Genomic DNA, 56,513 nt, shown 5'->3' with positions numbered 1-56,513 from the left:
TGCTCGGCCTGGAGGCCGCCAACGGCCTGATGCTGCGCGGCATGGACGTCAGCGTGGTGCATGTGATGCCCACCCTCATGGAGCGCCAGCTCGACAGCGTGGCCGGCAAGCTGCTGCAGAAGTCACTGGAAGACCGCGGCCTGAAGTTCCTGATGGGTGCGCAGACCCAAGAGCTGGTGGGTGGTCCGGACGGACGGGTCATCACCATCAAATTCAAGGACGGCACAGAAGTGGCCACTGACCTCGTGGTCATGGCGGTCGGCATACGCCCGAACACCGAACTCGCCGAAAAAATGCGCCTGCACTGCAACAAGGGCATCGTCGTCAACGACACCATGCAGACGGTGACCGACGCGCGCATCTACAGCGTGGGCGAATGCGCTGCCCACCGCGGCATCGCCTATGGCCTGGTGGCACCGCTGTTCGAGCAGGCCAAGGTCGCAGCCAACCACCTGGCGCAGTTCGGCATTGGCCGCTACACCGGCTCGCTGACATCGACCAAACTGAAAGTGACCGGCATCGACCTGTTCTCGGCCGGCGAGTTCATGGGCGGCGAAGGCACCGAAGAAATCGTCATGAGCGACCCCTTCGGCGGAGTCTACAAAAAGCTGGTCATCCGGGACGACAAGCTCATTGGCGCCTGCCTCTACGGCGACACCGTGGACGGCTCGTATTACTTCAAGTTGCTGCGCGACGGCCGCAGCGTCGGCGACATCCGCGACAAACTGATGTTCGGCGAGTCCAACATCGGCGACGCCGGCCATGAAGGCCACAACAAGGCGGCGGCCATGCCCATGGAGGCCGAGGTCTGCGGCTGCAACGGCGTGACCAAGGGCACCATCTGCAAGGCCATCAAGGAAAAAGGCCTGTTCACGCTCGACGAGGTGCGCAAACACACCAAGGCCAGCGCCTCCTGCGGCTCCTGCACCGGTCTGGTCGAGCAGATCCTGATGGCCACCGCGGGCGGCGACTACTCGGCCACGCCCAAGCTCAAGGCCATGTGCGGCTGCACCGACCACGGCCATCAGGCGGTGCGCGATGCCATCCGCAACAACAAGCTGATGACCATCGCCGATACCTTCAAATTCATGGAATGGCGCACACCGAACGGCTGCGCGAGCTGCCGCCCGGCCGTCAACTACTACCTGATCAGCATCTGGCCCAAGGAAGCCAAAGACGATCCGCAAAGCCGCTACATCAACGAGCGCAGCCATGCCAACATCCAGAAAGACGGCACCTACAGCGTGATCCCGCGCATGTGGGGCGGCGAAACCACAGCCAGCGAGCTGCGCCGCATCGCCGATGCGGTGGACAAGTACAAGATCCCGACGGTCAAGGTCACCGGCGGCCAGCGCATCGACCTGCTGGGCGTAAAAAAGGAAGACCTGCAGAACGTCTGGAAGGACATCGGCATGCCCTCCGGCCATGCCTATGCCAAGGCGCTGCGCACGGTGAAAACCTGCGTCGGCAGCGAGTGGTGCCGCATGGGCACGCAGGACAGCACACAGATGGGCAAGGACCTGGAGCGCGCGATGTGGCGCATGTACGCGCCGCACAAGGTCAAGTTCGCGGTGTCAGGTTGCCCGCGCAACTGCGCCGAATCCGGCATCAAGGACGTCGGCATCATCGCCGTCGACTCGGGCTGGGAGATGTACATCGCCGGCAACGGCGGCATCAAGACCGAAGTCGCGCATTTTTTCACCAAGCTCAAGACCGCCGCCGAGGTGCTCGAATACACCGGCGCCTTCTGCGAGCTGTACCGGCAGGAAGGCTGGTATCTGGAGCGCACGGTGCACTACGTGAACCGCGTCGGCCTGGACTACGTGAAGAAAAAAATCCTCGAGGACCACGAGGGCCGCAAGAAGCTCTGGGACCAATTGCAGTTCGCGCTCGACGGTGAACCCGATCCCTGGTTCGAGCTCGACAAGGCGTCCGTCGATGCGCGGCAGTTCACCAAACTGGAAGCCGTGGGGCAGGAGGCATGAAGATGAACGAATGGACCGTGATTTGCCGGGTCGAGGACATCCCCGTGCTGGGCGCGCGCCGGGTGGCCAGGCCACGCGGTGTGGATGTGGCGATTTTCCGCAACGGCCAGGACCAGGTGTTTGCATTGCTGGACCGCTGCCCGCACAAGGGTGGCCCCTTGAGCCAGGGCATCGTGTTCGGCACCCGTGTGGCCTGCCCGCTGCACAACTGGACCATCGGCCTGGCCGACGGCTGCGCCCAGGGCGCCGATGAAGGCTGCACACCGAAATTTGCCTGCAAGGTCGAAGCCGGCCAGGTGCTGCTGGACCCGGTCGAGCTGGCCACGCTCGCCCTGGACCTGGCGCCGCCGGTCGCTGGACCAAACCGCTTGTCCCCTCTTCCGCCGGGAGAGGGTTAGGGTGAGGGCAGCGACGTGACTCTGGCCAAAACGGGGAGCCCTCACCCCTGCCCTCTCCCAGGGGGAGAGGGGGTCAAGGAAACCAGATCCACTTGCCCCTTCTGCGATCTCGCGGCTGGAGCCGCGGATCGCTTTGCGATAACCATGAAACACCGCAGCAGGAGCAATTCATGATGCGCGAAACGCGCTCCACTTGCCCCTACTGCGGTGTGGGCTGCGGCGTGATCATCGAGTCGCAGGGCGACGAGATCACGGGTGTGCGCGGCGACCCGGAGCATCCGGCCAATTTTGGGCGGCTGTGCACCAAGGGCTCCACCCTGCACCTGACCGCGTCGAGCATCGTCACGCGGCAGACCCGGCTGCTGCATCCGATGCAACGCGCGCAGCGCGGTGCCGCGCCGCAGCGCATCAGCTGGGACAACGCGCTCGATGTGGCCAGTGACGGTTTCGCGCGCATCATCCGCGAGCACGGGCCGGACGCGGTCGGTTTCTACGTCTCCGGACAGCTGCTGACCGAGGATTACTACGTCTTCAACAAACTCGCCAAGGGCCTGATCGGCACCAACAACGTGGACACCAACTCCCGCCTGTGCATGAGCAGCGCGGTGGCCGGCTACAAGCAAACCCTGGGCGCCGACGCGCCGCCCAGCTGCTACGACGACGTCAACCATGCGCAGTGCATCTTCATCGTCGGCAGCAACACGGCTTACGCACATCCCATCCTGTTCCGCCGCATCGAGGATGCCAAAGCCGCCAACCCGGCCATGAAAATCATCGTCTCCGACCCGCGCCGCACCGACACCGCGGGCATCGCCGACCTCTACCTGCCCATCCAGCCCGGCACCGATGTCTCGTTGTTCAACGGCATGCTGTGGGAAGGCTGGACCCAACCGGCCTGGATCGCGAAACACACCAACGGTTTTGACGCGCTGAAAACCACGGTGCGCGACTACACGCCCGATCTGGTGTCGCAGACCTGCGGCATCAGCAAGGAGGACTTGTTCACCGCCGCGAAACTGTTTGCCACTTCCGCCGCGACCCTGAGCCTGTATTGCCAGGGCCTGAACCAGTCGAGCAGCGGCACCGCCAAGAATGCGGCGCTGATCAACCTGCATCTGGCCACCGCGCAGATCGGCAAACCCGGCGCCGGGCCGTTTTCGCTGACCGGCCAGCCGAACGCCATGGGCGGGCGCGAGGTCGGTGGTCTCGCGAACCTGCTGAGTGCGCATCGCGACCTGGCCAACCCGCAGCACCTCGCCGAAGTGGCCGCCTTGTGGGGCGTCCCCTCGGTCCCCGACAAGCCCGGAAAAACCGCCGTCGAAATGTTTCAGGCCGCCGCCGACGGCGAGATCAAGGCGCTGTGGATAGTCTGCACCAACCCGGCCCAGTCCATGCCCGACCAGGCCACCGTGCGGCGCGCGCTGCAGCGTGCGGAGCTGGTCATCGTGCAGGAAGCCTTTGCCACAACCTCGACCTGCGACTACGCCGACCTGCTGCTGCCGGCCACCACCTGGGGCGAAAAAACCGGAACCGTCACCAACAGCGAACGCCGCATCAGCCGGGTGCGGCCGGCGGTGGCCGCGCCCGGCGAAACGCGCCACGACTGGTCGATTGCGGTGGCCTTTGCGCAGCGGCTGGAGGTGTTGCTGGGGGCGGGGAGCCCTCACCCTGGCCCTCTCCCAAGGGGAGAGGGGACAGGAGGAGAAAGAACCGCTACCTCCAGGGACTCACTCCCTCTCCCTCCGGGAGAGGGCAGGGGTGAGGGCTCCCGGTACCCAAGCCTCTTCCCCTACTCCCTGCACGACGCGGTGGCGGCGGTGGAAGCCATCTGGAACGAACACCGTGAATCCACGCGCGGGCGCGACCTTGACATCACCGGCATGAGTTACGCGATGCTCGAAGCCGCGCCGCAGCAGTGGCCACTACCAGAAGGTGTAACCACCGGCAAGGTTCGGCTCTACGAAGACGGCATTTTCCCGACCGACGACGGCAAGGCGCGTTTCGTCAACACGGTTTACAAGCCGGTGGCCGAGCCGCGCGAATCGCGTTACCCCTTCTCGCTGACCACCGGCCGCCTGCGCGACCAGTGGCACGGCATGAGCCGCACCGGCACGCTGGGCCGGCTGTTTGGCCACGTCGCCGAACCGTCCCTCCAGATGAATGCGCAGGACATGGCCCGGCGCCTCCTGAAGGACGGTGACCTGGTGCACGTCACCTCCAAACGCGGCTCCATCGTGGTGCCGCTGCAGGCCTCGCCCGAAGTCGCCGTCAGCCAGGCCTTCATGGCGATGCACTGGGGCAGCGAATACCTCAGCGGCCTGTCGAGTACCGGCGAGCGGCTCGCAGGCGTGAACGCGCTGACCACATCGGCCTATTGCCCGAGCTCGAAACAACCCGAGCTCAAACACGCGGCCGTCAAGATCCTCAAGGCCGAGCTGCCCTGGTCGCTGCTGGCCATGGCCTGGCTGCCCGAGGGTCAAGCCCTTGCGGCGCGCGAGCAACTCAAGCCCTTGATGGCCGCCTTTGCGTTTAGCAGCTGTGTGCCTTTTGCCAACGAGGTGCCGCTGGGCGACGCAGGCCGGCAGCGCACCGGCGTGTTGTTCCGCGCTGCCGGTTTTGAGGCGCCTCCGCAAGGCATGCTGGAAAAAATCGAGTCCATTCTGGGTCTGGATGGCACTGACGCCCTGCGTTACGTGGACAGGAAGAAAGGCCAGCACCGCACCGCACGGCTGGTGCGTCATGGCGATCAGGCCGAACTGGCCGGCTTCGTGCTGGCAGGCGATGTCAGCGCGCAGGCCTGGATCAAAACCCTGCTGCTGGACGAACTGCCGGCGCAAAGTTTCGGCCGCCTGCTGCTGCTGCCGGGCGCCAAGGCCCCGGTGGCCCTGCTGTCGCGCGGCAAACCGGTGTGCACCTGTTTCAGCGTCACCGATGCCGAGATCGGTGCCTGCCTGACGGACATCACCCACGCGGCCGGCGGCGCCGGGTATCTGGCCAGCGACGACGAACGGCTGCGGGTGCTGCAGGACAAACTCAAATGCGGCACCAACTGCGGCTCCTGCGTGCCCGAGATCAAACGCATCATCCGGACCGCCGCTGAAACCCGGCCCGAGGCCGCCACCAGCGGCCGCACCGTGATCCCGATCAAGGTGCTCGCCTGACAAACGCCGGCTTGTTGATGTTTTTGCAAGGCATAACACCACACCGTTCGGGCTGAGCCTGTCGAAGCCTGTCCTGAGCTTGACGAAGGACCCTTCGACAAGCTCAGGGCGAACGGTCGCAAGTTGCCCATCATGATTTATGGAAGTCTCAATAAGCTCATAACGGGAAGTTATCTGCCTTCACCGACAATCAAGCATGTCCATCGCTCAGTACATCAAGGTCATAGGCCGCGGCAAAGACGGCGCCAGGCCGCTCACGCGTGAGCAGGCTTGCGACCTGTTCGGCCAGGTGCTGGACGGCACGGTGACCGACCTGGAGATTGGCGGCTTTTGCCTGGCCATGCGCATCAAAGGCGAAACGCCGGAAGAGATGGCCGGCTTCCTGGACGCGACGTACCAGCGCATGCAGCGTTTCCCGGCGAGTGAGCGACCCGTGGTGGTACTGCCGAGTTACAACGGCGCGCGCAAGCTGCCGGTGCTGACGCCGCTGCTGGCGTTGCTGCTGGCGCGCGAAGGCCTGCCGGTGCTGGTGCACGGCACGGCCACCGAGTCCGGCCGGATTTTTACATCAAATGTGCTTTCAGCCCTTGATATACCTGCACTGACAGCTATTAAAAAGATAGCAAATGGCGAGGTGGTGTTTGCCCCCACCGAGCTGCTGTGCCCGGGGCTCAAACGCCTGCTCGATGTGCGGCGTGCCGTCGGCCTGCGCAACCCGGCGCACAGCCTGGTCAAGATCATGAACCCCTGCCTCGGCAAGGCGCTGGTGGTCAGCAGCTACACCCATCCGGAATACGCGATCTCCATGGGCCAGACCTTCGAGCTGATCCGGGCCAACGCGCTGCTGCTGCGCGGCACCGAAGGCGAGGTCGTGGCCGACGCGCGCCGCACGCCGCAGATGGAAGCCTTTGTGGGCGGGAAGCGCACCCTGCTGCAGGAAGCGCAGCCCGGCACCCTGGCGAGCGTGCCGGACCTGCCCACAGCGATCGACAGCGACAGCACCGCCGCGTATATCCGCGCCGTGATGTCGGGCTCACACGCCGTGCCGGCATCGATTGCCCGGCAGGTGGAACATATCTTGCAACTGACATTGCAACTATGACAAGCTGCGCAAACAAGCTCCCTCCCAACGGCCGCTGCACCCTGGTCGGCGCGGGCCCGGGCGATCCGGAACTGCTGACCATCAAGGCCCTCAAGGCGATTCAGGCCGCCACCGTGCTGCTGGTCGACGACCTGGTCAGCGATGAGATCGTGGCTTATGCAAAGCCCGGTGCGCGCATCGTGCATGTGGGCAAACGCGGCGGCTGCAAATCCACGCCGCAGGAGTTCATCGAAAAACTGATGATCATGGCCGTGAAGGAAGGCGAAAACGTCGTGCGCCTCAAGGGCGGCGACCCCTTCATCTTCGGCCGCGGCGGCGAAGAGGTCGAACACCTGCAGGCCGCCGGCATCGAGATCCATGTCGTCAACGGCATCACCGCCGGCCTGGCCGCGGTGACTTCGCTGGGTGTTCCGTTGACGCACCGTCAGCATGCGCACGGCGTGGTGTTCGTCACCGGCCACGCCAAACCGGGCGACGCAGGCACGGACTGGCGCGCGCTGGCCGACACGGCCTGCAAGGCCAAACTCACGCTGGTGATCTACATGGGCGTCAGCGGCGCCGGGCGCATCCAGCGCGAATTGCTGACCGGCCTGCCCGCGACCACGCCGGTGGCCGTGATCCAGAACGCCTCGCTGCCCACGCAGCGCCACATCACCACCACGCTGGGCCAGCTGGCCGATGCCATCGGCGCGTCCGGCCTGGCCAGCCCGTCAGTCATCGTCGTCGGCGATGTGATCAGCGGCGTGGCGGCAGCGGCGGAGCCTCCCGCCCAATTTCGCGCCGCCTGAACGGGCGCCGGCCCGGGTGCAGCTGCCTTGGGCCACGCATCGCCCGGCTACACTCCCCTGTCCCGGTCGGGCTGATTTGCTATATCTTTGATAGCTGCTTGCGCCCGACCATCATGGGCTGGAGGCCGATTTGACCAAAAAATTTGACGTGGTGGTGGTGGGTGCCGGTGCGGCCGGGCTGTTCTGCGCCGGCCTCGCCGGCCAGCGCGGCCTGAAGGTGCTGCTGGTGGACCACAGCGAGAAAGTCGCCGAAAAAATCCGCATCTCGGGCGGTGGCCGCTGCAACTTCACCAACCGGGACACCACGCCCGCCAACTTCGTCAGCGAGAACCCGCATTTTTGCCGCTCGGCGCTGTCGCGCTACACACCGCAGGACTTCATCGCACTGCTGCAGCGCCACGGCATCCCGTTTCACGAAAAACACAAGGGCCAGCTGTTTTGCGACCGCTCGGCGGAGGACATCATCACGCTGCTGCTGGCCGAATGTGATGCCGGCGGCGTCACGCGCTGGCAGCCCTGCCGGGTTTCAAGCATCAAATATGACTCGAGCCCTGACGGGACGGGCGCGGGCAGCTACAAAATAGAGAGCGACCGGGGACTGATCGAGGCGCCCCAGCTGGTCATCGCCACCGGCGGCCTGTCGATCCCCAAGATTGGCGCGACCGATTTTGGTTACCGCATCGCGAAACAGTTCGGCCTGCGCCTGGTGGAGCCGGGTGCCGCGCTGGTGCCGCTGACCTTCGACGGTGAGGCCTGGGCGCCCTATGCCCAGCTGGCCGGCTTGGCCCTGCCGGTGCGGATCGAAACCGGACCGCCGGACGCGACCCCCAAACAACGAAAAAAAGCCGTGGTCTTCGCCGAGGACCTGCTCTTCACCCACCGGGGCCTGAGCGGCCCGGCGGTGCTGCAGATCTCCAGCTTCTGGCGCGAAGGCCAGCCGGTGCGCATCAACCTCGCGCCCGGTATGGACCTGCCGAACCTGCTGCTGCGCGCCAAGGCGAGCTCGAAAAAACTGATCGCCAATGAGCTGGCGGCGCTGGTGCCCGCCCGCTTGGCCGACGCCTGGGTCAGCCGCGACCCGGCCTGGCAAAAACCCGTCAGCGAGGCCACCGACAAGGCCCTGACGACGCTGGCCGACCGGCTGGCCGACTGGCAACTGACACCGACCGGTACCGAAGGTTACAAAAAGGCCGAGGTGACGCTGGGCGGTGTGGACACCCGGGATTTGTCGTCCCAGACCCTGGAATCGAAGCAACCCGGCCTGTATTTCATCGGCGAAGTGGTGGACGTTACCGGTTGGCTCGGCGGTTACAATTTCCAGTGGGCTTGGGCGAGCGCCCACGCCTGTGCGATGGCTCTGGCAGACAATTCGGGGGCGGTGGCAAAAAACTGACCCGTACGGGTGCGCCGTCCATCGGTGTTTCAAGGACTTGCCTTGAAATCCCGCTATAATCTAAGGCTTTGCTAGCAAACCCGCGTCCGGCCTGATTCTGATCAGATCACTAAGGGCGCAAAATTTTGGATCACTTCATCAATGACGACTATTCGTGTAAAAGACAATGAGCCCTTCGACGTGGCTCTGCGCCGTTTCAAGCGCACCATCGAAAAACTCGGTCTGCTGACCGACCTGCGCGCGCGCGAGTTCTACGAAAAGCCCACCGCCGAGCGCAAGCGTAAAAAAGCTGCCGCTGTCAAGCGCAACTACAAACGCATCCGCTCGATGCAGTTGCCCAAGAAGCTGTACTAAGCCAGTACACGCCCTCCGGCAAAAAAGCCCGCACGAGGACGCTCTGCGGGCTTTTGTGTTTCTGACGCCTTTTTGACCTTTCAACCCGTTTCGTGGAGACCGCCATGTCCCTCAAAGACCAGATCACCGAAGACATGAAAACCGCCATGCGCGCCAAGGACAGCGAGCGCCTGGGCACCATCCGCCTGCTGCTGGCGGCCCTCAAGCAGAAAGAGGTGGACGAGCGCGTGGTGCTCGACGATGCCGCCGTGGTCGCCATCGTCGACAAGCTGATCAAGCAGCGCAAGGACTCGATCGAGGCCTTCCAGAAAGCCGAGCGCAAGGACCTGGCCGACAAGGAAGCCGCCGAACTGGTGGTACTGCAGGCCTACCTGCCCGCGCGCCTGAGCGCCGAGGAAGTCGCCGCCGAGGTCAAGGCCATCGTCACTGAACTGGGCGCCAGCGGCCCCGGCGACATGGGCAAGGTCATGGGCGCGGTGAAAGCCAAACTCGCCGGCAAGGCCGACATGGGCCAGGTCTCGGCTGCGGTGAAAGCTGCACTGGCGGGATAAACCCTCTCCTTTGGTGGATAAATAGCCGCTTTAGGCTGCGACTACACAGGCGTTTGTTGAGCCAGTCGCTTCAATATTGCACGCCCGCGATCCGTTGTCTTATGACGACCAGCGTCAAATGCTTGGGAAAAGGTCCGCCAGTTTTGCTGGCTACAAAATTCTCGCGCAGATCGAATATAGGATTCGGCGCGTAGCAATGTGGCTTCGAGCTCGCTCAGCCACTGTGCTTTTGTTCTGATCGCACTGGCTGACATGGCGCTAAGCTGATCATCGCTAAGCTCGTGAAGTGGGACTAGGGCCTCAGCTTGAAGCTCAATTGATACTTTTTTCATCCCAAGAACTGAAAGACCATAGAGACGTCCAACCGTCTCACGGATGTACCGTTGGCTGCCCCCAGAAAGCTCTCTCTCCGCCGCCGAGAGTTGCCGGTCAACAACCAGAGCTCCGTCAGTTCTCATCGCAGCTCGAAGCACGCTGATAAGCGATGACTCTCTATCAAGCTCCTTGAATAACCTGTCTACCTCAGCTTCCCAGCTCCGACAGTCCTTCAGCAAGGTTACGGTCTTTTGGACGGTGGCGTCCTTTTGCCGAATTGCGTCTTGCACCCTATCGCGCCTGGCTGACTCCTCCACTAATCGAGTGAATTGCCCTTCCAAGTCTTCAAATCGTTGCCCGAAATGCCTTGTTCCACAGTCTTTACCTATATTGGTCTCGATGCCATCCAAAGTTTGAACGACATAGCCTTTCCCGTGCAATGTCCGACATCCCTTTAGGCCACACTGTGTGTAGTTATCTTTGCCAAAAGAATAGCCTCCCAGAATTCGCTCTAGCTGATGCACAGAAGAATCGATCTCGGCTTGGTAGGCTCGTCGACTTGAAAAATCCTTGGGTGAGTCAAACCGCAGCAAAGTACTAACATCAATTGAGTTTTCCATTGCCGCTTTCGAATCTGTATTTAACTTCCGGCTACCTTCATCCTGTTGATCAGGATGGAGCCCACACTCTTGGCGCCGTAGTTGTAGACATCGGCACCCACGGCCTGGATGCCCATCAGCATGTCCTTGAGGTTGCCGGCAATCGTGATTTCTTCCACCGGAAAGGCAATCTGCCCTTTCTCGACCCAGAAACCCGAGGCGCCGCGCGAGTAGTCGCCCGTCACATAGTTCACGCCCTGGCCCATCAGTTCGGTCACAAACAGGCCGGTGCCCAGCTTTTTGAGCATGGCGTCGAGGTCGTCACCGGCTTTCGTCTGGCGGCTGCTCAGCACCAGGTTGTGCGAGCCGCCAGCATTGCCGGTGGTGCGCATGCCGAGCTTGCGCGCCGAATAAGTGCTTAAAAAGTAGCCGCGCACGATGCCGGCCTCGACCACCTTGCGCGCGCGCGTTTTCACACCTTCTTCGTCAAACGGCGCGCTGCCCTTGCCCTTGCGCAGGTGCGGGTCTTCGCTGATGTCGATGTGGTCGGGAAACGCCGGCTTGCCCAGGCTGTTCAGCAGAAAAGTGCTTTTGCGGTACAGCGCACCGCCGCTGACGGCCTGCACAAAGCCGCCCAGCAGGCCGGCGGCCAGCGGCGACTCGAACAGCACCGGGCACTGCACGGTCTTGATCTTGCGGCTGTTCAGGCGCGCCAAGGCGCGTTCGGCGGCGTAACGACCGACCGCCTCGGGGCTGGCCAGTTCGCTGGCGTCACGCATGGAGCTGTACCAGGCATCACGCTGCATCTGGCTGCCCTTGCCCGCGATAGGCGCGACGGAGATGCTGTGGCGCGAGCTGGCATAACCGCCGCGGAAACCGCGCGTGTGCGCGCTGAAAAAATGGCTTTGCTGGGCCGACACACCCGCACCTTCGCTGTTGGTGATGCGTTTGCTGGTGCCCAGGGCGGCCGCCTCGCATTGCAGCGCCAGGCGGGCTGCGCCTTCCGAGTCGATGGCCCAGGGGTGGAACAGGTCCAGCTCGGGGTGCACGCGGGCGATGTCGCGGTCGGCCGGCAGGCCGGAGGTTTTGTCTTCGGCGGTGAAACGCGCGATGTCGTAGGCCGCCTTCACGGTCTGCTCGATCGCTGCTTTCGAAAAGTCGCTGGTCGAGGCGTTGCCGCGTTTCTGGCCCACATACACCGTGATGCCCAGCGACTTGTCGCGGTTGCGCTCCACATTTTCAAGTTCACCCTTGCGCACGCTGACACTCAGGCCGCAGCCTTCGGAAGCCTCGGCGGCGGCATCGGTGGCACCGATTTTTTTGGCGTGCGCGAGGGCGCTGTCCACCAGTTCCTCGAAAAAGTCACGGTGGTAACTGAAGCCCTTTTCCGGTTGGGGCGAGGGCCGGGTCGCCTGTTTGGCGCCGGAGGATGTCTTGGAAGTCTTGAGGGTCATATGGGTAGCTATGATACTGACTGCTATGAACAACAAGACTCCCAAGGCTATCAAGGGCTACTGGTCCCACGGCCGCTTCGTGAAACCCGAAGAAATTGCGCTGGAAGAAGTCGGCCCGCCCAGCAAAACCCAGCTCAAGGCCGAAGCCGACGAAAAACAGGCCCTCGGCGAAGCCCTGCTCACCCTGCGTGCCGACCTGATGGCGCGCCTGGACCTGCCCGAAAAACTGCTCGATGCCATCGCCCAGGCCAAAAAAATCACCAATTTCGAGGGCAAACGGCGCCAGATGCAGTTCATCGGCAAGCTGATGCGCCCGCTGGACACCGAACCGATTCGCGCGGCGATCGACGAGCAGAAAAACGGCTCGGCGCAGCTCACGCTGGCGCTGCACCTGGCCGAGCAGTGGCGCGACAAGCTGATCGCCTCCGACGATGCAATGGGCGACTGGCTGGCAGAACACCCGGACACTGATTCGCAGCAGCTGCGCGCCCTGGTGCGCCAGGCCCGCAAGGACGCCAAGCCCGAAAAACCGGGCGAAGCGCCGCGCCACGGCAAGTCCTACCGCGAGATTTTCCAGCTGGTGCGGCAGACGCTGGCACCGGAGGCTCCCTGACCATGGCCCACGATGCAGTGAAAATCGGCATCGTCTCGGTCAGCGACCGGGCGTCCAGCGGCGTCTACGAAGACAAGGGCCTGCCCGCGCTGAAAGACTGGCTGGGCCGCGCGCTGCGCAACCCGGTTGAATTTGCAGAGCGCCTGATTCCCGACGAGCAGGCGCAAATCAGCGCCACCCTGATCGAACTGGTCGATGCCGGCTGCGCGCTGGTGCTGACCACCGGCGGTACCGGGCCCGCCCTGCGCGACGTGACGCCCGAAGCGACGCTGGCGGTCGGCCACAAGGAAATGCCGGGTTTTGGCGAGCAGATGCGCCAGATCAGCCTGAAGTTCGTGCCCACCGCCATCCTGTCACGCCAGGTCGCCGTGATCCGCGGCCAGAGCCTGATCCTGAACCTGCCCGGCCAGCCCAAGGCGATTGCCGAAACACTCGAAGGCCTGAAAAATGCCGACGGTTCGCAAGCGGTCGCCGGCATTTTTGCCGCCGTGCCGTATTGCATCGACCTGATTGGCGGGCCTTACCTGGAAACCGACGAGGCGGTGTGCAAGGCATTCCGGCCCAAATCGGCGATCCGGGCGGCTTCTGCCTGATTCTTTATATCAAATCGGCACTTTCCCCTTGTGTGGCGGGCGCTGATAGCTATTGATTCGATAGCATCTCTTGCATCACGCTGCATCCGCGGTCTGCTCAGGACAGTAGGCGTGACTCCCCACTCCCTCCCCCCGCCCTCCCTCGCCCCGCTGGGCGATGGAGGGAGCTTCATTTGGCCGTGTGTGCTGCGCTCGCGTGCAAACATCACGGCCGCTTGACTCCGACATGACGCGCTGCGCGCGTCATGTCTCCCCGCACCCGCATTTGTTCCCCCCACCCGTCGGGCTGGGCCGAGGAGCGCAGGCAAAAGCGGATCAGGGCTCGCGATTGTTTGAGGCGAAGCCGAGTTCGAGCGAGACCCCGCTTTTGTCGAGCACCGCAGGCTGCCTGGAGCGAAGCGGAGGGACCCAGACCATCGGGTCGCCTTTCTTTTCCTTAGGTTTCTTTGGCAAAGCAAAGAAAAGTAAGTCGCCCGCCGGGGCGAGTCCCGGCTTGTCCAAAGCACCCGAAAGGCGCAGGCTTGCAAAGGCCGGCCCTTACTTCCCCATCAACTGATTCAACTTCTCAGCCTCAAAGGTCTCCTGCAGCGCCGCATCATCCGGCACGCAGTCCCGGTGCGCCTTCCCGTTTTCCGACAGCTTCTCGATCGCCTGCCAGAGCAGCGCAATCTGGTGCTCCTGCGAGGAAGCGTTGTCGATCAGGCCCTTCATCGCCTGGGACACCGGATCGTCCTCCAGCGTGATGCCGTAGGCTAGGAACGGGCTTGGCGCCGTCGTGACATCGGCGCTTTCGCCGGTTTTCGACGGAATGATGCGCGCCGGGATGCCGACCGCCGTTGCACCGGCCGGCACCGGCTTGATCACGACGGCATTGCTGCCGATCTTGGCGCCGTCGCCGACCAGAAAGCCGCCCAGCACCTTGGCGCCAGCGCTCACCACGACGTTTTTTCCCAGGGTCGGATGGCGTTTCGCGCCCTTGTAGAGCGAGGTGCCGCCCAGGGTCACACCCTGGTAAATCGTGCAGCCGTCGCCGATTTCGGCGGTTTCGCCGACCACCACACCCATGGCGTGGTCGAAAAACACACGTTCACCGATGATGGCGCCGGGGTGGATCTCGATGCCCGTCAGCCAGCGCGCGATGTGCGAGATGAAACGCCCCGGCCATTTGAGCTCGTGGGTCCAGCACCAGTGCGCGCCCCGGTGAAGAATGATCGCGTGCAGGCCGGGGTAACAGGTCAGCACTTCCCAGCCGCTGCGTGCGGCCGGGTCGCGTTCAAGAATGCACTGGATGTCGGAGCGGAGTCTGGAGAACATGCTGCGAGTTTATGGCTTGGCGGCTGACTCTGCTGGCGCGCCCGTGATGCCGGCGCCCCCACCCTCGCAAGAATCCGTTCGTCCTGAGCCTGTCGAAGGATGCCCCCCGAGGGGGCTCGCCTCGCTTGGGGCGGCCCTGCGCTGCGGCGCGGCAGCTTCGTGGGCTTTCTGGCACATGGCCTTGGCCACGCCGCGCAGGATATGGATCTCTTCGGGGCTCAGCTGCGCGCGGTTGAACAGCTGGTTCAGGCGCGGCATCAGCTTCTTCGGTGACGCCGGGTCCAGAAAGCCGATGTCGGCCAGCGCCTGCTCCCAGTGCCCGAGCATGCCGGCCACGGCGGCGGCATCGGCCAGCCGGGGTTCGGGCGTGGCCGCCTGCACGCCAAAACCGCCCAGCGCCTCGCGCCAGTCGTAGGCAATCAGCTGCACCGCCGCGGCCAGGTTGAGCGAGCCGAACTTCGGGTCGGTCGGGATGCTCAACGCCACGTGGCAGCGGTAGACGTCTTCGTTTTGCATGCCGAAACGCTCGGAACCGAACAAAAAGGCCACCCCGTCGGGTTTTGAATCGGAATTGGCCTCCAGCCCTTGTCCCGTGGGCGCAGTCAGCTCTCTTTTTGATAGTAGATCGGCAGTACCCAGCAACTCGGCGAAATGCTCGCGCGGCGCCCGTGTGGGCGGACCGAAGTCGCGCGGTGTCATGGCCGTGGCGCACAAATGGGTCATGCCGTCCAGCGCCTCGTCCAGCGTGGCGACGATGCGGGCATTCTTCAGCACGTCCAGCGCCCCGCTGGAACGCTGGATGGTTTCCTCGCGCCTGAGCACATTGTCCCAGCGCGGCGCCACCAGCACCAGGTCGCCGAACCCCATGACTTTCATGGCACGGGCGGCGGCGCCGACGTTGCCGGCGTGGCTGGTGTTGATCAGGATAAAGCGCGTTTTCATGGATAAAAAGCCGGGTAACCGGCCCGAGCCGGTAAAATGGCGTTATTGTCGCCTGCCCCCGGTTACCGGGCCGCAGCCCTTCCGCTCTTTCTTAGCCCTATATGTCCAGCAATCTCCACCCCATGCTCAATGTGGCCGTCAAGGCTGCACGCGCCGCCGGCGCCATCATCAACCGTGCTGCGCTTGATGTGGAAGCGGTCCGTGTTTCGGCCAAGCAGACCAACGACTTCGTCACCGAAGTCGACCATGCGGCCGAAGCGATCATCATCGAGACCCTGCTGACCGCCTACCCCGGCCACGGCATCCTGGCCGAAGAGTCGGGCAGCGAACACGGCGCCAAGGATTCCGAATTCGTGTGGGTCATTGACCCGCTGGACGGCACCACCAATTTCATCCACGGTTTCCCGTTTTACTGCGTGAGCATTGCCCTGACCGTGCGCGGCAAGGTCGAGCAGGCGGTGGTGTATGACCCCACCCGCAATGACATCTACAGCGCCAGCAAGGGCCGCGGCGCCTACGTCAACGACCGCCGCATCCGGGTCGCCAAACGTACCCGCCTGCAGGAATGCCTGATCTCCACCGGTTTCCCCTACCGGCCCGGCGACAAGCTCAAGACCTACCTCAACGCGCTCGGCGAAGTCATGAGCCAGTGCGCCGGCGTGCGCCGCCCCGGTGCCGCTGCGCTGGACCTGGCCTATGTGGCCTCCGGTTTCAGCGACGGCTTTTTTGAAAGCGGCCTGCAGCCCTGGGACGTGGCGGCCGGCTCGCTGCTGGTCACCGAAGCCGGTGGCCTGATCGGCAACTTCACCGGCGAATCCGACTTCATGGACCACGGTGAATGTGTGGCCGGCAACCCGCGCATCTACGGCCAGCTGGTGACCACGCTTGGCAAGTACAGCAAATTTGCAGGCGCCGGCGACAAGGCCAGCGTGCGCCAGGCCGTGCTCGATGCCGCCCTGCCTGCCGAGGCCGCAGCGCCCATCCAGACCCAGACCCTGTCGGTGCCCCGCGCCCCGCGGGCCGCGAAATCCGGTGACAGCGAGGCCGGCTAGACCAGGACCCGCTGCCACCGTGTTTTCGGGGGTACTTTTTACGTCTTGTTTCGTTTCGATCTGACACACTCCAGGGGTGGCCACCTACAGCCACACAGTGTGTAAAAAACAATGTCAGTTACCATCAAAACATCACTGAACCGCGGGGTTGGCCGCACCGGCGCAACGCCCCGCCACCCTGAAAATCCATGCCCATAACCACGATGCCAGACTCCTCCCTACAACCTTCTGCAGCGCCTGCAGCCGATGCTGCGCTGATGCGTGAAGTGGCCGAACTGGTGGTCACTTCCCTGAATCTGGAAACCGCTGCCGCGGACATCCTGCCCGATGAGCCGCTGTACGGCGAGGGCCTGGGGCTGGACTCGATCGACATCCTGGAAATCGCGCTGGTCCTGTCCAAGCGTTATGGCCTGCAGCTGCGCGCGGACCATGAGGACAACACCGCCATCTTCCAGTCGCTGCGCAGCCTGAGCGACCACATCGCGCTGCAAAGAACGAAGTGAAGCCTGGCTTGACGGCAAAAGTGCTGCGCGGCGTCCGCTGGGCAGCCATTGCCGCCGTCTGCGCCGCCTACCCGGTGCTGGCGCATCTTGCGTCAGCCGACCCCCACCCCGACCTGCTGGACGCAGCGGTGGCCATGGCGCCGCTGATCGCGCTGGCCCTCGTGCTGGCCTGGCGCTCGCCGCAGCGGCCCTGGATGCTGCTGCTGTGCCTGGCCGGCAGCGCCCTGCTGTATGCCGTGAGCGGCTGGCTCGTGCAGCACTACAACTGGGTGTTTCTGCTGCAACATGCCGGCATGCAGGCGCTGCTGGGCCTGACCTTCGCGCGTACCCTGCGCGCCGGCCAGCAACCCATGGTCTCGCGGTTTGCCGCCATGATTCACGGCAGCCTGTCGCCCGCCCTGGCCCGTTACACCCGGCAGGTCACCTGGGCCTGGACCCTGTATTTCACCGTCATGACCACGCTGTCGCTGCTGCTGTTCTGGCTTGCCCCGGTCAGCGTCTGGTCGGCTTTTGCCAACCTGCTGAACCTGCCGCTGCTGGTCATGATGTTCTCTGCCGAATACGCGGCGCGCCTGTTGCTGCTGGCCCCATCCGACCGGTCCGGTCCGCTGGAGGCGATTCGCGCCTACCGGCAGGCCAGCGCGGGCGGGCTGCCACCCTCGTCCTGACAGGCCCACCGCGCTGCTGCAACATCTTGCCCGCTCAAGCCCCTAGCCTATCCCAGCCCATGACGACCTACGCGCTCATCAGCCACACCCGTGGTGACGACATCCTGGCCTGGCGCTATGGGGAGATCGTCACGGTCCGCCAGTACCTGGGCGATGTGAAGCAGCTGGCCGCATCGCTGCCGCCGGGCAAACACATGCTCAATGCCTGCAGCGACCGCTACCACTTCGCGGTCGGCCTCGGCGCCGCCTTGCTGACGCAGAAGATCAGCCTGCTGCCGCCCACCCACACGCCGGAAATGATGCGCCAGCTGCGCACCCTGGCGCCCGATGTGTTCTGCCTGGCCGATGCCCCCCACGCGATCGAGCTGCCCGGTTTTGCCTACCAGGATGCGTTTGCCCACGGCCCCTCCCACACGGATCCTGAAGCGCCCTGCGACATCCCCTTGCTCCCCGGCGAACAGGCAGTCGCCGACGTGTTCACCTCGGGCTCGACCGGCCAGCCGCTGCCGCACCGCAAGACCTGGGGCTCGCTGGTGCGCAGCGCGCGCGGCGAGGCGCTGCGGCTGGGCCTGGACGAGGCCGCGCCCTGCACCGTCGTCGGCACGGTGCCGCCGCAGCACATGTTCGGCTTTGAGTCGACGGTCCTGCTGCCCATGCAAAGCGGCGGGGCCTTGCATGCCGGCCAGCCGTTTTACCCGGCCGACATCGTCAGCGCCGTCAAGTCCGTCACACGCCCGCGCATGCTGGTCAGCACCCCCGTGCATCTGCGCGTGCTGCTGGCCTCCAACATCGAACTGCCCGCGCTGGACCTCGTGGTGTCGGCCACGGCGCCCATGGCCCCGCAGCTTGCGCAAAGCTGCGAAGCCCGTTTTGAGGCCCCGCTGTTCGAGATTTACGGCTCCACCGAAACCGGCCAGATCGCATCGCGGCGAACCGCGCAAACCGCCGAGTGGGAGCTGTTTCCGCTGGTGACGCTGACACCGCACGATGAGCGCATGTGGGCCTGCGGCGGCCATGTCGAACAGGTGGTGCCGCTCAACGATGTGCTGCAGGCCATCGACAACCGCCATTTTCTGCTGCACGGCCGTCTTGAGGACCTGGTCAATATCGCCGGCAAGCGCAACTCACTGGCCTACCTGAACCATCACCTCAACAGCATCCCCGGTGTGCTCGACGGCGCGTTTTTCATGCCTGACGACAGCGGCCACGAGACCGTGGTACGGCTGGTGGCGTTTGTCGTCGCCCCCGACATGACGGCAGCCGCCGTGCAGGCCGCGCTGAAGGAACGGATAGACAGCATCTTCCTGCCGCGCCCGCTGGTCCTGCTCGACGCCCTGCCACGCAACGCCACCGGCAAGCTGCCGCGCGATGTCCTGGAGGCGCTGGCCCGTTTACACCAGAGTCCTGCCGCCCAGGAAGGCCCGCCCCGTGCAGAGTGAAGCCACGACGGTCTGTTTTGCCGCCGACCACCCCGCTTTTGCCGGCCACTTCCCGGGCCGGCCCATGGTGCCGGGCGTGTTGCTGCTCGATGCCGCCCTGCACGCCGCCGGACAGTCACGAATGAACGCAGCGGACGACCGGGGCCGGGTGCTGCGCTGCCAGATCGCCTCGGCCAAATTCCTCAGCCCTGTGCTGCCCGGCGAGACATTGACGATTGCCTGCTCGGCGACCCCTGCAGGGCAGACACGTTTTGACATTTCCGGCGGTGGCCGGCAGGTGGCCACCGGCACCTTTGTCTTCGAAAGTGTCCCATGAGCCAGGCACCGACCGGTCCGTCCACTGCGGGCCGCCAGGCCGCCTGGCGGGATCGCCCGGAGCGCAGCAACATGCTGATGCTGCGCGTGATGACCTGGATTTCTCTGCGCCTGGGCCGCAGCGCGGGCCGCTGCGTGCTGTATGGCATTGCCGCCTACTTTCTGGTGGCCAACGCGTCCGCCCGCCGCGCATCGCGCGACTACCTGCACCGCGCGCTGGCGCTGCCGGCGGGAGCGCGGGTCGGCTGGCGCCATGTGTTCCGGCAATTTTTCAGCTTCGCCTCCGTGATCCACGACCGGGTCTACCTGATCAACGACCGCTTCGACCTTTTCGACATCCGCATCCACCAGGAGCACCTCGTGGCCGAACTCACGGCGGACCGCAAAGGCGTGTTCCTGATGGGCGCGCATGTGGGCAGTTTCGAGGTGCTGCGCGCCGTCGGCCGGCGGCAGCCGGGCCTGCGCGTGGCCATGGTGATGTACGAGGAAAACGCGCGCAAGATCAATGCCGCCCTGAGCGCCATCAACCCGGCGGCGCAGCAGGACATCGTGGCACTGGGGCATGCGGATTCGATGTTGCGCGTCCACGAGCTGATCGAGGCCGGCAGCGTGGTCGGCATGCTGGCCGACCGTTGCCTGAACCGGGACACCACGCGTTCCGTGCCCTTTCTCGGTGAGCCGGCCGAGATTCCCGTGGGGCCGTTTCGCATGGCAGCCATCCTGCGGCGGCCGGTGCTGTTCATGGTCGGCCTGTATGGCGGCGGCAATCGCTACGATATCCATTTTGAAACGCTGGCCGATTTCTCCACCATTCCTGCAGGCGGGCGCGAAGCGGCGGTGCAGGCCGCGATGCTGCGCTACGCCGAACTGCTGGAGCAGCATTGCCGCGCGGCGCCCTACAACTGGTTCAATTTTTTCAATTTCTGGCAGACCGGCCAACCGGCACCTGCGTCCCAACCCGGTCCGACCCCATGACTGATGCACTCCGCCCGACCACCCCGTCACGAACAACCTGGCTGGCCGGCGCCGGCCTGCTGCTGGCCCTCAGCGTCAGCCCCGCCTTCGCCGCTTGGGATGTGACCCAGCTGATGCAGGGCCTGGCGAAAAACAAGTCGGGCCGCGCCAGCTTTGTCGAAAAGAAATACATCGCCCTGCTCGAGGCACCCGTGGAGTCGTCCGGCGAACTGCTCTACACCGCGCCCGACCGGCTGGAAAAACGCACACTCAAGCCCCGGCCGGAGTCGCTGCTGATTGAAGGCAGCAGCCTCACCGTCGAACGCGGCAAACGCCGCATGGTGCTGCGCCTGCAGGACTACCCGGAACTGGTCGCCTTCACCGAAAGCATACGCGGCACCCTGGCCGGCGACATGGTCGCGCTCCGGCGTGTCTACAACCTCGACCTCGAAGGTTCCGAGGAGCGCTGGACCCTGACCCTGCGTCCCATCGAAACAAAAATGCTGGAAGTGGTGCAGCGCATCCGCATCGGCGGCAGCCACGCCGAGGTCAGGACCATTGAAATCGAGCAGACCGACAAGGACCGCTCGGTCATGGTGATTGACAAGCTGGCCGCGAAATGAACCGCTTGCTCCAGCGTCGGTTTCTGCCGGTCTGGTTGTGGCTGGCCTTTTTGCTGGCCTGCGGCGCCATCATCAGCCGCACACAGATCACCACGGACCTGTCGGCCTTCATGCCGCGCAACCCGACGGCCGAACAGCAGCTCCTGATGGACCAGCTGAAGGACGGCCTGGCCTCGCGCCTGATCCTGGTCGGCATCGAGGGAGAGGACGGGCCGGCCCGCGCCCGCCTGTCCAAAGAGGTCGCCCGCACCCTGCGCGCCGACCCGGCTTTTATCGCCGTCAACAACGGTGAGCCCGTCAACAAGGAGCGCGACCGCACTTACCTGTTCAACAACCGCTACCTGCTCAGTCCACTCGTCACGCCTGAACGCTTCAGCACTGACGGCCTGCATGCGGCCCTGGCCGAAAGCATAGACCTGCTGGCCTCGCCGGCCGGGCTGATGGTCAAGTCCCTGCTGCCGCGCGACCCGACCGGCGAAATGGTGCAACTGCTCGGTCAGCTGGACAGCGGCACGCAGCCGCGCCTGATCGACGGCGCCTGGGCCTCGCGAGACGGTGCCCGCGCCCTGATGCTGATGCAGACGCGCGCCGACGGGTCCGACACCGACGCCCAGCAAAGCGCCATGGCCGCCATCCGGCAGGCCTTCGACACGGCACGCCGGGACAGCCCCGCCGCGAAGCTGGTGATGACCGGGCCCGGCGTCTTTTCGGTCACTTCGCGCGAAGCCATCAAAAGCCAGGTCAGCCGCCTCTCGCTGATCAGCGTGGTGATCATTGCCACGCTGCTGCTGCTGGTGTACCGCTCGGCGACCGCGCTGGCGCTGGGTTTTCTGCCGGTTCTCAGCGGCGTGCTGGCAGGCGTGGCCGCCGTCAGCCTGGGCTTCGGCGCGGTGCACGGCATCACGCTGGGCTTCGGCACCGCGCTGATCGGCGAGGCGGTGGACTATTCCATTTATCTGTTTGTGCAATCCGAACAGGCGGACGCCGGGCAGGAAAGCTGGGTCAAGCGCTTCTGGCCGACGATCCGGCTGGGCGTGCTGACCTCGATCTTCGGCTTTGCCTCGCTGCTGCTGTCGGGCTTTCCCGGCCTGGCGCAGCTGGGCCTGTACGCCATTGCCGGACTGGTGGCCGCAGCGGTCATGACGCGTTTTGTCCTGCCACACCTGTTGCCGGCGCAGTTTCGCATCCACGACATCTCGGCCATCGGCCGCGTGCTCAGCCAGCTGACGCGGCGCGCCGCAGCGCTGCGCTGGCCGGCGGCTCTGCTGCTGCTGGCCGCCTGCGCCGTCCTCGCGACCCACCGCGACACCCTGCTCAACGAAAAAATTTCCTCGCTCAGCCCGGTGTCGCAAGCCGACATCGCACTCGACGAAAGCCTGCGCGCCGACATGGGCGCCCCCGATGTGCGTTACGTCGTGGTCATCTCCGGCACCAGCCGGGAATCGGTGCTGGTGTCCGCCGAACAGGTGTCCGCGCTGCTGCAAGCGCAGGTGGACCAGGGCGAACTCGCCGGGTTTGAAAGCCCGAGCCGCTACCTTCCGAGCACGGCGACGCAGCGCGCGCGCCAGGCCAGCCTGCCGCCGGCGGAGGTTTTGCAGCCGCGTCTGGCGCAGGCGGTGCAGGGCCTGCCAGTACGCGCCGAGGTGTTCGCCCCCTTTCTGGCCGACGTGGAAACCAGCCGCAGCCGGCCCTTGCTGCAGGCGTCCGGCCTCGAACAAACCTCCCTGGCCATGGCGGTCGATGCGCTGCTGCTGCAGACATCGCGCGGCGGCTGGACGGCGCTGCTGCCGCTGCGGGCGCCGGAAGGCGCGGGCATCCAGGCCGACCGGATCCGCGCAGCCCTGGGCAGCAACTCGCCGGATGTGCTGTTTGTGGACATGAAAGCTGAATCCGACCGCTTGTACTCCGGCTACCTGCGCGAAGCCACGCTGCTGTCGCTGGGCGGACTGCTCTCTATCGTCGTATTGCTGCTGCTGGTGTTCCGCTCGCCCACGCGCGTCCTGCGCATCATCGCGCCCCTGGCCGCCTCGGTCATCACGGTCACGGCGGGGCTGGCCCTGGCCGGCCAGCCGCTGATCATCCTGCACTTGGTGGGCTTGCTGCTGGTGGTGGCAGTGGGTTCGAACTACGCCCTGTTTTTCGACCGGCCCGACCCGCTCACGCCCATCTCGCACCGCACCCTGGCTTCAATGGCGCTGGCCAACCTCACCACGGTCGCAGGGTTTGGCCTGCTGGCGTTTTCCAAGATTTCCATCCTGCAGGCCATGGGCGCCACGGTGGCGCCCGGCGTCATCCTGGCGTTGGTGTATGCAGCGATTTTTGCGAGGCAGCCCCATGATGCCCAGGCCTGAGCCGCGCTGGCACGCCAGCCCGCTGATACGCGCCTCCCTGGCTGTGCACGGGCTGGCGCTGGCCGCTGCTGTTGCGGCTCCCGCGCTGTGGCCCTGGGCATTGGCCGCCGCCGTCGCCAACCACGCGCTGGTGGCCGGCGTCGGCCTGTGGCCGCGCAGCCACTGGCTGGGTCCGAACTGGTCGCGGCTGCCCGCCGCCGCGACAGCCCGAAACGAAATCGCCCTGACCATCGACGACGGGCCCGACCCGCAGGTCACGCCGCAGGTGCTGGACCTGCTGGACCGTTACGCCGCCCGGGCCACGTTTTTCTGCATCGGTGCAAAGGCCGCACGTTACCCGGAGCTGTGCCGGGAAATCGTTCGCCGCGGCCACGCGGTGGAGAACCACAGCCAGCACCATCGCCACAACTTTTCCGTCATGGGGCCGCGCGGCATGGCCAGGGAGCTGCAGGCTGCACAGGACACCCTGGGCGCGATCACCGGCCGGCGTCCGCTCTTTTTTCGCGCGCCCGCCGGCCTGCGCAATCCCTTTCTCGAGCCCGTGCTCGCCCGGATGGGTCTGCGGCTGGCCAGCTGGTCGGTACGCGGTTTCGACACACGGGTTAACAATGCGCGGCAGGTCACCGGCAAACTGCTGCATGGCCTGAAGGCCGGCGCCATCGTGCTGCTGCACGACGGCAACGCCGCCCGCACACCAGGCGGCGTCCCGGTGATTCTCGAGGTCCTGCCCGCCGTGCTGGCCTGCGCTGCGGCCGCCCGCCTCAAGCCGGTGACCCTGACCGAGGCCCTGGCATGAGCACCACCCTGGTTCGCCCACAAGCCCTGCCCTGGTACCGCCAGGCCGCACAGCTTGTGCCCCGGGACGTGGTCCTCAAAAGCATAGGTATCCCGCTGTTTATCGCGGTGTTTTTTGCTGCCTACTTTCATGTGCTCAACAACCCGGTCTATCCCGTCACGGTGATGCCGGTCACATGGCTGGACCGGTTGATCGGCTTTGATCCGATGGCCCTGTCGCTTTATGTATCCCTATGGGTGTATGTGTCGCTGCCACCGGCGTTCCTGGCGAGCCGGCGAGAACTTTATGTGTACAGCCTGGCCATGGCCGGCACCTGCCTGACCGGGTTGGTCATTTTCTATTTCTGGCCCACGACCGTTCCGGCCGCTGACATCGACTGGAGCCTTTACCCGGGCGTGGACTTCCTCAAGAACATGGACGCCGCGGGCAACGCCTGCCCGTCCCTGCATGTCGCCACCGCCGTTTTTTCGGGCTTCTGGCTGCATCACCTGCTGCGCCGTTTTGGCGCGCCGCCGTGGGCATGCCTGACCAACGCACTGTGGTGCCTCGGCATCGTTTACTCCACGGTGGCCACACGCCAGCATGTGGCCGTGGACATGTGGGCCGGGCTCCTGTTGGGGACCGTCACCGCCTGGCTGTCCCTGCGCCATGCGGTGCGCACCCGGGCCAATCACCATCGTCCCTACCTCGTTGCCTGACCGTCCCTTTCATCACCTTCTCTCCGGATGGATTTGCTAACATGACTTCACTTTTAGATCGGCTCGTTTTCTTCTGAACCCGCTCTGGCTCTCCCATTTCACCGCGACCAGCAGCATCGGTCGCGGCCTCCAGCAAACCCTCAGCGCCTTGCGCGGGCAGCGCGGCGGCCTCGTGCCCTGCGCATTTGACACGGTCGATCTGCCCACCTTTGTCGGCGAGGTGGCGGGGGTCGATGCCGTGGTACTTCCCGCAGCACTGGCAGCCTTCGACTGCCGCAACAACCGCCTCGCACTGTTGGGCCTGATGCAGGACGGTTTTGCCGAAGCCGTCGCAGCCGCCAGCCAAAAATACGGCACGCAGCGCATCGGCATCTTCATCGGCACCAGCACCTCGGGCATTTTGCAGACCGAGCTGGCCTACCGCCGGCTCGACCCGTCCACGGGTGCCTTCCCGCCCGATTTTTCCTACCGGACCACGCACAACTCTTTCTCCGTGGCCGACTTCACGCGCAGCTTCCTGGCCCTGGCCGGCCCGGCGGTGGTGGTCTCGTCCGCGTGTTCTTCCAGCGCCAAGGTGTTTGCTTCGGCGCGCCGCATGATGGCGGCCGGGCTGATAGACGCAGCGGTGGTCGGTGGCGTCGATTCGCTGTGCCTGACAACGCTGTATGGCTTCAATTCCCTGGGCCTGACTTCCACCCGGGCCTGCCGGCCGTTCGATGTCGAACGCGACGGCATTTCCATCGGCGAAGCGGCCGCCTTCGCGCTGCTCGAGCCGGTGCCGGAGCATCTGAACAACGACGCCGTGCTGCTGTTGGGCATCGGCGAATCCAGCGATGCCCATCACATGTCTTCGCCCCACCCCGAGGGCCTGGGCGCGCGCATGGCCATGCAGGACGCCCTCGCCACGGCCGGGCTGAGCGCAGCGGACATCGACTACATCAACCTGCATGGCACGGCCACGCCGAGCAACGACGCTGCCGAAACCAGGGCCGTGGCGGCCCTGTTCGGTTCAAGCACACCCTGCAGTTCCACCAAGGGCGCCACGGGCCACACCCTCGGCGCGGCAGGCGGGCTGGAGGCGGTGATCTGCGCGCTGGCCCTGCAGCACGGCCTGTTGCCGGCCGGCCTGAACACAGGGCAACTGGACCCGGCCCTGCCCCTGAACTACCTGCTGCACAACCGCGAACAGGCCGTCCGCCGCGTGCTGAGCAATTCCTTTGGTTTCGGCGGCACCAACTGCAGCCTGATTTTTGGCCGTGCCGGGTAAAACGACGATGACAAATCCCGCATCCGCTGCGCCGTCCCTCACGGTTTATGTCGAAGGCATCGGCCTGCTGGGCCCGGGCCTGTCGGGCTGGGCGCCGGGGCGCGAACAGCTGGCCGGCAACGCTTCTTACGAGGCGGCGCGCTGCGTGCTGCCGCTGCCCATGGCCCTGCCCCCGGCCGAACGCCGGCGTGCGGGCGCCGTGGTCAAGGTCTCGCTGGCCGTCGGCCAGGAAGCCGTGACGGCCTCGGGCCTGTCCCCGGCCAGGCTGCCCTCGGTGTTTTCATCGTCGAGCGGCGACGCCATCAATTGCCATGAAATCTGCAAGGCACTGGCATCGGGCGACAGGCTGATCTCTCCCACGCGTTTTCACAACTCGGTGCACAACGCTTCTTCCGGCTACTGGAGCATCTCCAGCGGCTCCATGGCGACATCCTCCGTGCTGTGCGCCTACGATGGCAGTTTTGCAGCCGGCCTGCTCGAAGCGATGACGCAGGCGGTGGTCGATCAGACGGCCGTCCTGCTGGTCGCCTACGACACCGACTACCCCGAACCACTGCACAGCGTGCGGCCCTTGCCGGACTCCTTCGGCGTGGCGCTGGTACTGGCCCCGCAACGCAGCAAGCGCAGCCTGGCCCGGTGGACCCTGGCACCGGCCACCTGCCTCACAGGCGCCAGCGCAACCGCCATGGCCGACATCGCGCTGGAGCAGCTGCGCGCCAGCATTCCCGCGGCCCGTTGCCTGCCGCTGCTGCGCAGTGTGGCCACGCAGCACGCCGGCAGCGTCGTGATCGACTACCTTGAAGGTCTGCAGCTGGCCGTGCAGGTGGGGCCATGCTGAGCGCAGCACATCCTCCCGCCACGCTGCGGCACGAGGACATCGCACGCCGCATCCCCCACCAGGGCACCATGTGCCTGCTGGGCAGCGTCAGCGCCTGGGACACCCAGCACATCATCTGCCAGGCCAGCAGCCACCACGCGCCCGATCATCCGTTGCGGGCCCATGGCCGGCTCGGCGCGGCCTGCGGCGTGGAATACGCCGCGCAGGCCATGGCCGTGCACGGCACGCTGGTGGCCGAAGCCCTGGCCGGCGAGAACACCGCCAGTACGCCGCCGCGCGCCGGCTACCTGGCCAGCATGCGCAGCGTCACGCTGTTCGTTGATCGGCTGGACACGGTCGCAGGCGATCTGACCATCCGCGCCGACCGGCTGACCGGCGACGACAACACCGTGTTGTACAGCTTTGCCGTGCGGGCCGGCGACCAGCCCCTGCTCAGCGGCCGCGCCGTGGTAGTGCTCGACGCATCGGCGCTGGCGCTGCCCCCCTCCACCCCACCGCCCGCAGCGGCAGCAAGTCCCCCATGACCCCACCCCTCAAACGCGCACTGGTCACCGGCGGCAGCGGCGGCCTGGGCTCGGCCATCAGCCGGCGCCTGGCGGCCGACGGCTTTGCCGTCATCGTCCACGCCAACAGCCAGCTGGCCACGGCGCAGGCTGTCGCCGCCGACATCGTGGCCCAGGGCGGCCAGGCCCAGGCCTTGGCTTTCGATGTGACCGACGCCGCAGCCACCGCCCAGGCCCTGGAAACCCTACTCGAGGACGGCCCCATCCAGGTGCTGGTCAACAACGCCGGCATCCATGACGACGCGGTGTTTCCCGGCATGCAGCTGGCCCAGTGGCAGCGCGTGCTGGACGTCTCGCTCAATGGTTTTTTCCACGTCACCCAGCCGCTGACCATGCCCATGATCCGCACCCGCTGGGGCCGCATCATCACCATCACGTCGGTCGCGGCGGTGGCCGGCAACCGCGGGCAGGTCAACTACTCGGCCGCCAAGGGCGCGCTGCATGCGGCCACCAAGTCACTCGCGCTGGAAGTGGCGAGCCGCGGCATCACGGTCAACGCCGTGGCCCCCGGCATCATCGACACCGCCATGACCCAGGGCGCCTTCAGCAAGGACGTCATCGACCGCATGGTGCCGATGAAACGCGCAGGCAAGGCCGAGGAAGTCGCCGACCTTGTCGGCTTCCTGGCGTCGGAGCGTGCGGCCTACATCAGCGGCCAGGTCATTTCCATCAATGGCGGCATGATCTGACCCCGAAACCGGCTCTTGTCTGATTGACGCCGGAGGCAAAGGGCATGAAGCTGATTGACTCAGCGTCAAAGGCCATCCTCCTTGTGCCTTGCCAGCACACACCCATGACGGCCCCTCCCGCGGCGGGTCCAACTGACGTTCCAGCCTGAAAGGCAAATATCCCATGAAGAATTCTGATCCCGTTCCCGCGGCGCATGCACCGCACGTCCCGCTCACCGATTACTACCAGACCGAGCAGGACAGGCAAGCCTATTTGCGCAAGATTTTTGACAACACCGCTGCCGACTACGACCGTATCGAGGCCATGCTGGCCTGGGGCACCGGTTCGCGCTATCGGCGTCAGGCCCTCATACGCGGCGGCCTGAAAGCGGGCATGCGGGTGCTCGATGTGGGCGTGGGAACCGGCCTGGTTGCGGCGCAGGCCTGTTTTCTGGCCGGCGACCCGGCCCTGGTCACCGGGATTGATCCCAGCCCCGGCATGCTGGCGGCCAGCAAGCTGCCCAAGACCATGGTGCTGATGGAGGGCCGGGCGGAATCATTGCCTTTCCCCGACAATCACTTTGATTTCCTGAGCATGGGTTACGCCCTTCGCCACATCAGCGACCTGGGGGTGGCGTTTACAGAATTTCAACGGGTATTGAAACCGGGCGGCCGCCTGTGCATCCTCGAGATCACCCAGGCAAAAAGCGGTCTGGGACAGTGGGTCCTCAAAACCTATATGCGCAGCGTGATCCCGTTGCTGACACGCCTGGTTTCCCGGCAAAAGGACACCGCTACCATCTGGCGCTATTACTGGGACAGTATAGAAGCCTGTGTTCCACCGGAGCAGGTCATGGCCACATTGAGCGCAGCCGGGCTGGTGCAGGTCAAACAACACCTGAAAGTGGGCGTGTTTTCCGAGTACCAGGCGATCAAACCCGGGTAAGCCGGCTGATCAGCTGAAATGCCGGCGGCAGCAAATTGCCGAGAGACTCAAGAGCGCCCGGACCAGCGTCGCGCCAGCAACACCGGCAGCCGCAGCACAAATCCCAGGAACAGGCGCGAGTGCATCCAGCTCAGCAACAGGTTGTCGCGCAGGTAGTTGAAGTGCGAGACGCCACCTTCGTCGGGGCGAAAGTATTTGACGGTGGCCGGCAGGTTGACGGGTTTCACGCCCAGCCAGCACATGCGCACCACCGCCTCGGGGTCAAAATCGAAACGCCGCATCCAGCGCTGGCCGTGCATGACGCGCCGCAGCGGCGCGATCGGGTAGACGCGAAAACCGAACAGCGAGTCACCGATGCCGGCCCACAGCGTTTCCAGGTTGGCCCAGCCATTGGAAACCTTGCGGCCGTTGACGCGCAGGCGCGGCGCGTCGGCGGCAAACACCGGCATGCCCAGCACCATGATCTCGGGCTGCGCGCTCGACGCGGCCATGAATTGCGGAATCAGGTGGGCCGGGTGCTGGCCGTCGGAGTCCATGGTCAACACGTGAGTGAAGCCCTGGGCCGTCGCCAGGTCCAGCCCGTGCAGCACCGCCGCGCCCTTGCCCACGTTGTGCGGCAGCACGATCACGCGCAAGCCCTCATCCTTCGCCGCCATGGCCTGCAGGCCGGCGGCGCTGTCGTCGGTGCTGCCGTCCACCACGACCCAGACCGGCGTCCACTGGGCGCGTGCCGCGCGCACGGTTTCATAAACCTTGGGGCCGGGGTTGTAGCTGGGTATCAGGACCAGATGGGTGCGGGACGCGCCGGGAGCAGAAACAGTCATCGTGCGGGAGCCTGGACAAGGGGCGCCAGGCCACGATGCTCAGGCCGGCGGTGAAACGGGGAAACCGGGCAACTGCGCGTGCGCCAGCTCGGTCTGGAAATACTGCTCGAGCTCGCTGACGAAACGCGCCGTGTGCTGCGGCGGATCAAAACGCTTGCCGAGACGGACCCGGTAAGTGATGGGCATTTTAGGGGCTCGCAGCAAGGGCCAGCCTTTGCCCAGAAAACCGGAACTGGTTTCAATAAACACCGTCTGCACCGGCACACCCGCACTTTTGGCAATCAGCCCGGTCGTTCCCTGCAAGGGGCCCACGGGAAAGCGCGTGGTGCGTGTGCCTTCGGGAAACAGCAGCAGATGGCTGCCCTGGTGCAGATCGTCCACCGCCAGCTGCACCATGGTGCGCAGCGGCGTGTTGCGGGTGTAGCCGGCCAGCCGCGCACCCGCACCATAAAAAACACTGTTGACGAGTTCGGCCTTCATGATGCAACCCGCACCGGACAGGCGCGACAGAACCATCACCGCGTCGAGCAGCGAGGGGTGGTTGGGCGCGATGACCATGGGCGCTTCATCCCGCAACGCGTCCAGCTCCGACAGGTCGAAGCGGGCGGCCCCGATCAGCACCAGAAACCGCAGGTAGCGCCGCGTTGCCGCGGTCACCAGCTTGCGCCCCAGTCGTTTGCTCAGCACCCGCGGCATCAGCGCGCGCATCGGAAAGGCCAGCAGGGTGACAAGCAGGCTGATGAGGCCCAGCACCAGGTAGCCCAGGTGCAGCTTGGCGGTTTCATGCAGGGAACGACGGAGCGACGGCAGCGCCAGCGGCTCGGTCATGAGGGCATTTGACTCGTGTTTCATGGCATCCGTGTCTGGCGGCTGTCAGCGCGCAGCCGTGGCCGCATCCTCGACCACCCGGATATTGGCCTTGCGCATGCGGATCGCCTTCAGGGTGCGCTTGTAGTTCAGGGCCGAGGAGATATAGAAAATCGCCTTGAGCACCGCCAGCGAACCCCAGATCGGTGTCTTGCCGAAAATGTCGCCCGCCAGCATGGACAGCAGGGCCTCCTTCACGCGCCACACATTGCGCGGCCCCATGAACATGTCGCGCATGGTCGGGTTGGTCACGCGGTAGATGAACCACGAAAACTCTTTCGGCCCCTTGCGCACCTGGCGGTCGAAATGCGCCAGCGCGGCAGCGGCTTTTGCCGGTTCGCGCAAACAGGTATCGACCGTGTCGGCGCCGACAAAACCGCCCTGCATGGCCAGCATGACACCCGATGAAAACACCGGGTCGATGAAGGTGAACGCGTCACCAATCATCACGTAATTGGGGCCATGCGTGCGTTCGCAGGCGTAGGAGAAGTTGCCGGTCGCCTCGACATCGGACGACAGCGTGGCGTGGGCCAGGCGCTCGCTGAGGGCCGGACACAGGGCAATCGTGTCGAGGAAAAACTCCTTCACGGGTTTGCTGCGGCTCTTGAGGTAGTAGGGCCAGACGACCGCACCTATGCTGGTGGCGCCGTCGGCCAGCGGGATGAACCAGAACCAGCCGTGGTCGAACCAGAAAATCGTGATGTTGCCTTCGTCCTGGCCCGGGTGCCGCTTGGCGCCGGTGAAGTGCGCATACAGGGCCGAGCTGTTGTGTTTGGGGTTGCGGCGCTTGATGTCGAACTGCTTGCCCAGCAGGGTGTCGCGGCCCGAGGCGTCCACCACAAAGCGGGCCCGCCAGTCCTGCAGGCGGCCGTCCTCATGCAGCGCGTACACGGTGGCGCCGCTGCGGTCGGCCGCGAAAGCCACCTCGCGCACCCTGCAGCCCTCCAGCACTTTGGCGCCCAGCCGGGCCGCATTGCGTATCAGGATCTCGTCAAGCTCTGAGCGCCGCACCTGGTAGGAAAACGGCATGGATTTGTCCCAGGCGTCACCGAACATGAAGGTCTGGCTCTTGTTGTCGTGCCAGGGCGACACAAACTCGGCGCCCCATTTCTCGATGCCGATGGCCCGGACGGCGTCCGCCACCCCGAGTTTTTCAAACAGCGGGAGGTTGGCCGGCAGCAGTGACTCGCCAATGTGAAAGCGCGGATGGTGTTCTTTCTCCAGAACCACCACCTTGTAACCCCGCTGGGCCAGCAGCGCCCCGGCCGTGGAACCCGCCGGACCGCCGCCGATGACCAGCACATCGCACTCGCCCGGAACAGCGGGAGCAGGGGCTGCTGGTGAATTCAGCTCGGTCATGGATATCCTTGATGGGAAGAACTTCGAGCCGCCGCCGGCCCGGGGGAAAGGTCGTTGGCATGGATGCTGAGCGCTCAGGCTTCAGTTCGAGGAGTTTACTTCGCACATGTGGAAATTTTCTGCTCGTTTCCCTGACATGTTGTAGTGTTTCGCGCCGTCATGCCTGCCAAGCCGCGTTCCTGCCCGCGCCGGTTCACGGCAAAGCAACGGCTGCGCCCTAGCCCATCGCCTCGGATGGGCGCCTTGAACGAGTCGGGGATGCATGAAATCGGGCGCCTGGCGCCGGCCGCTATTCCATGGACGCCTTGATATACATCAAATAGAAGTTTTTCAAAAATTATTAGCATTGATACATCAAGTAACAGTTTTCTCGAAGGCGGTTATGCCCGCCCGGTGCAAGCGACGCAAGAGCCGCAAGAGCCGCAAGAGCCGCAAGCGCGATTTGTTTCAACAACCCAGGAAAGGAAACACCGCCCATGAAAAACTCTTCAATAGCGGTACTGGCGGGAGGCCTGTTTGGCCTGTTTTCCGCGCAGGCTGCGGGCCCCGCTGACGCGCCGACGACTGCGGCGGGTCAAAACGTCGTCCAGCAGGCAAAAGAAGATTCCCGCCTGCCCGACTGGCTACGCCGAACCGACATCAGCGTCGAGTCGATGGACCGAAGCAACCCGACGTGGTCGGTCGAGACGGTGCAGCCGCTTTACCAGACGCCCAGAACCTTGCGCGATACCGTTTTCTTCCAGGGTCGCTGGGCCCGTCGCAACAGCGACAACACCTTCAATCTCGGCCTGGGCTATCGCAACCTGCTTGAGGACAAGACCTGGCTTCTGGGTTTGAACACCTTTTACGACACGACGACCAGATACGACCATAAACGTTGGGGCCTGGGCGCCGAGGCGATCGGTCAGTATTTGACCTTTCGCACCAACTTTTACCACGCCATCAGCGGCGAAAGAACCATATCCCTGGTCAACGGGATCAGCACGACAGAAAAGGCGCTGAGCGGTCACGATTTTGAAATCGATGCCCCGCTTCCCTACCTTTCGTGGATGCGCGTGGCCGCCAACGCCTACCGCTGGAGAAGTGCAACCAGCGGGGTCGAGGACATCAAGGGCGCCAGGCTGGCGCTCATAGGCAATATTTCAAGGAACGTCTCCCTGGAGCTGGGCCGCCAGGATGACAACTACACCCGCCCGGCTTCGTATATCAAGATCTCCTACAACCTGCTGGGGAATCCGGGCAACGGCGTTCCGGGGACCATGCTCGAAGGCATGCGCAAGCCGGTTTCGTTCGAGGCGCGCGACCTGACGCTGCACACGCTTGACAAGGTGCGCAGGCAAAACGATATCGTGGTTGAGAGAAAGACCAGCGGTAGCAGTGGTGTAACGATTGGACGGAGGAATTGATGATGGCCTTGTCGAACAAAAAATTGAGCGGTCGGGCGGCTGGTTTGCTCGGAGCCCTGGTACTCGCCTGCACCGTTTCCGGCAACGTATCGGCCGGCCCGATTGTCACGGCCGGCGGCAAGGCGGCCACGCCGAGCAAGTATGTCGTCACCATCAAATCGATACAGTTCCGTAGCATTGATGGGACGTTCTGGACCTTTTTTGCTGGCGCATCCTCCATCGACCTGGGCAGCGGCAAGGTGCAGCCTGGCGGCTCCGGCGGCGCAATCGGCGAAGGTGTTTCAATTCCTGCGGGTTCCTACAACGGCATCCGGGTCACCGTGGCGCGCAGCTTCACGATGAATGGCTCGGCCACGGCGGTCGGTCCCGGTCCCGCCGCCACTTGCTCCACCGGCGGCAGCGGCGACATCCTGAGCGGCGGCTACACCATCCAGGTGGTCAATCGCAATGGCACGACCGATGACCGCTTGCTGTCGGTTCCGCCTGAAGCCAACACAGCGATTGGCAATGTGCCGGGCATGGCGATTGTCGGCACGGACCTGCAGATGACTACCAGCTTGCCGGCTTTCACGGTGTCACCCACGGCGACGACGGCTCCGAATGTGGGGGTGAAATTCGACGTCGCCAATACCGTGGAGTTCCTGAACACCGGCACAGCCTGCTACGCGATTGTCCTGCCGCCCACGGTGACCATCAGTGACCCGGGCGGCTCGTCGTCCACACTTGCCGGCCCCCTGTAAAGCGCCTGGCAATCAAGAAAACACCCGCCCTTCGCGGGTGTTTTCATTTGCGGCCCCGGGCCGCAACGGAGAGCATTGCTACAAGCGCTCGCCCACCCACAGTTCCTCGCAATACCTTCGAAGCTTGCGTGCGAATGCGCCCCCACCTGCACTGGAAGTTGCCGCCAACTGGCATCACATTTGCAGTAGATAATTAAATCCAACCGTTCACCCCCCTCAGCCCTTCCCGCTGGTAACGGAATTTGAATGAAATTCAAAGGCCATTGAAGACAAACGAAGGAAGCAGATTTCAGCTAGGTAGTTAATGTCAAAAGAAAAAAACAAAATTGGGGACGCGCCTGGGGAGGCCGGAAAACACACGCCCATGATGATGCAGTACCTGGGCCTGAAGGCGGACTACCCGGACACCCTGCTGCTGTACCGCATGGGCGACTTTTACGAGTTGTTTTATGCCGATGCCGAAAAAGCCGCGCGCCTGCTCGACATCACGCTGACGCGGCGCGGCCAGTCGGCCGGCGAGCCGGTGGTCATGGCCGGCGTGCCCTTCCACTCGCTGGAGGGTTACCTTGCCAAACTGATCAAGCTGGGCGAATCGGTGGCGATTTGCGAGCAGGTCGGCGACGTGGCCACCGCCAAGGGCCCGGTCGAGCGCAAGGTGGTGCGGGTGGTCACGCCCGGCACCCTGACCGACACCGAGCTGCTCAGCGACAAGACCGAATCCATCCTGCTGGCGGTGCACCAGGGCGGCCGCAACACCTGCGGCCTGGCCTGGCTCAGCGTGACCCAAGGCGAAATCCACCTGGCGCATTGCGCCAGCGACGAGCTCGAGGCCTGGATCGCCCGCATCGCGCCCAGCGAACTGCTTTACAACGTCGATGTCACGCCCGCCTTCGAGCAGCGCCTGAAAATCCAGCGCTGCGCCGTCAGTGCCCGCCCGGCCTGGCAGTTCGACAGCGCGCTGGGCGCGCGCCGGCTGCTGGCACAGCTGCAGGTGGCTTCGCTGGCCTCGTGGAACGCCGAGGCCCTGCCCGAGGCCCACGCGGCGGCGTCTGCGTTGCTCGGTTATGCCGAACACACACAAGGCCGGGCGCTGTCCCATGTGCACAGCCTGCAGGTGGTGCGCTCGGGCGAGCTGATCGAGCTGCCACAGACCACGCGGCGCAACCTGGAACTGACCCAGACCCTGCGCGGCGAGGATTCGCCCACACTGTTTTCGCTGCTCGACACCTGCACCACCGGCATGGGCAGCCGCGCGCTCAAAAGCTGGCTGCTGAGCCCGCGGCGCGAACGCAGCCAGGCGGCAGCGCGGCTCGAAGCCATCACCGCCCTGCGCGCCGGCCTGCAGCAGACACTGCGCGCCCGCCTCAAGGGCAGCAGCGACGTTGAACGCATCACCGCCCGCATTGCCTTGCGCCAGGTGCGCCCGCGTGAACTTATTGCCCTGCGCGATACGCTACAAAAAACGGAGCTGCTGGCGCACAGCCAGCAAGGGCTACCGGCACTTTTGACCACTATTTTCGGGGACCTGCAGGCGCCACCCGCCTGCGCCGCCCTGCTGCAGCGCTACGTGCTCGACGAACCCGCCGCGCTGATCCGCGACGGCGGGGTGATCAACCACGGCTGCGACGCCGACCTCGACGAGCTGCGCGCGATCCAGACCAACTGCGACGGCTTTTTGCTGGACCTCGAAGGCCGCGAGAAGGCCCGCACCGGCATCACCAACCTGCGTGTGCAGTTCAACAAGGTGCACGGCTTTTACATCGAGGTCACCCAGGGCCAGCTCGACAAGGTACCAAGCGACTACCGGCGCCGCCAGACCCTGAAAAACGCCGAGCGTTACATCACGCCGGAACTCAAGGCCTTCGAGGACAAGGCCCTGTCGGCGCAGGAACGCGCGCTGGCCCGCGAAAAATGGCTGTATGAACAGCTGCTCGATGAGCTGCAGGCTTTTGTGCCGGTGCTGAGCCGCCTGGCGCGCGCGTTGGCCAGCCTGGACGCCCTGTGTGCGCTGGCCGAACGTTCACTCACGCTGAACTGGACCGCCCCCGTCTTTGTGAAAGAGCCCTGCATCGACATCAGCCAGGGCCGGCACCCGGTGGTCGAGGCGCGGCTGGCGGAAACCACGGGCGGCTCCTTCATCGCCAACGACTGCAGCCTGAGCGGCAAGAGCCGCATGCAGATCATCACCGGCCCCAACATGGGCGGTAAATCGACCTACATGCGCCAGGTCGCCCTCATCGTGCTGCTGGCCAGTGTGGGTTCGTACGTGCCGGCCAGCGGCTGCCGTCTGGGCCCGATCGATGCCATCCACACCCGCATAGGCGCGGCCGACGACGTGGCCAACGCGCAGTCCACCTTCATGCTGGAGATGACCGAGGCCGCGCAGATCCTGCACGCGGCCACGCCGCATTCGCTGGTGCTGATGGACGAAATCGGCCGCGGCACCTCCACCTTCGACGGTCTGGCGCTGGCCGGCGGCATTGCCGCCCACCTGCACAACAAGACCCAGGCCTTCACGCTGTTTGCGACCCACTATTTCGAGCTGACCGAGTTCCCGGCGCGCCACCACGCCGCGGTCAATGTGCATGTCAGTGCGGTCGAATCCGGCGCCAGCATCGTCTTTTTGCACCACATCGAACCCGGCCCGGCCAGCAAGAGTTACGGTATCGCCGTGGCCAAACTCGCCGGCGTGCCGGCGGCTGTGGTCAACCACGCGCGGCATGCGCTGGATGCACTGGAAACCCAGCAGACCGCCAGCCGCGCCCAGGTCGACCTGTTTGCCGCACCGCCCGAGCAGCCCGCCGCCGAACCCAGCGCCGTGGAAAAAGCCCTGAACGGCATCGACCCCGACCTCCTGAGTCCGCGCGAAGCGCTGGACGCCCTTTACCAACTCAAAAAGCTTGCTGCAAGCTGATCCACGGACTATTGTTGCCTTCATGACTTATTGCGTCGCCATCAAACTCAACGCCGGCCTGGTGTTTCTTTCCGACTCCCGCACCAACGCGGGGCTGGACCAGATCAGCACCTTCCGCAAGATGATCATTTATGAAAAGCCGGGCGACCGTTTCATGGTGCTGCTGTCGGCCGGCAACCTGTCGATCTCGCAGTCGGTGCGCGAGATCCTGCAGATCGAGCAGCTCAAGGACCCGGAAGGCGGCCCGCCCATCACCATCTGGAACGCCAAAAGCATGTTCGACGCGGCACGTGTGCTGGGCGCCGCGATCCGCCGCGTGCACGAGCGCGATGCCGACGACCTCAAACACGCGGGCGTCGAGTTCAACGTCTCGCTGATTTTCGGCGGCCAGATCCGCGGTGAAGGCATGCGCCTGTTCCAGCTCTATTCGGCCGGCAACTTCATCGAAGCCACGCCGGAGACGCCCTATTTCCAGGTCGGCGAATCCAAATACGGCAAACCCGTGCTCGACCGCGTGATCACCCCCGAAACACCGCTGGACGAAGCCGCCAAATGCGCGCTGGTCTCGATGGACTCCACGCTCAAGTCCAACCTGTCCGTCGGCCTGCCGCTGGACATGGTGGTCTACGAAGTCAACTCGCTGCAAAGCGACAAGGTGGTCTGCATCGACCATGAGAACCCCTACTTCCGCATGCTGCACGACAACTGGGGCAAGAAGCTGCGCCAGGTTTTTGACAGCATCGAAGACCCGATGTGGACCGGCGGCGAAACGCAGGTGCCGCTCTTGACGCCGCTGACACGCAACCAGCCCCTGAAAAAAATCACCTCGCCCGAAGAGAAACTGATCTAACACCGTGCCCGCCTCCCCCAAACCCCTCATCATTTTTTCCCACGGCAACAGCTTTCCCGCGAGCACCTACGGCGTGTTGTTCCAGGGGCTGCGCTCGCGCGGCTTCCAGGTCAAGGCGATTGAAAAATTCGGCCACGACCCGCGTTACCCGGTCACCAGCAACTGGCCGAACCTGGTGCAGCAGCTCGCCGACTTCACCAGTGAGCAGGTCGAAAAAACCGGCCAGGCGGCCTTTCTGGTGGGCCACTCGCTGGGCGGCTTCCTGAGCCTGATGTGCGCCGCGCGCAACCCCGTGCTCGGCGGCCTGCCGGTGCGTGGTGTGCTGCTGATCGACTCGCCCATCCTGGGCGGCTGGCGTGCCGCCGCGCTGAGCGTGGCCAAACGAGCGCAGCTGGTCGGCTCGATTTCGCCCGGCGCCATCAGTCGCAAGCGCCGGCACGAATGGCTGGGCCAGGCCGAAGTGCTGGCGCATTTCCGCACCAAAAAAGCCTTTGCACGCTGGGATGAACAGGTCCTGCTCGACTACATCGAACACGGCACGCACGATGCCGGCGGCCAGCGCCTGCTGAGTTTTGACCGCGACGTGGAAACCGCCATCTACAACACCCTGCCCGACAACCTCGAGGGCCTGCTCAAGCGCCATCCGCTCAAGTGCCCGGTGGCTTTTATCGGCGGGCGCCAGTCAGCCGAGATGAAACAGGTGGGCATGGCCATGACCGAGAAGGTCACCAAAGGCCGCATCATGATGCTCGACGGCAGCCACCTGTTCCCGATGGAAAAACCCGTGGCCACGGCGGCGGCCATCGAGGCGGCCCTGCACAACCTGATGGACTGAGTCAGCTGAATTTGTCATTGCGGGCTTGACCCGCCACCCATGCAGCGCGGGCCAATGCAGTGGAACATGGGGCATGGATCCCGGATCATCAGGTCCGGGATGACAGGCAAGGAGGGGTAACCCCCGGCGCAGGTGAACGGAAAATTCAGCCCGCCCAGGTGACCCAGCCCATCTGCGCCGTCACCAGCACCACCACACCGAAGACGATGCGGTACCAGGCAAACGGCACAAAGCTGTGGGTGGCGATGTAAAGCAGCAGCCAGCGAATGCACAGCCAGGCGCTGACAAAGGCAAACAGCAGCCCGACGCCGAACATCGGCAGGTCCGCCGCCGACAGCAGGGCGCGGTCCTTGTACAGGCTGTAGGCACCGGCACCGATCAACGTGGGGATCGCCAGGTAAAAAGAAAAGTCCGTCGCGGCCTTGCGCGACAGGCCCAGCAACATGCCGCCGATGATGGTGGCGCCGCTGCGGCTGGTGCCGGGCACCATGGCCAGGCACTGCACCAGGCCGACCTTGAGTGCATCCATCATGGTCATGGCCTCGACCTCATGGATGCGTGCCGTGGCCGGGTTGGTTTTCTGGCGCCGCTCGGCCCACAAAATGACAAAACCGCCGAGGATGAAGGTGCTCGCCACCACCACGGGCGTGAACAGGTGGGCCTTGATGGCCTTGCCAAACAGCAGGCCCAGCAGCACCGCCGGCACAAACGCGACCAGCACATTGAGCGCAAACTGCTGCGCCTGCCTTTCGGTGGGCAGCGCCACCAGGGTGTCGCGCAGTTTTTGCCAGTAGACCAGGATGACGGCAAAAATGGCGCCGGTCTGGATCGCAATGTCAAACACCTTGGCCTTCTCGTCGTCAAAACCCAGCAAGGCGCCGGCAAGAATCAGGTGGCCGGTGGAAGAAATGGGCAGGAACTCGGTCAACCCCTCGACGATGCCCATGACGGCAGCCTTGATCAGCAATGTGATGTCCACGCGCGCTCCAAAAAATATGGGCTGATTATCGCTGCCGGCCCGCTGCCCCCGACGCGCGGCGGGCGCCGGGCCGGCGCTTTTCGCGTCCGCTGGCTGCAACTGGCGGCGCTGCTCCTGCATTTCGTCGCAAAGCCCTCGCGCCGGCGCGGCCGTCCCGGCAAAGTCCGGCTCACCTTGTTTTCACCATGTAGACCGGAGAACACCATGCAAATGTCCCCCACCATCGCCGTCCACATGACCGCCGCCCTCGGTGCCACCCTCGTCGGGCCCCTGGCCCTGTGGGCACGCCAGGGCCGCACCCAGCGCCCGCGGCTACACCGCGCCTTCGGCTACGCGTGGGTCACACTGATGGTGGTCACCGCCGTGTCTGCTCTGTTCATCCGCGATTTCAATCTGCCCAACATTGGCGGCTACACCCCCATCCACCTGTTGGTGCCGGCCGCCTTTGCCGGAATGTTCGGCGCGTTCTGGTTCCTGGCCCAAGGCAACATCGCGCGGCACCGTCGCTACATGCTGATAACCTATGCCAGCGCCAGCCTGGTCGCCGGCGGGTTCACCTTGCTGCCCAACCGCTACCTCGGCAACCTGGTCTGGGGCCAGTGGCTGGGCCTGATTTCCCCCCACAACCAACCGCCCCAGGGAACATCCGTGATTGGCCAGATCCTGATGAACACACCGCTGTGGGTCTGGGGCCTGCTGGCCGCCCTGCTCGTGCTCGGCTGGAGCCAGACCCGCAGCCGCAGCGTGGGCCTGGCCCGCATCACCGTGCTGCCGCTGGGGCTGGGTGCCTTCTCGCTGTACGGCACCGTCTCGGCCTTCGGCGCTTCGCCCACGGTACTTGGCAGCTGGCTGGCCGCCACCGCCTTGCTGCTGCTCATCGTCACCCAAATGCCGCTGCCGGCCGGCGCACACTACGACAGCGCCAAACGCCGGTTCCAGCGTCCGGGCAGCTGGGCGCCGATGGTACTGATCATGGGTATCTTCCTGACCAAATACATTGTTGGCGTGAGCCTGGTGATGCACCCGGAACTGAAAGCCAACGCCACCTTCGGCCTGGCCGCCGGCACGCTTTACGGCGTCTTCAGCGGCATTTTTGCCGGCCGCTCCCTGCGCCTGATTCGCCTGGCGCTGAGACCCGCAGCCGCCCCCGCCCACCCCGCCCACCCCGTCCTCCCCGTCCTCAACGCCTGAAAAAGGAGATCACCATGAAGGCCAGCACCCCGCAAGACAAAAACCTCGAGCACCTCGCCCGCAAGCGCGCGGGTGCCAAAATCGGCTGGTACATCCACGCCACCGTTTTTATCGCCGTCAACCTCATGCTGCTTGCCCTGTCCGCGCTGAGCGGGCGCCACTGGGCGGTGTACCCGGCCTTTGGCTGGGGCATCGGCCTGGCTGTACATGGCGCGGTGGTGTTTCTGGTGGCGGGTGGCGCCGGCCTGCATGAACGCCTGGTGCAGCGGGAACGCAAACGCCTGTCGCTGCAGCGCGATCCGTGGTGAACTGGCAGCACGCGATGACAGACAGCACACCATGAAAACATACCTGACAACCTGCGCGCTTTGGCTGGGCGACCCGCCGGGCTTCGACCGCAGCCAGTTGCCCGGCGTCGACCACAAGATCACCGCCTTTTTCCTTAAACACCTGCTGCCATGACCAAATTCATCACTTTCACTGCTTTCGCCGCCTTCGCCGTGGTGGCCCTGTTGTTCCTCGCAATCGCCGCCGCGATAACCTTCGGCGGGCCGGCGCCGATCGCGCCGCTGGCCAGCATCAACGAACCCTTTGCGAAGGTGGACTTCAGTGCCGTGCCGCCCGCGCGGTCTTATGTGGCCCGTGACGGCACGTCCCTGGCCTGGCTCGACTACCCCGCCGCAACAGGGGGCCAGGGCACACGCCGCATCGTGCTGGTGCATGGCTCGTCGGCGCGCGGCCGCTCCATGCACGCGCTGGCCCAGGCGCTGGCCGCGGCCGGATTCAGGGTGGCCGCACTCGACATGCGCGGCCACGGCGACTCGGGCCCGCGCGGGCAGGCCGCCTACGTGGGCCAGCTCGAGGACGACGTGGAAGATTTCATGCGCGCCGTGCCGCACACAGGCCCCAGCACCCTGCTGGGTTTTTCTTCCGGCGGCGGCTTTGTGCTGCGTTTTGCGGGCGGCGCGCGGCAGGCCCTGTTTGACCGCTACGTGTTGCTCTCACCCTACCTGCGCTATGACGCGCCCACGGCGCGCCCCGGCAACGGCGGCTGGGCCTCGGTGGGTATGGCCCGGCTGGTCGCGCTGCATGTTCTCAATCGCGCCGGCCTGACCGCCTGGAATGACCTGCCGGTGCTGAACTTCGGCCTGGACGACGCGGCCCGCCCCCAGCTCACGCCCTCGTATTCCTTCACCCTCGCCACCAGCTTCGGCCCGCATGACGACTACCTGGCCGACATCCGCGGCGTCCACAGCGCGCTGCGCATCGTGGTCGGCAGCGACGACGAGCTCTTTCGCGCCGAGCAGTTTGCAGCGGTGTTTGCCGCGGCCGGCCAGAGTGTGCCGGTCACCCTCGTGCCCGGCGTCAACCACATGGGCCTGACGCTGGACCCGCACGCCTGGCCGGCCATCATCGAGGCTTGCCGGGCCTGAAGCCGCACCTGCCCCGTTGAGACTGCCATCAACCATCAATCATGACACCCGACTTGCTACCGTTCGTCCTGAGCCTGTCGAAGGGCTTCGCCAGGCTCAGCCTGAACGGTGTAGTGTCGCGAACCAAGAAAAACATCAATAGAATGATTTCCTTCCCATGATGCCTACACCGCCCCTGTCCGAAGACATCGAACGCCTGGCCCACAAGCGCGCGGGCGCCAAGCTGGGCTGGTATGTCCACGCCGCCCTCTACCTTCTGGTCAACCTGGTGATCTTCGCCATGTCGATCCACGGCTTCGGTAGCCGCCCCTGGTCGCTGTTCCCGCTGCTGGGCTGGGGCCTGGGGCTGGTGCTGCATGGCGTGTCGGTGTTTGTGCTGGGCAACGGCAGCGGCCTGCGCGAGCGCATGGTGCAAAAAGAACGCGACCGCCTGCAGCGCGAGTTCGGCGACGGCCCGCAGCGATGAACATCGACTGGACCTCCAAGCTGCGGCACCTGCTGCAGGTGACGGCCTTCGCGCTGGTGATCGCCGCCCTCCAGTACGCCTTCATGCCGGAGCGGCCCTGGGGCCCGCCGCTGGTGTATTCGCTGCTGATTGCGGGCATCACCTGGGCCGGCATCGACATCGGCCGCCACCTGTTCCCCTCGAGCGCGGAAACCGGCTGGCCGTCCGGCTGGGCCGGCCTGGTGCTGGTGATAGCCAGCATCGTGCTGGGCTACCTGCTGGGCACGACCATCGCCGACTGGCTGTGTGACTACTATGGCTGGTACACGCCCGGCGCCGGCCACAACAACAGCAGCCAGTTGCGCAACTCCATCCTGATCACCGCGCTGGCCGGCATTGCCGGCAGCTTTTACTTCTACTCCATCAGCAAAAGCGCCTACCTCATCCGCAAGATGGACGAGGCCCGTCAGCACGCCAGCGAGGCCCGGCTCAAGCTGCTGGAAACCCAGCTTGAACCGCACATGCTGTTCAATACCCTGGCCAACCTGCGCGCGCTGATCGCCACCGACCCGCCGCGCGCCCAGGTCATGCTGGACCACATGATTGACTACCTGCGTGCCACGCTGGGCGCTTCGCTGAGCGCCACCCACACGCTGCAGGCCGAGTTCGACCGCCTGCGCGACTACCTGGAGCTCATGCTCATCCGCATGGGGCCGCGCCTGTCCTACACGCTGGAGCTGCCCGCCGAGCTGGCGCAGCATCCCGTGCCCACGCTGCTGCTGCAGCCGCTGGTGGAAAACAGCATCAAGCACGGGCTGGAGCCCAAGGTCGAAGGCGGGCACATCACCGTCCGCGCCCGGCGCGAAGGCGCGGCACTGGTCCTCGAGGTGCTGGACACCGGCGTCGGCCTGTCGGGCGCCGACAAAGACCACGCGGGTTTCGGCATGGCCCAGGTGCGCGAGCGGCTCAGCAGCACCTACGGCGCCGACACTGCTATCGAATTAGTAGCTGCCAGCGCAGGTGGTACAAGGGCCAGCGTCCGATTTCCCTTCAAACCATGAACATCCACCCGGCCACGGCCCTGATCGCCGAAGACGAACCGCTGCTGGCCCAGGCGCTGCAGGCCGAGCTGGCACGCGCCTGGCCCGGGCTGCGCGTGCTGGCCACGGTGGGGGATGGCGCCTCGGCCGTGGCCCAGTCGCTGCAACTGCTGCCCGAGGTGCTGTTTTTCGACATCCGCATGCCGGGCCTGGGCGGCCTGGAGGCCGCGGCCGAACTGGCCGACGACTGGCCGCAGGACACCCCGTTTCCCGCGCTGGTGTTTGTCACCGCCTATGACCAGTACGCGGTGCAGGCCTTTGAAGCGCAGGCGGTGGACTACCTGCTCAAGCCCGTGCAAGCCGGGCGCTTGCAAAAAACAGTGTCAAAAGTGCAGCAAGCCCTTGCCACACGGGCGCAGGCAGCTATGAATTCAGGAGCACCCCTGGACACCGCTCTGGACCAGCTGCGCCAGCTGCTGGCCGCCACCCGGGCACCGGGGCCCGAGAGCGGCCCGCTGAAGGTGCTGCAGATCAGCGTGGGCACGACCATCCGCATGGTGCCGGTGGGCGAGGTGGTTTATTTTGAAGCGGCCGACAAATACGTGCGCGTGCTTACCGCCGATCACGAGTACCTGATACGTACACCGCTGAAAGACCTGCTGCCCCAGCTGGACACACAAGCCTTCTGGCAGATTCACCGCGGCACCGTGGTGCAGGCCGGGGCGATTGACGCGGTCAGCCGCGACGAGACCGGCAAACTCACACTGAGCCTGCGCGCCCGGCCGGAAAAGCTGGCGGTCAGCCGGCTTTACAGCCCGCTGTTCCGGGCGCTGTAGCGCTGCGCTCGCCGTTAGCAGCCGGGCTGCATCCAATGCTGTTCGTTCAAGCGCTGCCATTCCGTTCGGGCTGAGCTTGTCGAAGCCTGGTGGCACTGAGCCCCTTCGACAAGCTCAGGGCGAACGGTCAAGCGAACAACAAAGGGGTCACCTCGGCATCAACTGGTAATAGTCAAAACCCGCGCTGCGCCCGCCCAGGCAGCCGGCCAGCTTGTCCTCGATGGTGCGCCACATGGCCAGCCGGTTGCGCCACTTCGAGATGCTGTGGCCCTCGTCGGCAAAAAGCAGGTATTCCACCGGGCGGCCCAGCTTCTGCAACCCGGCCACCACGTCGTCCGAGTCCTGGCGCAACACGCGAACATCGTTGCCGCCGTGCACCACCAGCAGCGGCGCGGTGATCTTGTCCAGGTGCGTGATCGGCGAGTTCGCCAGCATCTGCGCGCGGTCTTCGGGCTTGTTCACGTCGCCGTAGAAACGGGCAAACATGTGGCGGTTGCGCCAGAACGGCGGCCAGTTGTCCACCACACGCGGCCAGTTCGCCACGCCCACCACGTCCACGCCGCAGGCGTAGTCATGCGGCTTCTGGATCAGCTGCGCCAGCACCGAAAAGCCGCCGAAGCTTGCGCCCATCACCGCCAGGCGTTTCGGGTCGGCCACCTGCTGGTGGATGGCCCACTGCACACCTTCGGCAATGTCTTTTTGCAAACGGCCAAAATATTCACGTTCACCGGCCCACATGTGTTCGCGCCCGTAGCCTGCCGAGCCGCGGTAGTTCAGCGTCATCACCGCGTAGCCGCGGTTGGCCAACAACTGCGACGCGTCAAACACCGCCGGGCTCCAGCTCTCACGCACCCAGGGGCCGCCGTGGATGGACACCACCATGGGCACCGGTCCCTTGACGCCACGCGGACGAATCAGGTAGCCGTGGATGGTGCGGCCATCAGAAGCCTTGAACGAAAACGGCTCCTCCTTCGCCAGCACCGAGGCCGCTTCACGCTGCAGCGGGTTCAGCCGGCTCACCTGGCCGGTGCGGCGGTCCAGCAGCAACTCGGCCGAATCAAAGTGCCCCACGCTGCGCAGCACCACACGCTGCTGGTCTTCGGAAAAGCCCTGGGGGCGCGTGATCACCGGCTGGTCCGGCAACAAGCCGGCCGCCAGCGCCTTCTTTACGGAAGCCTGCACGTCGGCTTCCATTGCCGCGTCCAGGTAACTGATGCGCGGCATGTCGGGCTCGAACACATAGGCCAGCGGCCCGCCACGGGTGCCAAAAAACGCCCGGCCCAGGTCCACCTGGTCGTGCGCGGCCACCACCCGCTCCTGCCCGCTGGCCAGGTCCACTTCAAGCAGGGCTGTCTTGTCGCGCCCAATGTTGGACGTCACCCAGGCCTTGCCCGCCACGGTGTCCACCCGGTTCATCCAGTAGTGGTCAAACCCGCCGACGGTCTTGAACGTGCGCCAGCTGCCATCGGGCTGCAGCAGCTCAACGGCCACACCCGAGCCGTCGGCGCGGCCAAGTTGCCGTGCGCGGCCGACCAGTTCGCGGTTGACGCCAAGCATCCAGCTCGTCACGCTGCCGTCGCTGCGCGCCACCTCTTTGAAACTGCGGGTCTGCGCGTCGCCCTCGTACAGGTCCAGTGTCGATTTGTCGCGCCGGTTACTGGCAAAGAAAAATTTCGCGCCGTCAAAGCCCGAGCGCCCCAGATACTCCGAGCGCACGCCGCGCCACGGCGTGACCGCCCAGGGCGCAAACGTCGTGGCCTGCGTGTCCTGCACAAACAGCTGGGTGTTTTCATCGCCGGTCGGGTCCTTGCTGTACAGCATGTGCCGGCTGTCCGCCAGCCAGGTGTGCGTGCCGCCGCCGCGCCCCTGGTTGCCAACGGCATAAGTGGTGACGGGGCTGCCTTCAGCAATCTGGCGCACAGCCAGGCCGCCATCGGTCCCGACTGTTTGCCGCCACATCAGGCGCTGCCCGTCGGGTGAAAGCACAAAGCCCGCGGCAAAGTCGATGTTGGCCACAAAGCGGCGCACCGGCAACAGCGGCGCCAGCTCGCCGCTGCCTTGCGCAGCCGCCAGGCCGGAGTGGGTGGGTGCCGTGGTGCAGGCCCCCAGGGTGAACAAAACCAGCGCGGCGCCCAAGGCGGCCGGAATTCGAAGGAAAGACATGGGACCCCCTGCTTGTTTGCCTGTTTTTATCCCGGCCATCATAGCGGCCGGCGCGGATTCAGCGTGCTTGCCAGTGGCATCAACCACCGCGGCGAAGGCCGGCAGGCATGCACCACAACGAGATCGGTCAACCGGGTCCTGGCCTGCGTTGACTTGATAAAAAAACTATCGTACGACCGCATGTAAAGTCAGCAGTCCAGGGCCATGGCAACACCTCGTCCCCGCCTGCCCTTACCCGCCGCCCATGCCCTCTTCAACGCCTTCCACGCCCTCCACGTCTTCCTCCCCATTCCCGACTTCCGCCTCGCCCGACCTGGTCCTCGACTTCTGGCTCGGCGACGGGCTCACGCTGGGCTGGCCCAGCCAGGACATGGGCAAGCGCTGGTTTAACGGCGGGCCTGAACTCGATGAGGAAATCCGCCGGACATTTGGCACGCTGGTCGAGCAGGCACTGGCCGGTGGTCTCGCCGGCTGGGAGGCGCAGCCGCTGAGCCGGCTGGCGCTGGTGATCCTGCTCGACCAGTTTCCGCGCAATATCTTTCGCGGCAAGGGCGAGGCCTTTGCCGGCGACGAGCAGGCCCAGCGGCTGGTCAGCGAAGCACTCGCGCAGGGCCTCGACGAGGCCCTGCCCTGGGTGGGCCGCGTCTTTTTGTACATGCCGCTCACCCACGCCGAAAACCTGGCCCTGCAGGAAGAAGGCGTGCGCCGCTTCAGCGCGCTGGCTGCGGCCGTGCCCGAGGCGCACCGCGCCAGCGCCCAGGGCTCGCTGGACTTTGCCGTCAAGCACCGCGACATCGTTGCCCGCTACGGCCGTTTTCCTCACCGCAATACCGCGCTGGGGCGCACCAGCAGCGCACTGGAATTCGAGTTCCTGAAAATCGGCCCGCGCTTCGGGCAGTGAGCATCGAACACCGCGCCGCTGCACCGCCCGCGCGGATTCACGGGCAACGCGCTGGCGGGGCCGGCTTTGACAGCCTTCAGGCCATCGCGTTTTTGGCCCGCAGGCCCTGGGCGCGACGTCCTACAAATGCTTACATCTGTTGCAACCGGAACTGGTCGTCAGCCCCAACCAATAATGAACCAGACCTTCCATGAGACGCATCCCCACCTGCCAGCCGGGAAAGCCTCAAACCATGGGAGACCGTTGTTCCACGCCGCGCTGTGCGCTGTCTCGCGCAAGGGGCGGCTTCCTACAGCACCCGGCCCGAACCTGCGGTCTGATGGTCGGCAAGGAGTAACCTGAAATGAGAAACACGCACCCTATGTTTCGCGCGATCAGCCTGACCATCGGCCTGACCTTGCTGGTAGTCACCGGCACGGCGGCCATGATCGCTGCTTTTTCAGGCCCTGCCTCCGCCCCCCGCGCGTATGGCGCTTACGACCAGCCGGTGTTGCTCGCTCCCCTGCCTGATGTTGCGCAAGCCCTTTTGCTGGCGGGCGACGATCACCTGCTGTACCAGCGCGTGGCCCGCGCCGACGGAACCTGGGTCTGGGAATTGACGCCAGCACCGAAAGCCACCCTGGCCCAGGAAACCCGCAGCAGCGCCGTCCTGGCCATGCACCCCACCCTCACCTTGGATGCGGCGGGCTTCAGCCGTGTCAGTTACAGCCTGCAGGCCAAACCCGGCGGCTTCAGCAAGACCCTGAAAAACTGCAACAACAGTGCCGTGACCGGCCAGGGCGCCAAGCCCAAAACCCTGGCCGCGTATGACATTTCCTGCAGCACCCTGGGCTGAAAAGCCTCTGACGCCGGTCGCGGGCAGGACAAATCGCGCTGACGCGCGGGGGTTTTCCCGTACGACACACCCCATGATCATGGGGTGTACTAGGGCAAGCTCACACTCCGGAACCTTCGTGAAAACACTCTCCCGCAGCAATTTCTCCGTTAGCCGCCTGTCGCGCAGCCTCAGCCTGTTTGTGCTTGTCGGCAGTGCCGCCCTGCTGGGCGCCTGCGGTTACCGCCCGCTGCAGCCTTACAACACCCAGCAAGACCTGCCCGAGGCCGTTCGTGTGCCCGAGGGTCACCAGGCCGTGCTGGAAGCCACCAGCAACGGCAGGCTGTTGTACGAATGCCAGGCCGTCAAACGCGCACCTTATGAATACGAGTGGCTGTTGAGAAACGCCAGCGTCGACCTGACCGACACTTACGGCGGCGCCATCATGCACAAGCCCGGTGCACGCGCGAGCTGGGTCCATCGTGATGGCTCCAGCGTCATGGCCCGCGAATTTTCCGAGGTGCCCAACGGCAGCAGCAACCTGCCGCTACAGCGTTACAACGCCCACTCTTCCGGCGTGCCCGGAGCCTTGCACAACATCACTTATGTGCAGCGCCTGCGCACCGTGGGCGGCTGGGTATCGACCACCCCCTGCACCTCGGCGCAGCTGGGCATGCGCAAGACCATACCTTACGAGGCCGACTATATTTTCTGGCGCGCCAGGGGCTCCTGAAACGCCGCCCCCAGCACTTTTGGCCACGGCCGCCCACAAAAAAGCCCGCAGACCTGAGCCTGCGGGCTTTTTTTTGGGTGGGTGGGAAGCGGCGGGTTCAGCGGCCGTAATAGCCTGACCCCTGGTTTTGCACGTAATAACCGCCCTGGCGATAACCACCGCGGCGGTCATCATCACCGCGGCCATGATGGCCATGCCGCTTGTGCCAGCCATGGGGGCGACCGTAATACACCGGGGCGGGCTGCACGTAGACAGGGCGCGGCTGGTAATACACCGGTGCCGGCTGCATGTACACCGGTGCAGGTTGCACATACACAGGACGGGGCTGCATATAGACGGGCTGGGGCTGCACGTAAACCGGCTGTGAATACACCGGGTAGGCATTGGTCACGCCGATCTGCGCGCCCGGAAGCACCACACCCACGGAAAACTGCACGTCGCTGCGGGCATGGGCACCGCCGGCAAACCCCATCGCCGCAATGGCAAGGGCGGCAGCGGCGCCGGCCATGAGCATCGGCTTGCGGGACGGTGCGGCTTGAACGGTTGTCTTGAGCATTGCTTTCTCCTTGTACTGGGCAGAAAAAGCCCATGTAGGTATTAAACGCAGCAGCCGGGTAACGGCCTACCGCACGCACAGTGAAGAGCGTAGCCAAAAGTAACGCCCCCACTGGGCCGGCCAGTGGCAACGCCCTAGAATCAACCAAATGAACGCCCCTGCAGACAAAGAACCCCACAAACCCAGCAATTTCCTGCGCCAGATCATCGAGCATGACCTGGCCGCCGGCACCTATTCCGGCCGCAAATGGGGCGGCAGCCCCGGCGACGCCACCCACCACGCCGCCGGCCAGCCCGACACCGCGCGCATCCGCACCCGCTTCCCGCCCGAGCCCAACGGCTACCTTCACGTGGGCCACGCCAAAAGCATCTGCCTGAACTTCGGCCTGGCTCGCGACTACGGCGGCGTGTGCCACCTGCGTTTTGACGACACCAACCCCGAAAAAGAAGACACCGAATACGTCAACAGCATCATCGATGCCGTGAAATGGCTGGGGTTTGACTGGCACGCCCCGGTCAACGGCGTCGCTACCGCCCACCTGTTCCAGGCCAGCGACTACTTCGACTTCATGTACCGCGCCGCCGAATACCTGATCGAAACCGGCCACGCCTATGTGGACGAACAAAGCGCCGACGAAATGCGCGCCAACCGCGGCGATTTCGTCAAGCCCGGCGTGGACAGCCCTTTCCGCAAACGCACGCCCGCCGACAACCTGGCGCGTTTTCGCGAAATGAAGGGCGGCAAGCTCGCCGACGGCGCCGCCGTGCTGCGCGCCAAAATCGACATGGCCAGCCCCAACATCAACATGCGCGACCCGGCGATTTACCGCATTCGCCGCGCCACGCACCACGCCACCGGCGACCAGTGGTGCATTTACCCGATGTACGCGTTTGCGCACCCGATCGAGGACGCGCTGGAGAACATCACCCACAGCATCTGCACGCTGGAGTTTGAAGACCAGCGCCCGTTTTACGACTGGACGCTGGAGCGCATCGTGCCCATCCTGCGCGCGCCGCAGTTTGCACAAGCGCGCGAGCTGGTTGAAAAGATCGAAGGCCAGGGCCTGGAAGCCGGCAAGGAATTTGCCCTGCACTGCCACAGCCGTGCCGACAAGCTGTTTGCCAGCGAGGCCGAGGCGCAGATGCGCGCCATGTTTGTGCGCTGGGAGCACAACCCCGACGCCGTGCTGCACGACCTGCCCGCGTTTTTTGCGCTGCTCAAAAAGGAGGTGGCCCAGTTCACGCCGCTGCTCGAACATGCGCTCGACGGCGAACGCCCCAACCTCTTCCTGCTGCCGCACCAGCACGAGTTTGCCCGGCTCAACCTGACCTATGTGCTGACCAGCAAACGCAAGCTTGCGCAACTCGTCAACGAAAAACGCGTGAGCGGCTGGGACGACCCGCGCATGCCGACCATCGTCGGCCTGCGCCGGCGCGGCTACACCCCCGAGGCCATTCAATTGTTTGCCGAACGCATAGGCGTGACCAAAAGCGACAGCTGGATTGACTACAGCACGCTCGAAGGCTGCCTGCGCGACACGCTGGACCCAACCGCCCCACGCGCCATGGCCGTGCTCGACCCGGTGAAACTGGTGCTGACCAACTGGGACGAGGTCATGGGCGCAGGCAAGCTCGACGACTGCACCGCCCCCGTGCACCCGCACCACCCCGACATGGGCACGCGCCACTTCAAGATCGGCAAGGAAGTGTGGATTGAACGCACCGACTATGAAGAAACGCCACCCAAAGGTTTCTTCCGCCTCTTCCCCGCACACACCAATGCCAGCGGCCAGGCGATTGCGGCCAGCAAGGTGCGTCTGAAATACGGCCACGTCATCGAATGTGTGGGCGCGACCAAAGACGCCGCCGGCAACATCACTGAAGTGCAGGCCAGGCTGATCCCCGACACCAAGAGCGGCACCCCCGGCTCCGACAGCGTCAAGGTCAAGGGCGTGATCACCTGGGTCGGCGTCAACGACGCCGTGCAGGCCGAAATGCGGCTGTACGACCGCCTGTTTACCCAGGCCCACCCCGAGGCGGACGGCAAGGACTTTCTGGAGAACCTGAATCCGGACAGCCTGAGCGTGGTGACGGCTTATGTGGAGCCTTCACTGGCGAGTGTTGAAGCCGGACAGCGTTTTCAGTTTGAGCGGCATGGGTACTTTGTCACTGACTTGGTAGATCACGCGGCGGAGAAAGCGGTGTTCAATCGGGTGACGGGGATGAAGGATTCTTGGGGGAAGTAATTGCGCCCAAGCCACATGCTTTTTCAGGCTTGATTTTTGAGATAGAAGCGCTGCATACCAGCGCTTTTTTACGTCTACATAAAAGGGAACTCATGGACTTCGAATCAAAAAGAATTCTTGTAGGCGCCATCACTGACGAAGTGAATGTGCTTCATCCCCTCTTAAGCCACCTGCTTAGAAATATAAATGACGTAACTCACGTTGAATACACGCACGGAACTAACGAAAAGGGAGCTGACTTTATCGTCACTCGTCGCGATGATGCACTTAACACTATCCACCACATTGGGATTGTGGCGAAGGTAGGAAAGATTCTTCAAAACTTCGATGATGTCGCGCGGCAAATCGAAGAATGTCAGCAACCAAGAAGCGTGCATGGAGGAATGGCACAGGTTCGACTTAGCGAAGTTTGGGTTATTAATACGTCTTCAATTAGCCGGAATGCAGAAGACAAAATTCAAGACAAATATCGAGCCCAAAAAATAACATTTGTAGATGGTGAGAAGTTAACGGGGCTGATTGATAAGTATGCCGAGTACTTCTGGTATGACGTCCCAACAAACGTCGGCAGCTACTTGCAGGACCTATCGACCCGTTTGACCAACCTAGATGCGGAACTCAGCGTGCTCAAAGGTCTTAATTGCCCAGACTTTTATATTTCTCCAGAAATCCAAGAGTTCAGCAGGCCAACATACTCTAGGCACGCTAGACCACATAGAGCCCGTCTCGTTAACTTTCAGGAAGTCGTCAGGAAGGAGACCGTCAGCTTTCTTGAAGGTGACATGGGATATGGAAAATCCAAAACCGCAAGGGCAATCTCTCTTTACTACACAGCTCCAGAGCGATTCAAACAGTTTGGTGTCATTCCAGTTTTTATCTCATTTCGCGCCTTCTCTGACGGCGGAAAAACACTTGCGGAAATATTACTCGCGGAAACAAAGGACTACTTCAGCATCTCAGCTTATCCCAGTTCCGAATTCCTATTCGTTCTCGATGGCGTTGATGAAGCGATAAAAAAAGGCTCGAACTGGCAGGAGCGTCTTCAAGCAGCGATTAAGGAAGCGAAAGCAACCTCCAAATTTCATCTACTGCTGACGTCACGGCCGCTTCGGCTTCTAGATGAACCTACTAGTGCGTACGCCGGATCAAGTCGCTACGAACTTAAGCCGTTAAGCTTATCTAAGCTCATAAATTTTGTGGAGCAGGCCTGCACAAACATGTCGCTACCTAAACGACTATTTGAGGATTTGCAGAAATCTGACTTGTTTAAGCAACTGCCGCAAAGTCCTATTGCCGCAGCGCTTCTTTCTCGACTAATTTCTCAGAACACGAATGATTTGCCGTCAAACTTAACCGAGCTATATGCCAAATCAATTGAAAATTTACTTGGGCGATGGGATATAGATAAAGGCGGATGCACCGAAAAAGAATATCGGGATGCAGAGCGCGTAGTTCTTGTTGTCACAACTTACATGGTTGAAAACCAGCTCCCACACATGAACTATTCGGAGGCGGTGGGGCTGATCGAACAATGGCACAAAGACAGGAATACAAACGTATCTCTAGACGCATTAAAAGAACGTGTGTTCTTTAAAAGCGGAATTTTTATAGTGGATGAAGAGCAGCAGCTTCTTTCATTTCGTCATCGTTCCTTTGGGGAATTTCTGTTTGCTCTTTCATCTCAGCGAAACAATAAACCTCCACCAATACAGAGCTCCTTCAATCCATACTGGGTCGTTCCCCAATACTTCTACACTGGATTATTAGGGGACTGCAAACAGCACCTTCACGATCTGCTATCTCATGAGCCAAAAAATGAAACTGAGTCTTGGTTAAAAATTCTTTTCATGCCCGACTATTTTTTAGCTGGCTATCAAACCCCTTATTCAATAGTTGAAGACAACTTATACAAACTCTTCCTAGATGCAGCAAACCTCTTCAATCGCATTCGAAGCGGTGATACAAAGACCAAGCTTGCAGAGCTCCCCGAAATGCATTTGCTTTGGTTTTTCCAGCGCCTGATTCGGGACTGTTTCGAGTACGAGTATTTCAGGAAGTCAATCACTACGACGCTGCTAAAGATCGACGGGGAAATTGCGGATCCAAAAATTAAAGAAATCGCACTTTTCTTCGCTTCATGCTATGCAGCACAACTCGGTGACGCCTCCGGTTTCGAATTTTTGTTGAAGCACCATCCTACCGAGAAGTTACAGTTATCTGTAGCATTAGCAATCAAACTTGAGCAGGAGACGAACAAGGACTTCACAAAATTAGGAATTCTTAAAACTCACGACAAAAAGCTTCAACTGCTTTTGGCGGGAGGAAAAGATCACAAGCTGCTAAATGGCCTGGGGGCATCCAGAACGCTGGATGATCTTTTTGAGAAGCCCGTCAAGTCAAGAAGAATCGAAGGCAACCCATCATGAAAAAACTCAACGTAACTATCCAGCTCGAAATGTCCGTTCCCGACGATTGGGAACTGGCTGAAACCTCCGAAGGCACGCCGGTGCTGAAGATGCCCGATGGCCGCTTCATGGACCTCGCGATCGAGCCGCTGTTTGCCACCAACCCCGACGAGACCTGGAGCAGCACCGAGGACGAAGACCAGCTCAACGACATCCTCGACATGGTGGAGAGCGAGGGCGTGAGCTACGAGTTCGTCACCCCCTGAAGAAGAAGCCGCCGCGGTTCAGCGGCTTTTCTCAACCGGATTGGCCGTCAGCCAGTTGGCCGGATAAGCCCGCATGAACTCCCTGGCTTTCTCGGGGCGGGCGCTGAGCCAGGCATCAAGAGCGCCCTCGTTCAATATCGCCAGCATGCGTTTTTCGTTGCCGGGCTGCTGGTAGCGGCTCATCAGGGCGTGGCTGTTGGCGTTCACCGTGAGCAGGGTGTAGCTGATGATCACATCGCCGTCGGCCCCCGTCCAGCTCTCCCACAAATCAGCCCCCCATAGGCTGGCCTCAAGTTTTTGGCGCAACTTGCCGTTATTCAATAAGAGGCACCGGCAAGGCCCCAGCAGGGGCTTCCAGCGCGTCGGCTGGTTTTTGCGCCCCGGCTGCTGGGGCCAGTGAATGCGAAGCGTTTGAAGTCCTGCGTATCCCGCCTGGGTGGATTGAACCATTTAAATGGCATCGACCGCCACCGAACCGCCACAGCTCTTTCTGTGAAATTAAAAAAAGGGAAGTGCACCATGAAACTCCGAACCAAGATGATTTCCGTGATGGCGCTGGTCTGCGTCTGTTTCACCTTGGCCATTGGTGTGGCGCTGGTGGGCATGCAGAACGCGAAAAGCCAGTTCGAGAACTTTCTCCAGCAGGACCAGGCCTTGCTTCAAGCCGGCAGCAATCTGTATGCCCAGGGCTTGCAGATGGGGCAGGCATTGCGCAATATCGTGCTCGACCCGGCGAATAAAAAGGCCCAGGAAAACCTGGACGCTGCGAGCGACGAATTCAAAACCTCTTACGAGGCGGCGCTGTCCCTTTCAAAAGGGGATGGGGCCACCTTGGGCATCCTGCAGAAGATCGGCGATCTGCGTGACAAGCAGGCGCTGCTCCAGAAGCAAATTGCCGGGCTCGCCCAGAGTGATTCCAATGCCGCCAAGAGCCTGCTGAACACCGTAGAAACACCCGTCTGGCGGGACATACGCGGGCGTCTGCAGGAGTTCATCAAGGCAAAAAACAAGGCCGCCAAAAGCACCGAAGCAGAACTGCGCCGGTTCACACAACAGATGCTGCTCATCAGTGTGGTGATGGCGGGCGTGGCCATCCTGCTGGGTGTCGGGATCACCTTCTGGCTGACCCGCGATGTGATGAAACAACTCGGTGGTGAGCCCGACTACGCGGTGGCTATTGCGAGCAGCATCGCTGCCGGCGACCTGACGATTGATGTGCAGACCCGCGCAGGTGATCAAACCAGCCTGTTGTTTGCCATGAAACAAATGTGCAACAGCCTGGTTCGGGTGGTCGGCGAAGTCCGCAGCGGCACCGACACCATCGCCACGGCAAGCAGCCAGATCGCCGCCGGCAACCACGATCTTTCTTCCCGCACCGAAGAGCAGGCCAGCTCCCTGGAAGAAACCGCAGCGTCGATGGAAGAGCTGACCAGCACCGTCAAACAAAACGCCGACAACGCCCGCCAGG

54 protein-coding genes and 2 pseudogenes (1 of these 56 running past the window's edge) are annotated in these 56,513 nt (G+C 63.9%); 45 read left to right on the top strand and 11 right to left on the bottom strand.

Going from position 1 to position 56,513, the window contains the following annotated elements:
- From nirB to PSV40_RS17505, 8 genes are all read left to right on the top strand, one after another.
- Positions 1-1,985, top strand: the 3' portion of a protein-coding gene (gene nirB / locus PSV40_RS17540) for a nitrite reductase large subunit NirB (RefSeq protein WP_300540165.1). Its footprint begins 463 nt before the window's first position; the window shows 1,985 of its 2,448 coding nt (coding positions 464-2,448); its start codon lies off the left edge, out of view; it ends in the stop codon at positions 1,983-1,985.
- A gap of 2 nt (positions 1,986-1,987) precedes the next feature.
- A complete protein-coding gene (gene nirD, locus PSV40_RS17535) occupies positions 1,988-2,383 on the top strand; it encodes a nitrite reductase small subunit NirD (protein WP_300540163.1) in 396 nt (131 codons plus the stop codon).
- A gap of 173 nt (positions 2,384-2,556) precedes the next feature.
- A complete protein-coding gene (locus tag PSV40_RS17530) occupies positions 2,557-5,544 on the top strand; it encodes a nitrate reductase (RefSeq protein WP_300540354.1) in 2,988 nt (995 codons plus the stop codon).
- A 196-nt stretch (positions 5,545-5,740) separates the two neighbouring features.
- Positions 5,741-6,646 carry a DNA-binding protein YbiB gene (gene ybiB, locus PSV40_RS17525; RefSeq protein ID WP_300540162.1) on the top strand — a complete coding sequence of 302 codons (906 nt, stop codon included), beginning with the start codon at positions 5,741-5,743 and terminating at the stop codon, positions 6,644-6,646.
- Positions 6,643-7,434 carry a uroporphyrinogen-III C-methyltransferase gene (cobA, locus tag PSV40_RS17520; protein WP_300540160.1) on the top strand — a complete coding sequence of 264 codons (792 nt, stop codon included), beginning with the start codon at positions 6,643-6,645 and terminating at the stop codon, positions 7,432-7,434. The genes ybiB and cobA overlap by 4 nt, the downstream gene beginning before the upstream one ends.
- 130 nt (positions 7,435-7,564) lie before the next feature.
- The gene (locus tag PSV40_RS17515; RefSeq protein ID WP_300540158.1) at positions 7,565-8,827 is read left to right on the top strand and encodes an NAD(P)/FAD-dependent oxidoreductase; all 1,263 of its coding nucleotides are present in this window, start codon (positions 7,565-7,567) and stop codon (positions 8,825-8,827) included.
- 141 nt (positions 8,828-8,968) lie between these two features.
- A complete protein-coding gene (gene rpsU / locus PSV40_RS17510; RefSeq protein WP_007872347.1) occupies positions 8,969-9,181 on the top strand; it encodes a 30S ribosomal protein S21 in 213 nt (70 codons plus the stop codon).
- Positions 9,182-9,285: 104 nt separating this feature from the next.
- Positions 9,286-9,732, top strand: coding sequence for a GatB/YqeY domain-containing protein (locus PSV40_RS17505; RefSeq protein ID WP_096666012.1), 447 nt, complete (start codon positions 9,286-9,288; stop codon positions 9,730-9,732).
- A 41-nt stretch (positions 9,733-9,773) separates the two neighbouring features.
- On the opposite strand, the gene PSV40_RS17500 is transcribed toward PSV40_RS17505, so the two are convergent.
- Together PSV40_RS17500 and pmbA are read right to left on the bottom strand one after the other, a co-directional pair.
- Positions 9,774-10,667 carry a hypothetical protein gene (locus PSV40_RS17500; protein WP_300540156.1) on the bottom strand — a complete coding sequence of 298 codons (894 nt, stop codon included), beginning with the start codon at positions 10,665-10,667 and terminating at the stop codon, positions 9,774-9,776.
- Positions 10,668-10,687: 20 nt separating this feature from the next.
- A complete protein-coding gene (gene pmbA / locus PSV40_RS17495; protein ID WP_300540154.1) occupies positions 10,688-12,100 on the bottom strand; it encodes a metalloprotease PmbA in 1,413 nt (470 codons plus the stop codon).
- A 25-nt stretch (positions 12,101-12,125) separates the two neighbouring features.
- On the opposite strand from pmbA, the gene yjgA reads away from it, so the two are divergent.
- Both yjgA and mog read left to right on the top strand, forming a co-directional pair.
- Positions 12,126-12,713: a ribosome biogenesis factor YjgA gene (gene yjgA / locus PSV40_RS17490; RefSeq protein ID WP_300540152.1), complete on the top strand. Its 588-nt coding sequence runs from the start codon at positions 12,126-12,128 to the stop codon at positions 12,711-12,713.
- Positions 12,714-12,715: 2 nt separating this feature from the next.
- Positions 12,716-13,306, top strand: coding sequence for a molybdopterin adenylyltransferase (gene mog, locus PSV40_RS17485; protein ID WP_300540150.1), 591 nt, complete (start codon positions 12,716-12,718; stop codon positions 13,304-13,306).
- Between the two features lie 537 nt (positions 13,307-13,843).
- On the opposite strand, the gene cysE is transcribed toward mog, so the two are convergent.
- Complete coding sequence (gene cysE, locus PSV40_RS17480) at positions 13,844-14,620, bottom strand: serine O-acetyltransferase (RefSeq protein ID WP_300540148.1); 777 nt, start codon at positions 14,618-14,620, stop codon at positions 13,844-13,846.
- 174 nt (positions 14,621-14,794) lie between these two features.
- Positions 14,795-15,562 (bottom strand): annotated as a pseudogene (locus tag PSV40_RS17475) (RNA methyltransferase); the annotation flags it as partial.
- Positions 15,563-15,663: 101 nt separating this feature from the next.
- Here PSV40_RS17475 and PSV40_RS17470 point away from each other — a divergent pair.
- From PSV40_RS17470 to PSV40_RS17405, 15 genes are all read left to right on the top strand, one after another.
- On the top strand, positions 15,664-16,614 hold the full coding sequence (locus PSV40_RS17470; protein ID WP_300540146.1) for an inositol monophosphatase family protein: 951 nt from the start codon (positions 15,664-15,666) through the stop codon (positions 16,612-16,614).
- Between the two features lie 203 nt (positions 16,615-16,817).
- Positions 16,818-17,117 carry a phosphopantetheine-binding protein gene (locus PSV40_RS17465; protein WP_300540352.1) on the top strand — a complete coding sequence of 100 codons (300 nt, stop codon included), beginning with the start codon at positions 16,818-16,820 and terminating at the stop codon, positions 17,115-17,117.
- A gap of 8 nt (positions 17,118-17,125) precedes the next feature.
- Positions 17,126-17,785 carry a hypothetical protein gene (locus PSV40_RS17460; protein WP_300540144.1) on the top strand — a complete coding sequence of 220 codons (660 nt, stop codon included), beginning with the start codon at positions 17,126-17,128 and terminating at the stop codon, positions 17,783-17,785.
- Positions 17,786-17,844: 59 nt separating this feature from the next.
- Positions 17,845-19,224: an AMP-binding protein gene (locus tag PSV40_RS17455; RefSeq protein WP_366915045.1), complete on the top strand. Its 1,380-nt coding sequence runs from the start codon at positions 17,845-17,847 to the stop codon at positions 19,222-19,224.
- Positions 19,214-19,540, top strand: a complete 327-nt coding sequence (locus tag PSV40_RS22895; RefSeq protein WP_305358067.1) for a 3-hydroxyacyl-ACP dehydratase — start codon at positions 19,214-19,216, stop codon at positions 19,538-19,540. The genes PSV40_RS17455 and PSV40_RS22895 overlap by 11 nt, the downstream gene beginning before the upstream one ends.
- Positions 19,537-20,514: an acyl-CoA synthetase gene (locus tag PSV40_RS17450; protein WP_300540142.1), complete on the top strand. Its 978-nt coding sequence runs from the start codon at positions 19,537-19,539 to the stop codon at positions 20,512-20,514. Before PSV40_RS22895 ends, PSV40_RS17450 begins: the two co-directional genes overlap by 4 nt.
- A complete protein-coding gene (locus tag PSV40_RS17445; protein WP_300540140.1) occupies positions 20,511-21,116 on the top strand; it encodes a LolA-related protein in 606 nt (201 codons plus the stop codon). Before PSV40_RS17450 ends, PSV40_RS17445 begins: the two co-directional genes overlap by 4 nt.
- Positions 21,113-23,467 carry an MMPL family transporter gene (locus PSV40_RS17440; protein ID WP_300540138.1) on the top strand — a complete coding sequence of 785 codons (2,355 nt, stop codon included), beginning with the start codon at positions 21,113-21,115 and terminating at the stop codon, positions 23,465-23,467. Before PSV40_RS17445 ends, PSV40_RS17440 begins: the two co-directional genes overlap by 4 nt.
- The gene (locus PSV40_RS17435; protein ID WP_300540136.1) at positions 23,451-24,263 is read left to right on the top strand and encodes a polysaccharide deacetylase family protein; all 813 of its coding nucleotides are present in this window, start codon (positions 23,451-23,453) and stop codon (positions 24,261-24,263) included. Before PSV40_RS17440 ends, PSV40_RS17435 begins: the two co-directional genes overlap by 17 nt.
- Positions 24,260-24,961, top strand: a complete 702-nt coding sequence (locus tag PSV40_RS17430; RefSeq protein ID WP_300540134.1) for a phosphatase PAP2 family protein — start codon at positions 24,260-24,262, stop codon at positions 24,959-24,961. Before PSV40_RS17435 ends, PSV40_RS17430 begins: the two co-directional genes overlap by 4 nt.
- Positions 24,962-25,034: 73 nt before the next feature.
- Complete coding sequence (locus PSV40_RS17425; RefSeq protein WP_300540351.1) at positions 25,035-26,228, top strand: beta-ketoacyl-[acyl-carrier-protein] synthase family protein; 1,194 nt, start codon at positions 25,035-25,037, stop codon at positions 26,226-26,228.
- Between the two features lie 7 nt (positions 26,229-26,235).
- Positions 26,236-27,066, top strand: a complete 831-nt coding sequence (locus tag PSV40_RS17420; protein WP_300540132.1) for a beta-ketoacyl synthase chain length factor — start codon at positions 26,236-26,238, stop codon at positions 27,064-27,066.
- Positions 27,060-27,590: a 3-hydroxylacyl-ACP dehydratase gene (locus PSV40_RS17415; protein WP_300540130.1), complete on the top strand. Its 531-nt coding sequence runs from the start codon at positions 27,060-27,062 to the stop codon at positions 27,588-27,590. The genes PSV40_RS17420 and PSV40_RS17415 overlap by 7 nt, the downstream gene beginning before the upstream one ends.
- Positions 27,587-28,318, top strand: coding sequence for a 3-oxoacyl-ACP reductase FabG (fabG, locus tag PSV40_RS17410; protein WP_300540128.1), 732 nt, complete (start codon positions 27,587-27,589; stop codon positions 28,316-28,318). Before PSV40_RS17415 ends, fabG begins: the two co-directional genes overlap by 4 nt.
- Before the next feature lie 163 nt (positions 28,319-28,481).
- Positions 28,482-29,243, top strand: a complete 762-nt coding sequence (locus PSV40_RS17405) for a class I SAM-dependent methyltransferase (RefSeq protein WP_300540127.1) — start codon at positions 28,482-28,484, stop codon at positions 29,241-29,243.
- Between the two features lie 47 nt (positions 29,244-29,290).
- Here the strand turns inward: PSV40_RS17405 and PSV40_RS17400 are convergent, their stop codons facing one another.
- The 3 genes from PSV40_RS17400 to PSV40_RS17390 are packed head-to-tail and all read right to left on the bottom strand — an operon-like array spanning position 29,291 to position 32,293.
- Positions 29,291-30,067 carry a glycosyltransferase family 2 protein gene (locus tag PSV40_RS17400; protein WP_300540125.1) on the bottom strand — a complete coding sequence of 259 codons (777 nt, stop codon included), beginning with the start codon at positions 30,065-30,067 and terminating at the stop codon, positions 29,291-29,293.
- Positions 30,068-30,106: 39 nt separating this feature from the next.
- Entirely contained in the window at positions 30,107-30,919 is an 813-nt protein-coding gene (locus PSV40_RS17395) for a lysophospholipid acyltransferase family protein (RefSeq protein WP_300540124.1), read from the bottom strand.
- Positions 30,920-30,940: 21 nt separating this feature from the next.
- The gene (locus PSV40_RS17390) at positions 30,941-32,293 is read right to left on the bottom strand and encodes an NAD(P)/FAD-dependent oxidoreductase (protein ID WP_300540122.1); all 1,353 of its coding nucleotides are present in this window, start codon (positions 32,291-32,293) and stop codon (positions 30,941-30,943) included.
- A gap of 476 nt (positions 32,294-32,769) precedes the next feature.
- Here PSV40_RS17390 and PSV40_RS17385 point away from each other — a divergent pair, with 476 nt between their 5' ends.
- The 5 genes from PSV40_RS17385 (at position 32,770) to PSV40_RS17365 (ending at position 39,038) form a co-directional block, all read left to right on the top strand.
- A complete protein-coding gene (locus tag PSV40_RS17385) occupies positions 32,770-33,699 on the top strand; it encodes an inverse autotransporter beta domain-containing protein (RefSeq protein ID WP_300540120.1) in 930 nt (309 codons plus the stop codon).
- A 2-nt stretch (positions 33,700-33,701) separates the two neighbouring features.
- A complete protein-coding gene (locus tag PSV40_RS17380) occupies positions 33,702-34,439 on the top strand; it encodes a hypothetical protein (RefSeq protein ID WP_300540118.1) in 738 nt (245 codons plus the stop codon).
- Positions 34,440-34,743: 304 nt separating this feature from the next.
- Positions 34,744-37,353, top strand: coding sequence for a DNA mismatch repair protein MutS (gene mutS / locus PSV40_RS17375; protein ID WP_300540117.1), 2,610 nt, complete (start codon positions 34,744-34,746; stop codon positions 37,351-37,353).
- Positions 37,354-37,375: 22 nt separating this feature from the next.
- The gene (locus PSV40_RS17370; protein ID WP_300540115.1) at positions 37,376-38,203 is read left to right on the top strand and encodes a proteasome-type protease; all 828 of its coding nucleotides are present in this window, start codon (positions 37,376-37,378) and stop codon (positions 38,201-38,203) included.
- A 4-nt stretch (positions 38,204-38,207) separates the two neighbouring features.
- Complete coding sequence (locus PSV40_RS17365) at positions 38,208-39,038, top strand: alpha/beta hydrolase (protein ID WP_300540113.1); 831 nt, start codon at positions 38,208-38,210, stop codon at positions 39,036-39,038.
- A 145-nt stretch (positions 39,039-39,183) separates the two neighbouring features.
- Here PSV40_RS17365 and PSV40_RS17360 read toward each other — a convergent pair whose 3' ends face one another.
- Positions 39,184-40,017: an undecaprenyl-diphosphate phosphatase gene (locus PSV40_RS17360; RefSeq protein WP_300540111.1), complete on the bottom strand. Its 834-nt coding sequence runs from the start codon at positions 40,015-40,017 to the stop codon at positions 39,184-39,186.
- Positions 40,018-40,221: 204 nt separating this feature from the next.
- Here PSV40_RS17360 and PSV40_RS17355 point away from each other — a divergent pair.
- The 8 genes and pseudogenes from PSV40_RS17355 to PSV40_RS17325 all read left to right on the top strand — a co-directional run.
- A pseudogene (locus tag PSV40_RS17355) lies at positions 40,222-40,629 on the top strand (DUF2306 domain-containing protein); the annotation flags it as partial.
- 54 nt (positions 40,630-40,683) lie between these two features.
- Positions 40,684-41,208: a DUF6622 family protein gene (locus PSV40_RS22890; RefSeq protein ID WP_366915046.1), complete on the top strand. Its 525-nt coding sequence runs from the start codon at positions 40,684-40,686 to the stop codon at positions 41,206-41,208.
- A 14-nt stretch (positions 41,209-41,222) separates the two neighbouring features.
- Complete coding sequence (locus tag PSV40_RS17350) at positions 41,223-41,516, top strand: 2TM domain-containing protein (protein WP_300540109.1); 294 nt, start codon at positions 41,223-41,225, stop codon at positions 41,514-41,516.
- 31 nt (positions 41,517-41,547) lie between these two features.
- Positions 41,548-41,670 carry a hypothetical protein gene (locus PSV40_RS17345; protein ID WP_300540108.1) on the top strand — a complete coding sequence of 41 codons (123 nt, stop codon included), beginning with the start codon at positions 41,548-41,550 and terminating at the stop codon, positions 41,668-41,670.
- A complete protein-coding gene (locus tag PSV40_RS17340; RefSeq protein WP_300540106.1) occupies positions 41,667-42,641 on the top strand; it encodes an alpha/beta hydrolase in 975 nt (324 codons plus the stop codon). The genes PSV40_RS17345 and PSV40_RS17340 overlap by 4 nt, the downstream gene beginning before the upstream one ends.
- Before the next feature lie 160 nt (positions 42,642-42,801).
- Positions 42,802-43,107 (top strand): 2TM domain-containing protein, encoded by a 306-nt coding sequence (locus tag PSV40_RS17335; protein WP_300540349.1) that lies wholly within the window; start codon positions 42,802-42,804, stop codon positions 43,105-43,107.
- Positions 43,104-44,147 carry a histidine kinase gene (locus PSV40_RS17330; RefSeq protein ID WP_300540104.1) on the top strand — a complete coding sequence of 348 codons (1,044 nt, stop codon included), beginning with the start codon at positions 43,104-43,106 and terminating at the stop codon, positions 44,145-44,147. Before PSV40_RS17335 ends, PSV40_RS17330 begins: the two co-directional genes overlap by 4 nt.
- On the top strand, positions 44,144-44,962 hold the full coding sequence (locus PSV40_RS17325) for a LytTR family DNA-binding domain-containing protein (RefSeq protein ID WP_300540102.1): 819 nt from the start codon (positions 44,144-44,146) through the stop codon (positions 44,960-44,962). Before PSV40_RS17330 ends, PSV40_RS17325 begins: the two co-directional genes overlap by 4 nt.
- Before the next feature lie 147 nt (positions 44,963-45,109).
- Here PSV40_RS17325 and PSV40_RS17320 read toward each other — a convergent pair whose 3' ends face one another.
- Positions 45,110-47,125 (bottom strand): prolyl oligopeptidase family serine peptidase, encoded by a 2,016-nt coding sequence (locus tag PSV40_RS17320; RefSeq protein WP_300540100.1) that lies wholly within the window; start codon positions 47,123-47,125, stop codon positions 45,110-45,112.
- A 244-nt stretch (positions 47,126-47,369) separates the two neighbouring features.
- Here PSV40_RS17320 and PSV40_RS17315 point away from each other — a divergent pair, with 244 nt between their 5' ends.
- From PSV40_RS17315 to PSV40_RS17305, 3 genes are all read left to right on the top strand, one after another.
- Entirely contained in the window at positions 47,370-48,026 is a 657-nt protein-coding gene (locus PSV40_RS17315) for a DUF924 family protein (protein ID WP_300540099.1), read from the top strand.
- A gap of 343 nt (positions 48,027-48,369) precedes the next feature.
- On the top strand, positions 48,370-48,861 hold the full coding sequence (locus PSV40_RS17310; protein ID WP_300540097.1) for a hypothetical protein: 492 nt from the start codon (positions 48,370-48,372) through the stop codon (positions 48,859-48,861).
- A gap of 118 nt (positions 48,862-48,979) precedes the next feature.
- On the top strand, positions 48,980-49,573 hold the full coding sequence (locus PSV40_RS17305; RefSeq protein ID WP_300540096.1) for a DUF3455 domain-containing protein: 594 nt from the start codon (positions 48,980-48,982) through the stop codon (positions 49,571-49,573).
- Between the two features lie 97 nt (positions 49,574-49,670).
- Here the strand turns inward: PSV40_RS17305 and PSV40_RS17300 are convergent, their stop codons facing one another.
- A complete protein-coding gene (locus PSV40_RS17300; protein WP_366915044.1) occupies positions 49,671-50,129 on the bottom strand; it encodes a hypothetical protein in 459 nt (152 codons plus the stop codon).
- A gap of 148 nt (positions 50,130-50,277) precedes the next feature.
- On the opposite strand from PSV40_RS17300, the gene PSV40_RS17295 reads away from it, so the two are divergent.
- From PSV40_RS17295 to PSV40_RS17285, 3 genes are read left to right on the top strand one after another with little or no spacing between them, the layout of a single operon-like run.
- Positions 50,278-52,374: a glutamine--tRNA ligase gene (locus PSV40_RS17295; RefSeq protein ID WP_300540094.1), complete on the top strand. Its 2,097-nt coding sequence runs from the start codon at positions 50,278-50,280 to the stop codon at positions 52,372-52,374.
- On the top strand, positions 52,362-54,800 hold the full coding sequence (locus PSV40_RS17290; protein WP_300540092.1) for an NACHT domain-containing protein: 2,439 nt from the start codon (positions 52,362-52,364) through the stop codon (positions 54,798-54,800). The genes PSV40_RS17295 and PSV40_RS17290 overlap by 13 nt, the downstream gene beginning before the upstream one ends.
- Positions 54,797-55,045 carry a hypothetical protein gene (locus PSV40_RS17285; protein WP_300540090.1) on the top strand — a complete coding sequence of 83 codons (249 nt, stop codon included), beginning with the start codon at positions 54,797-54,799 and terminating at the stop codon, positions 55,043-55,045. Before PSV40_RS17290 ends, PSV40_RS17285 begins: the two co-directional genes overlap by 4 nt.
- A gap of 18 nt (positions 55,046-55,063) precedes the next feature.
- Here PSV40_RS17285 and PSV40_RS17280 read toward each other — a convergent pair whose 3' ends face one another.
- Positions 55,064-55,495, bottom strand: a complete 432-nt coding sequence (locus tag PSV40_RS17280) for an SOS response-associated peptidase family protein (protein ID WP_300540089.1) — start codon at positions 55,493-55,495, stop codon at positions 55,064-55,066.
- 69 nt (positions 55,496-55,564) lie between these two features.
- On the opposite strand from PSV40_RS17280, the gene PSV40_RS17275 reads away from it, so the two are divergent.
- On the top strand, positions 55,565-56,513 hold a 949-nt coding region (locus PSV40_RS17275; protein ID WP_366915043.1), incomplete at its 3' end, for a Tar ligand binding domain-containing protein.

The sequence above is a fragment of the Polaromonas sp. genome, from assembly GCF_029945925.1.
GTDB lineage: Bacteria > Pseudomonadota > Gammaproteobacteria > Burkholderiales > Burkholderiaceae_C > Polaromonas.
Note: the sequence above shows the minus strand (reverse complement) of the source record. Positions and strands in the feature narration are given on the sequence as shown.

Excerpts from the sequence above, each read along its gene's own strand:
- nirD (WP_300540163.1), top strand. The coding sequence starts at position 1,988 with ATGAACGAATGGACCGTGATTTGCCGGGTCGAGGACATCCCCGTGCTG.
- PSV40_RS17530 (WP_300540354.1), top strand. The coding sequence starts at position 2,557 with ATGCGCGAAACGCGCTCCACTTGCCCCTACTGCGGTGTGGGCTGCGGC.
- ybiB (WP_300540162.1), top strand. The coding sequence starts at position 5,741 with ATGTCCATCGCTCAGTACATCAAGGTCATAGGCCGCGGCAAAGACGGC.
- cobA (WP_300540160.1), top strand. The coding sequence starts at position 6,643 with ATGACAAGCTGCGCAAACAAGCTCCCTCCCAACGGCCGCTGCACCCTG.
- rpsU (WP_007872347.1), top strand. The coding sequence starts at position 8,969 with ATGACGACTATTCGTGTAAAAGACAATGAGCCCTTCGACGTGGCTCTG.
- PSV40_RS17505 (WP_096666012.1), top strand. The coding sequence starts at position 9,286 with ATGTCCCTCAAAGACCAGATCACCGAAGACATGAAAACCGCCATGCGC.
- PSV40_RS17500 (WP_300540156.1), bottom strand. The coding sequence starts at position 10,667 with ATGGAAAACTCAATTGATGTTAGTACTTTGCTGCGGTTTGACTCACCC.
- pmbA (WP_300540154.1), bottom strand. The coding sequence starts at position 12,100 with ATGACCCTCAAGACTTCCAAGACATCCTCCGGCGCCAAACAGGCGACC.
- yjgA (WP_300540152.1), top strand. The coding sequence starts at position 12,126 with ATGAACAACAAGACTCCCAAGGCTATCAAGGGCTACTGGTCCCACGGC.
- mog (WP_300540150.1), top strand. The coding sequence starts at position 12,716 with ATGGCCCACGATGCAGTGAAAATCGGCATCGTCTCGGTCAGCGACCGG.
- cysE (WP_300540148.1), bottom strand. The coding sequence starts at position 14,620 with ATGTTCTCCAGACTCCGCTCCGACATCCAGTGCATTCTTGAACGCGAC.
- PSV40_RS17470 (WP_300540146.1), top strand. The coding sequence starts at position 15,664 with ATGTCCAGCAATCTCCACCCCATGCTCAATGTGGCCGTCAAGGCTGCA.
- PSV40_RS17465 (WP_300540352.1), top strand. The coding sequence starts at position 16,818 with ATGCCAGACTCCTCCCTACAACCTTCTGCAGCGCCTGCAGCCGATGCT.
- PSV40_RS17455 (WP_366915045.1), top strand. The coding sequence starts at position 17,845 with ATGACGACCTACGCGCTCATCAGCCACACCCGTGGTGACGACATCCTG.
- PSV40_RS17450 (WP_300540142.1), top strand. The coding sequence starts at position 19,537 with ATGAGCCAGGCACCGACCGGTCCGTCCACTGCGGGCCGCCAGGCCGCC.
- PSV40_RS17445 (WP_300540140.1), top strand. The coding sequence starts at position 20,511 with ATGACTGATGCACTCCGCCCGACCACCCCGTCACGAACAACCTGGCTG.
- PSV40_RS17440 (WP_300540138.1), top strand. The coding sequence starts at position 21,113 with ATGAACCGCTTGCTCCAGCGTCGGTTTCTGCCGGTCTGGTTGTGGCTG.
- PSV40_RS17435 (WP_300540136.1), top strand. The coding sequence starts at position 23,451 with ATGATGCCCAGGCCTGAGCCGCGCTGGCACGCCAGCCCGCTGATACGC.
- PSV40_RS17430 (WP_300540134.1), top strand. The coding sequence starts at position 24,260 with ATGAGCACCACCCTGGTTCGCCCACAAGCCCTGCCCTGGTACCGCCAG.
- PSV40_RS17420 (WP_300540132.1), top strand. The coding sequence starts at position 26,236 with ATGACAAATCCCGCATCCGCTGCGCCGTCCCTCACGGTTTATGTCGAA.
- PSV40_RS17415 (WP_300540130.1), top strand. The coding sequence starts at position 27,060 with ATGCTGAGCGCAGCACATCCTCCCGCCACGCTGCGGCACGAGGACATC.
- fabG (WP_300540128.1), top strand. The coding sequence starts at position 27,587 with ATGACCCCACCCCTCAAACGCGCACTGGTCACCGGCGGCAGCGGCGGC.
- PSV40_RS17405 (WP_300540127.1), top strand. The coding sequence starts at position 28,482 with ATGAAGAATTCTGATCCCGTTCCCGCGGCGCATGCACCGCACGTCCCG.
- PSV40_RS17400 (WP_300540125.1), bottom strand. The coding sequence starts at position 30,067 with ATGACTGTTTCTGCTCCCGGCGCGTCCCGCACCCATCTGGTCCTGATA.
- PSV40_RS17395 (WP_300540124.1), bottom strand. The coding sequence starts at position 30,919 with ATGAAACACGAGTCAAATGCCCTCATGACCGAGCCGCTGGCGCTGCCG.
- PSV40_RS17390 (WP_300540122.1), bottom strand. The coding sequence starts at position 32,293 with ATGACCGAGCTGAATTCACCAGCAGCCCCTGCTCCCGCTGTTCCGGGC.
- PSV40_RS17385 (WP_300540120.1), top strand. The coding sequence starts at position 32,770 with ATGAAAAACTCTTCAATAGCGGTACTGGCGGGAGGCCTGTTTGGCCTG.
- PSV40_RS17380 (WP_300540118.1), top strand. The coding sequence starts at position 33,702 with ATGGCCTTGTCGAACAAAAAATTGAGCGGTCGGGCGGCTGGTTTGCTC.
- mutS (WP_300540117.1), top strand. The coding sequence starts at position 34,744 with ATGTCAAAAGAAAAAAACAAAATTGGGGACGCGCCTGGGGAGGCCGGA.
- PSV40_RS17370 (WP_300540115.1), top strand. The coding sequence starts at position 37,376 with ATGACTTATTGCGTCGCCATCAAACTCAACGCCGGCCTGGTGTTTCTT.
- PSV40_RS22890 (WP_366915046.1), top strand. The coding sequence starts at position 40,684 with ATGAACACACCGCTGTGGGTCTGGGGCCTGCTGGCCGCCCTGCTCGTG.
- PSV40_RS17350 (WP_300540109.1), top strand. The coding sequence starts at position 41,223 with ATGAAGGCCAGCACCCCGCAAGACAAAAACCTCGAGCACCTCGCCCGC.
- PSV40_RS17345 (WP_300540108.1), top strand. The coding sequence starts at position 41,548 with ATGAAAACATACCTGACAACCTGCGCGCTTTGGCTGGGCGACCCGCCG.
- PSV40_RS17340 (WP_300540106.1), top strand. The coding sequence starts at position 41,667 with ATGACCAAATTCATCACTTTCACTGCTTTCGCCGCCTTCGCCGTGGTG.
- PSV40_RS17335 (WP_300540349.1), top strand. The coding sequence starts at position 42,802 with ATGCCTACACCGCCCCTGTCCGAAGACATCGAACGCCTGGCCCACAAG.
- PSV40_RS17330 (WP_300540104.1), top strand. The coding sequence starts at position 43,104 with ATGAACATCGACTGGACCTCCAAGCTGCGGCACCTGCTGCAGGTGACG.
- PSV40_RS17325 (WP_300540102.1), top strand. The coding sequence starts at position 44,144 with ATGAACATCCACCCGGCCACGGCCCTGATCGCCGAAGACGAACCGCTG.
- PSV40_RS17320 (WP_300540100.1), bottom strand. The coding sequence starts at position 47,125 with ATGTCTTTCCTTCGAATTCCGGCCGCCTTGGGCGCCGCGCTGGTTTTG.
- PSV40_RS17315 (WP_300540099.1), top strand. The coding sequence starts at position 47,370 with ATGCCCTCTTCAACGCCTTCCACGCCCTCCACGTCTTCCTCCCCATTC.
- PSV40_RS17310 (WP_300540097.1), top strand. The coding sequence starts at position 48,370 with ATGAGAAACACGCACCCTATGTTTCGCGCGATCAGCCTGACCATCGGC.
- PSV40_RS17300 (WP_366915044.1), bottom strand. The coding sequence starts at position 50,129 with ATGCTCAAGACAACCGTTCAAGCCGCACCGTCCCGCAAGCCGATGCTC.
- PSV40_RS17295 (WP_300540094.1), top strand. The coding sequence starts at position 50,278 with ATGAACGCCCCTGCAGACAAAGAACCCCACAAACCCAGCAATTTCCTG.
- PSV40_RS17285 (WP_300540090.1), top strand. The coding sequence starts at position 54,797 with ATGAAAAAACTCAACGTAACTATCCAGCTCGAAATGTCCGTTCCCGAC.
- PSV40_RS17280 (WP_300540089.1), bottom strand. The coding sequence starts at position 55,495 with ATGGTTCAATCCACCCAGGCGGGATACGCAGGACTTCAAACGCTTCGC.